The following is a 54,931-nucleotide window of genomic DNA, read 5'->3' as shown; positions in this document are numbered from 1 at the left end:
CTATCCGATGAATATCATGGCTCATCGGGCGCACCTAACCATGGATGCACGGCGGGAGGACACGCGATGATGCTCAAAGACATCCAGATTCTCGAAAATGCGGCACGTACCGCCATGGCCGGTAATGACGATCCGCTCCCCCCACCCTCCGTCCAGCGAATATTCAAGCCAATTCACCTTGGTCTGGCCACTGCTGTCCTTTTAGGTTCCGCCTATCTTCTGTTCGGCTGACCTCTTGGCCTTGTCCGTCTGCGACTTTACATGCAACCATTGCACCTGAGGTACGTTATCGGGCTGATCATCATTTAATGACACCTACGATCAACAGGAGACCGGACATGGCGAGAGAGACAACGAAGATCAACAAAGTCGAAGAAGCGATTTCGGAAACGACCACTGAGGATCTTCAGGCTCAGGTCGAACAACTCAAGGAAGATATTGCAGCTATTGCCGAAACATTGGCCAGTCTCGGTTCCCAGACGGTGCGCGACGCCCGACGCGCTGCGAAACATACCTATAGAAGCGCCTATATGCAGGGTGAAGACGTCATCGACGATCTGAAGACGAAGGCCGAAGACGTCGAAGCCCAGCTATGCGCGACCGTCCGCGAAAAACCGATCACATCGCTGGCGACAGCTCTGGGTATCGGTTATCTGCTTGCACTTCTCACCCGCCGCTGATGTGAACCATGCTGAAATCTCTTGCACCCCTGCTGACTGCGCTGGCTGGTGAGGAGTTGAAGCTCGTCACCGCACGGGCCAGACGTACAGCCATATTCGCAGCGGCGATTTCCGTTTTCGGCCTTATCGCTCTGGTCTTTCTTTGCGTCGCGGCCTTTCTTGCGCTGGCGGAGGATTATGGCGGACCTGTTGCCGCTCTCATTCTTGCCGCACTCTCTCTCATTATCGCCCTGCTCGTCCTCGCCGTTTTGAAAATTCAGGCGGCAGCCGAAGAAAAAAGGCGCAAGCAGAGGATCGAGGCGGACAAATCGGCGCTGGTGGCAACGGCAGCAATTGCAACCGTGCCATCCATTCTCAAGCGTCCGATATTGGCTGCGGCCCTGCCGCTTGCAGGGATCGTCCTCGTCAGCCTGCTTTCCGGCAAGAAAAAGCGGTAGCGAGACACGAGGAATATTTTAAAGCGGATCCGGCGATTCCGCCCCATTGCGATCCGCTTTATCGGTCAGTTCGTCACTATCGGCTGCTTCCTGCTTTTCAGCGAGCGATGCAAGCCGGACCGTTACCCGCGTGCCGGTTCCGCCATCTGCCTCGTCATAGATTGGCTTGCCGCCGAACTGCATGCATAATTGCTCCACGACCAGCATGCCAAGACCGTTCTGCTCACCCGTTTTTTCCGCCTCCGCCGCCTGCCATCCCACGCCATTGTCTTCAACAATCAGCGCTGGCACATGGCTATCTTCATCCAGCTTGAAACGAACCAGAACCCGGCCATCCTTGCGTCCGCGAAAGGCGTGCTTGATCGAATTGGTAATCAGTTCCCCGACAATAATGCCGATGGTCGTCACATCCCTTGCCTTGAGATCAAGCGGCGCAAACTCCGTCTCGAAACTGATCTTGCGATCTTCGCCGACAGCATTGCGTATATCGTCGATGACCGTCTGGAGGAATTCGTCGACGCGCGTTGATTCCATATCTTCCCCCAGCCGCAGCCGGCGATGGGCGGTGGAAACCGTCTGCACGCGATCGCGCGCGGCAGAAAGGGCCGCCCGCGCTTCTTCATTGCGGGTCTGGCGCAATTGCAGCCCGAGCAATGACGACACCGTTGCAAGCGAATTGCCGATCCGGTGATTGGAATCCTGAAGCAGGAGTTCCACGCGCTCCCGTTCTCTTTCGGCGATCCGGCGCTCCTGCTCCAGTTCAGCCGTGCGCTCCTGCACGCGGTGTTCCAGAAGTTCCTTTTCCGATAATAGCGCCGATTGCCCGTCAACCAGCGCGCGCATGTAGCGTTGAATGCGGGTGAACAGCAACAGTCCCAGCATGGCTGCGGAAGCCAGTGCCACGATGGAAGTGGCCGCCATCCAGTAGCGCATCCGGCTGATATAGGCGTTACGCTTGAAAAGCTCCTGTTCCTCGATGCTCGTGAATTGCGAAACCGTGCTGGAAAGCTGGTCGATGAGAATTTTTCCCTCATCGCCGCGCACTTTTTCAATCGCATCATCAACCCTGCCTTCTCTGGCCAGATTGATGGTCTGTTGCACATCCTCATGCTCCCGATCGACCAGCGCGCGGATTTGCTGCACGCGCGCACTCTGCAGCGCATTGCCCTGCGTCAGAGAATCGAGTTCGGAAAGCGTCTGGTCAACGGAAAGGATCGAGCGCTGGTAAAGATCGAGATAGCTGTCGTCCAGCGTTAGCAGATAGCCGCGTCGGCTCATCTCGATATTATATGCAAGCTGGGCAACCTTTTCGACCTGCTGGCGCAGATCGAAGTTTCTGGCAATATCACCCACTTGCCTGTTGACGCTCATCGAAAGAAACAGCGTCAGCACGGCTGAAAGCAAGACCAGCCCCAGCGAGACGAGGACTGCGATCGGGCGTATAGACGGCTTGAGAAGGTAGCGCGAAAAGGTTGATGGCAAGGTTCAGTCCATAATAAGCGTTATCTTACTTAAGCATAATTTATGACAACCTGTCCAAGCAATCGGCCTGTGCGCATGGAGGCATTTTTACGCAAAACTTCTCAGCGTGGCCCGCGAAGAATCTGCATCGGGTCCATAATCCGTCGCATCCCCCTGAATTTGCAATATTTCCTGAAGTCGCACCCGCGCACGGCTGACCCGGCTTTTTATCGTCCCGACAGCACATCCGCAAATTTCAGCGGCTTCCTCATAGGCAAAGCCCGAAGCGCCGATAAGAATGATGGCTTCGCGCTGGTCGTCGGGCAATTGTTCAAGTGCTGCTTTGAAATCCTGAAGGTCCAGCGCGCCATATTGCGACGGGTGCACGGCAAGCTGCTCGCTGAACACGCCATCCGTATCCTGCACCTCGCGACCGCGCTTGCGCATCTGGGTGTAGAATTCATTGCGCAGAATGGTGAACAGCCAGGCCTTCATATTGGTCCCCATCTCGAAGGACTCCTGCTTGGCCCATGCTTTCATGATCGTATCCTGCACGAGATCGTCGGCACGGTCATGCTGGCCGATCAGCGATATGGCAAAAGCGCGCAAGCTCGGCAAGGATGCCAGAAGCTCACGCTTGAACTGCGGCGTCTCCTTAACCGACGGAACGGGTTCGTTGTCCACGCACACCCTCCTGTTCAGCCTGATCGAGCTTTTCCAGAAGATCGAGAAAGCGATCCGGAATAATCTCGTCCTGTATCGAAGCATAAAGCGCCTTGAGTTTCAAACCGACTTCGCAGTTCGGACCCAATATGTCCTTCTGGACGCGCCGAGACGCCGATAATCCGGCGCTATTCGCATGAAGGTTTTTCTTTTCAGTCATTTTTGATCATTCTAGGCCCGTGCCTTGACGTGTTGTAACCCAAACCATGGCTACTAATGCGCCTGCTCTCAAAAAGTTCCAGAATTATTTCAATCCAACGGAACTTTTATACGATGCAGACGTTAACGATCCATAATGCCGCACCGTCAGGCATCTTTCGTGTGGTCGTATGACTGTTGCATGATTGATGCAAAAGATAAAGAATCGCGGCTATGAGGAGTTTCAGAGCATGACGTTATCGACGCGTATAGCGCCGCACCTTCCCTATCTGCGCCGTTTTTCCCGGGCCCTCACAGGCTCCCAGGTTTCTGGAGATGCCTATGTGGCTGCGACGCTGGAAGCCTTGATTGCCGATACGGGCATCTTCCCTGAAGCATCATCGGACCGGGTCGCCCTCTATCAGCTTTTCTGCGACCTTTACAAAACGGCTTCTATTCGTATGCCCGAAACGGCACCCGAATTCGGGTGGGAAAAACATGCCGCGCGCAATCTCTCGAATATGCCGCCGCTTTCACGCCAGGCGTTTCTGCTGGTAGCCGTCGAAGGCTTCAACGATCACGATACAGCCGAAATCCTCAAAATGAGCGAGGGCGATTTCAATCACCTGCTCTCATCCGCTTCGGCGGAGATTTCCAAACAGGTTGCAACGCGCCTCATGATTATCGAGGACGAGCCGCTGATCGCCATGGATATAGAGCAGATGGTCGAGGGGCTGGGTCACGAAGTCGTCGGCATCGCCCGCACGAAAGACGAGGCGCTGGCGCTTTACCAGCAGGAAAAGCCGCGCATGGTGCTTGCGGATATTCAACTTGCGGATGGCAGCTCTGGCATCGATGCCGTCAATGAGATTTTACAGGATGATACGATTCCCGTCATTTTCATTACGGCCTTCCCCGAGCGTCTTCTGACAGGCGAACGGCCGGAGCCGACATTCCTTGTCACCAAGCCGTTCAACCCCGATATGGTCAAGGCGCTTATCAGTCAGGCATTATTCTTTGAAGAATCGGCAAAAGTCGCCGCCTGAACAGCACCCGCTCCGCTCGACTGCCCCTGTGAGGCCAAATCCTGACAGGGGCACAGCCACAGCCAAAGCTTGCATTCGTTCAAGGGAACAAGCATTTGATTGTCCGGATTTCAAACTTGCCGATTACCGGGAACCAAAGCCTGTTATCCCGCGTTATTCCTTCCATCAATATAGAGGAGAACGGACATGCTTTATTATGCTCTCGTATTTCTTGTTGTGGCACTCGTTGCAGGCGCTCTCGGATTTGGCGGTATAGCCGGCGCATCGGCGGGTATCGCACAAATTCTATTCTTCGTATTTCTGGCGCTGCTGGTCATATCCCTCATCGCCTCGGCCATCCGAAAAGCGTGATACACCGTCCCCTCTCGGCCATGCCGCAGGGTGTTTATGCAACAATGCATGAGCCAATGCGGCATGGGACTGCATCGGGCGACAGTCGCGAGAAACGACTATTTTCCGAAGACCACGCAATGATCGTGCGGCCAGTCGGCTTAGCGCGATCATTTTCAATTGCTGCTTGCGAGCGCCTGAACATCATGAAAGCCCATATCTGCAAAATATCTGCCGAAGAGTGCCGTAAGAAGCTCATGGCGCACGATTTCCGCCATCCTTCCTGCCGCGTTCAGTCGGCATTGGGGGATTGCCCCCCATGACTGCATCGCACCCGCCCTATCGGCAAACGGATCCGGATGCCGCACGCCTGCGCGCATTGCTTGGTGCCATACGCAACAGCAATGTATGCGTTCTCTATCAGAGCCTTGATCTGCGCTATATGTGGGGTGAGAACCTGCCATCTTACTGGCAGGAGAAATGGAAGGTCGGCGGCCAGGATTGCGACTTCATCTTCTCCGCCTCCATGTCACGTCTCAACAATGCAAAGCAAGCAGCCCTTGAAAGCGGGACCGCCCAGAACGTCGAACTGGCGATCAATGATGGCGACACGCTCAGGTGGATCGAATTTCACATTGATTGCGACCGTGACGCTGACGGAAATATTCATGGTCTTGTCACCACCGCATTTGAAATCAGCGAGCTCAAGCGACGCGAACAGGTCTTGAAGACTTTGCTGCGCGAAGTCAGCCATCGCTCAAAAAATCTTCTCGCCATCGTACAGAGCATGGCCAGTCAGACGGCACGATTTACCGATTCCATCGATGATTTCCTGCTCAAATTCCGTGGGCGTATCCAGTCGCTTTCCTACTCGCAGGATCTGGTGACCGATTCAAACTGGAATGGGGCGCTGTTTCTGGATCTGTTTCACTCCCAGATCGAGAAATATATCGACATCAATGATGAGCGCCTCGTCATCTCCGGCGACAACCCCTATCTCTTTCCGGGCGCGGCCCTGCATCTCGGACTCGCGCTGCACGAACTCATCGTCAACGCCACATCGTTCGGCGGTCTGTCGATACCCTATGGCCGCGTGCTCATCACCGCCGAGATCCGGCGTGATGACGATGGCAGCGAGCAGTTTTTCTTCCGCTGGGAAGAAACCAATCCAACCATGCCTGAAGTCTACAAGCATGATCCGCGTTTCGGCAGCGCCGTCCTGCAGCGCATCGTGCCTTCGGCAGTAGGCGGCAAGGCGGAATACCGCGTCGATGAGACGGGCGCGATCTATTCGCTGACGATCCCTTCCGAACAATTCGATTCCTGAGCGGATATTTCCGGCATTCCCGAGAAGACCTCAAAAAGAGAAGTCGCCATGGCTCGACGCCATGGCGACTCTGAAGATACGAAACGCCTGCTGCATCACGGATGATCGTCAAGCGATCTTTAGACACATGAAATGCGTCTGTTCCAACTCCACATCAAACCGGTCCAATCAATCCGATTTTTCAGTTTGATATAGCGGCCGTTGCGCGGCATTCTCGTCGTCTGCTTCATACGGGGAGTCTGGAGCAGACTCTGAAGACCGCTTGCGGGGCGGGGGATGCGGTCTTCATGTCCATAAAACGCAAATCCAATGCCTTGGTTCCGTCAGGATTTGATTTTTTTGCAATAAAGTTCAAGGCGATGGTGCACGATCTCATAACCCAGCGATCGCGCGATCTCCTCCTGCAATTTTTCGATCTTGCTGGAATGAAACTCCACGACCTCACCCGAATCCATATCGATGATATGGTCGTGATGGGTGCCGGTGGCCTGCTCGAAACGCGACGGACCGCCATCGAAAGCGTGACGGTGGATGGCCCCGCGCTCTTCGAGAAGCTTCATGGTACGATAAACGGTCGATAGCGAAATGCTGCTGTCGATCTCGACCGCGCGGCGGAAAATCTCCAGCGCGTCGGGATGATCGTCAGTATCGCTCAATATGCCCAGAATGATGCGTCGGGGCCGCGTGATGCGTACGCCCGCCTGCCTCAGTTCCTGCTCATAATCGGGTTTTGGCTGCAATTGTCTCATGGTACGATTATGCACCCACCGCTCGCCAGTTGCAAATTTTTGCAACTGGAAAAGCACTGTCTCCCCAATCCTTTTTATAAAGTCCGATGAACTTTATAAGATCCCATAAACGGGCTCACATTCATCTTATTCCGGCATGCCGGCCCACTCCGGGCGATTGACGCCACACAAGATGATTGGCTGCGGGGGAAAGGATTTGAAAAGGAGCTTGAAAGAGTGAATCAGGACAGAACCACTCTTTCTGCTTTGCTCGGGTAATATTCCAACAGCTTGCGCCGCCTATGAACGCCCCTGCCCATTGCTTCATTTCAATGTGCGTGAGGGCCTGTATATACAGTATTTTCAATTTATTCTGAAAATACGGAACGTTCTCTAAGTAATTGAATATAAGGTTATGGCCAGCATACCGAAAGCAACCGCCAGCCACCATTTTTCTATATTTCTGAATGTTGCAGTTTGCCGTGTTTTGCTCATGAGTTCCTCCCTCTCATTTGCGACAATGAGATGAAATACTAACTTCTGTAAAATAGCAAGCGCAGAGATACTTGCTCAGTCGGCGGCAGGAACCGGACAGGACATATCGCCCTCAGGGCATTTCAGATAGGCATCGAGTTGTTTGCTGCGCTCTGACGTCAGTTGCGCCTGACAATTTGCAATCAGCATGGGCTGAATGCTTCCGCCACCGCTTGAGGAAGAAGAGAATGCACACTCCGCGTCCCGGAATTTCATCCAGGCGCGCTGGGCCGCAACAAGAAGCTTTTTTGTGTCCGGATCGTCCGCCAGGCGCTTTTGAATTTCCCTGTAGCTGGCGTTGAGCTTTTTATCGGCAGCTGCAAATTCTTCGTTGGCGCATTGGTTCAAGGTAACTTGGTCCTGCGCATTCTCACATGGGCTCGCCGCAAGACCCGGCGTTGCAAGAAGCACCATACTCAATCCTATAAAAGCAATTCCTCTCATGCCACCCTCCGTTCAATCAGCGATCAAGGACAGTCAAACCTACGTTGCCGCCGCAGACAAGAAGAAAGCTGCCAGGAGCGCCATTAGGAAGGCATACGGATAAGATAGCAATTCATTAAGAGGAAAGCTGAATTGGCAGGACCGTGAAAGAATCATCGCTGACCACACCAAATGTCGCAAGGGATCGCCCCATGCGAGCCACTGGCGACGTGTCAGCCCTGATGTTCATCTGGAGTAGCCAGCCGCACCGAAATTAGTCCATAAACAGTGAACGATTGGCGGCGGCGCATTGCATAATGCAGTCCTACGCCTGTTTGCCTTATCGCACCTTGATTATCTTTGATGCGATAACCCATCCGGCGACCGGCGTGATAATGGCACTGATAACCACAGCCCAAATCATAGGGTAAACCGGATTTCGGGATAATTCTGGTACTGTCAGGATTACGATGAACCCGATACCAATCAGAACGATGAACGCAATCGAACCTATTATCGATGCCAATTGAAACCGTGTGCCCATAATCCCCTTCCAGCAATCAGACGCTCACCATCGACATTTGCTCAGCCTTGTAAAAACGGCTCAAGCAAATTGCGTGTCGATGACGCTATGATTAAGTGCCCAAAAAATTAATGCATTGATTAGGGTCAATGATACCGGAGGAAATCAAGAAAGCCCATAGAGCAATGGATTATTGGTACGCCCAAGGGGAATCGAACCCCTGTTTGCGCCGTGAGAGGGCGCCGTCCTGACCGCTAGACGATGGGCGCTTGCAACATACTGGCCTGAGCCATGCCAAAAGCAGAGCGTCGATATAAGCGGCATTTGTCAAAAGCGCAATGCCGGGCGCAAATTAAATATGCAGCCTATATCGAGCGGCGGAACGTCTTATTCGACATTGCCGAGTTTGATGCGTCCGATGATGCGCGATTCCCGGTGATCATAAACGAGGATTTCCGTGCCTCCGTCCGGCAGCAATGTTTCAAGCGAAAGCTGGTCGCCCGACAGGCTTTGCGATAAAAGACGCGTGCCGGGCGCAAGTTCGATCTGCGACTCGACCAGCTTCACCGGTTCCGGCAGCGCAGGAACCGCCGCAGCCTGTCCCGGAATGTCTGAACGGGCTTCTTCGACCGCCGCTGCATCAGGCGCACGATTGATCTTGTAGACAACGGCGACAAGCACAGCCATAAGACCGATCAGCATGACGCCGATGGAGACTGCAAGCAACCGGATCATCTTGCGGCGGACCTTTTCCATCGCGGGATCGAGCGGAGCCTCCGGCACTTCATCCGGATAATAGCCCTGCTGATAGTCCTGATATGCCGAATCCTGCTGATTCTGGTATCGGGGATAATGGGGATCCTGCATCAAAAAACTCCGGTTCATGCGCCGCGTTGCGCGTGATAGCGAAGGGAAGACACGATTGAAAGAGCTAATTACCGACACCGATGCCGCAGGCAAGCGTCTGGACCAGTGGCTGGCCGCAGCATTGGGGCCGGAACTCTCGCGCAGCCGCGTTCAGTCCCTGATTGCTGAAGGTCATGTGACCCTCGATGGCGCACCGGCCCGTGAAGCCAAGCAAAAGCTGCGCGAAGGCATGAGAATTGCCGTTGTGCTGCCTGAACCTGAGCCTGCCGAGCCGCAAGGCGAGAACATACCCCTCGACATTCTTTACGAGGATGATGATCTCATCGTGATCAACAAGCCCGCAGGACTTGTGGTTCATCCCGGCAATGGAAACTGGACTGGAACGCTGGTCAATGCCCTCATACATCATTGTGGCGATAGCTTGTCGGGAATCGGCGGAATAAGGCGTCCCGGCATTGTTCATCGCCTCGACAAGGACACCAGCGGCGTTCTGGTCGTCGCCAAGAATGACCGTGCGCACCGTCACCTGAGCGAACAATTCGCCGATCATGGCCGCACCGGCAATCTGGAGCGCGCTTATCTGGCGCTTGTCTGGGGGATGACCGAACGCCCGCAGGGCACGATCGATGCCCCTCTGGGACGCTCGCATCGCGATCGCACCAAGCAGGCCGTCGTGCATGAAGAACGCGACGATGCGCGCCATGCCATTACCCATTATACGACGCTGGAGAAATTCGGACCGCGCGACGACGCCACAGCCCTCGCCTCTCTGGTCGAATGCCGCCTTGAAACAGGCCGCACCCATCAGATTCGTGTCCATATGGCCCATATCGGCCATCCGCTTGTCGGCGACATGGATTATGGCAGCGCTTACAAGACAAAGGCCAACAAGTTGCCCGCGCCGCTACAAGAGGCAGTGCGCGGATTTCATCGCCAGGCGCTGCATGCCTGGCTGTTGGCTTTTACGCATCCGGCGACGGATGAAGTCATGCGCTTTGAGGCGGCAATACCCGAAGATATGGAGCATCTGCTGGAAAATTTTCGCAACTACTCTATATAAGACTGTAAATAATAGCGGCTCCGAAACCGCATGGGATCGTCTAAATATTGCATCGGATTGATAGTCGATCCCCCGTTTTCAGCAAAATCTGCGGCTCACGCCGCGTTCACATTATAGTGACGGTTTGTTTCATGAGTTAAAGCATCGTGTTTTCGCCAAAATGATGCTTATATATGGATATTCGCGCCTGAAGTGCAGGAGGCAGTCGGCGCGACGGGTTCGCCAGATGGGAACCTGATCTTTAGAAGGAGGGTGCTTTATGGCCCAGATGAATCTCCCAAGCGTTACGACAGGTGACGGTGGACTCACACGTTATCTGGAAGAAATCCGCCGCTTTCCCATGCTTCAGCCGCAGGAAGAATATATGCTGGCGAAGCGTTATCACGAACATAGCGATCCCAAGGCCGCGCATAAGCTGGTGACGAGCCATCTTCGCCTCGTCGCAAAGATTGCCATGGGTTATCGCGGTTACGGCCTGCCGATCGGCGAGGTGATTTCCGAAGGCAATGTCGGCCTGATGCAAGCCGTCAAGCGTTTTGAGCCGGAACGCGGCTTCCGTCTTGCCACCTATGCCATGTGGTGGATCAAGGCTTCGATTCAGGAATATATCCTGCGTTCATGGAGCCTTGTGAAGATGGGTACGACCGCAAACCAAAAGCGGCTGTTCTTCAATCTGCGCAAGATGAAAAGCAAGATTCAGGCGCTGGATGACGGCGACCTCAATCCTGATCAGGTCAAGCAGATTGCGACCAAGCTTCAGGTCAGCGAGGATGAAGTCGTCTCCATGAACCGCCGCCTTTCGGGCGATGCCTCTCTCAACGCGCCCTTGCGTGCGAGTGAAGGCGAATCCGGTGAGTGGCAGGACTGGCTCGTTGACGATAGCGACAGTCAGGAACAGACGCTCATCGAGCAGGACGAGCTGGAAAACCGCCGCTCCATGCTGGAACAGGCAATGGATACGCTCAATGATCGCGAACGGCGCATTTTCCGGGCGCGGCGCCTGTCCGAAGATCCGATAACGCTGGAAGACCTTTCCGGCGAATTCGGCATCAGCCGCGAGCGTGTGCGCCAGATCGAAGTGCGGGCTTTCGAGAAGGTCCAGGCCGCCGTTCAGGCTGCGGCGCTCAAGCAGCAAAAGGCACTCACGCCTATTGAGGCTCACGCCTGATCTGCAACAATCTGCTGTTCTTAAAAAAGGCCGCTACGCGCGGCCTTTTTGTCGGATATGCGATAAAAACAAAGATTTGAAGTTGTTCCGAGGATTCTGTCTCTGTCTAAACAGGAACCGCTCTATCTATTTGTTTTCACGCATTATCCGGACGCAAAACTGTTTCACACTTTTGCTGGAAATGCTCTGGGTCGCGATCTTTCAGATTCGCTCCCTACGCTTTAAGTTGTTGTTTTAACGCATGTCCTTATCCCGAAACCGGTTCCCACTTTCGGGCGACATGCTTTAGCTTGCACCCAGAACGTCATTAAAGACTTTCTCGCCCGGAATGCCCTTTTCAAGACTGATCAAGGCGCGGCGGCCATTGCGGTAGGAAACCGGAATATCGATCCATTGCAGGCGCCGCATCAAGGAAAGATTGGTGTCCTGTGCCGTGCGCGCATCATTGAGCCAGATGATAAAGAAATTATCCGCAATCTTGGAAGGCACGGCAATAAGCGGATTGCCCGCCGCCTGTTCCGTGTCCTTGAATGTAATGCGCTGCACATTATCGATCACGCCGCCCGGAAAACCTTCCGGCACGGTAAAGACCATTTCAATCAGGTGGCTGGCGGGAATGGACTGGTCCGAATTCTTGCGAATCGTCAGTTTCAGCTCGAGCTTGCTGTCGGGCATAGTGATATTGCCGCGAATCGCAGGCTCGGTCGGTTCACCCTCATTGGGGCTTTCCTCGATCACCGACCAGACGACATTACCCCGTTCGACCGAGCCGCTTTCCGTGCCGCCGCGTTCTTCATAAAGAAGCGCCTGCTGCCCGACGGCTATCGCCTGTCCGGCTTGCGACTGGTTTTCGCTGTTTGTCTGTCCCGCGTTTGGCGTCGACGCCGTCGTCGACGTGCCCTCGCCTATTTGGGCGGCACCATCGGCCGGCCCTTCATCGACCTCGCTGCCATCCGGCATAAGACGCTGCGTCAGCTTCTGCTCCGCATCGGGTGCCTGCGGCGTTTCCTCTGTGCCCGTTGCCGGTTCCGAAGCTGGCGTTTCTGCGCCAGTCTGCGTCTCCGCACCGCTCTCAGGCGCATCGCTGCGCCCGATGCTCGACGCAAATTCCTGCAATTCATCCTTGTTGGCCCAGACGCCATAGCCGATGCCACCAAGCAGCAGGACGCCTACAAGCGCGGCGATCAGCCCCTTGTAAGAGCGTTTTTCATCCGAAACATCGGAATCGGCATATTCGGCACGGTGCGAAAACCCGTTCTCCGCCCTGCCTTCATGCTCACGTTCCACCGCCCATTCGTCATCCTGACGGGCAGAAGCCGAAGGCGTGCCGTTTTCCCGCACATCATTCTTATCCGGTGATGCGACGGGCGGCTCGGCTGCGGCTTCTTCATTCCGGCTGCGGGAATAGGACTGCGAAATATGGCTCGTCTCTTGCAGAAAATCTTCGAGCGGATCATCCACAGGCTCTTCGACCACCGGGGGCGGCGGTGCATAAGAGGCTTCGACCTCTTCAATGGCATCTTCGAGAAGTTTGCGCTGCCGCATGGCGACTGCCTGCGAGGCATTTGCCGTTACAAGCTTTTGCTCGATCGTCGCCCGCGCCTTCGCATAGACGCGCTGGCGCAGTTCAGGCGATTTATCAGCCTGCGCGTCGATCGTCTTTTTCAGAACTGCTACAAAATCTGCCATGCCGCCTTACCCAGTTTCCGCGAGTACGAGATGCAATAAATGCCTCAATAATCACAATAATCAAGGGAAAGCAAAGCCCGAGGCCATGATTAAGTGAAGCCTTTCAGACAGATCGACAAAATGAGACGGCCCCATATACGGCTGGCGGGCCTTGCCAGCCGTATATTTTAAACTGCATCAATCCTGGAACGGATCGGTTACAAGAATAGTATCGTCGCGCTCCGGACTGGTCGAAAGCATGGCCACCGGCGCACCGATCAGTTCTTCGATATGACGGACATATTTGACGGCCTGCGCCGGCAGATCGTTCCACGAACGCGCGCCTGCGGTCGTTTCAGACCAGCCGGGAAGCGTTTCATAGATCGGCTTGACGCGTGCCTGTGCGCCCATGGAAGACGGCAGATAGTCGATGCGCTTGCCGTCGAGTTCATAGGCTACGCAAATCTTGATCTCGTCCAGCCCGTCGAGAACGTCAAGCTTGGTCAGTGCAATGCCGGTAATCCCGGAGGTGCGAACGGTCTGACGCACGATCACGGCATCAAACCAGCCGCAGCGACGCTTGCGGCCCGTTACCACGCCGAACTCATGGCCCTTGGTGCCGAGGAATTCGCCGATCTCGTCATCAAGCTCGGTCGGGAACGGACCCTCGCCCACGCGGGTGGTATAGGCTTTGGTGATGCCGAGCACATAGCCGATGGCCGTCGGGCCAAGACCGGAACCCGCAGCAGCCTGACCGGCAACCGTATTCGATGAGGTGACGAACGGATAGGTGCCGTGGTCATTGTCGAGCAACGCGCCTTGCGCGCCTTCAAACAGGATACGGTCGCCCGCCTTGCGGCGTTCGTCGAGAACCCGCCAGACCTGATCGATATAGGGCAGAATCTGGTCGGCAACCGAAGTCAGCTCTTCGAGAATCGTTTCAACCGCGATTTCCTCAAGACCCATGCCGCGCCGCAGCAGATTGTGATGGGTCAGCAGGCGCTCGACTTTCGGCGCAAGAGTGTCGGGTTCCGTCAGGTCGATCACGCGAATGGCGCGGCGACCCACCTTGTCTTCGTAAGCCGGGCCGATGCCGCGCTTGGTCGTGCCGATCTTGAGACCGCTCGTGGAGCCTTCGCGCATGGCATCGAGTTCGCGATGCAGAGAGAGAATCAATGGCGCATTTTCGGCGACGCGCAGCACATCGGGCGTGATCTCGACGCCTTGTCCGCGCAGTTTCTCGATTTCCGCCACGAAATGATGCGGATCGACGACGACACCATTGCCGATCACGCTCAGCTTTCCACGCACGAGGCCGGAAGGCAGCAGCGAAAGCTTGTAGCTGACACCATCGATGACAAGCGTATGACCCGCATTATGGCCGCCCTGATAGCGCACGATCACATCCGCGCGCTCGGACAGCCAGTCCACGATCTTTCCCTTGCCTTCGTCGCCCCATTGCGACCCGACGACAACCACATTCGCCATTGAGAAAACTCCTCGGTCCGGCATTCCGCCGCTTTAACTAACCAAAGGATCGCAAGCAGCCCGTCATCAGGAAGCGGGGTGCTGATCCCTCGTCTCTATACAGATTGAATCCTGCTTGTGCGACTCTTTCATGCGCTAAACATGCAATTAACCCGAAAAATTTCATCCCGCGCGCACCATATAGAGCGCATCCTCTGAATAGGTTCTGAGCTTTTCTGCCAGTTCCGGCAGATCGCGCGCAATGAAGCCTTTTTTCTCCCAGAACCCCTGCGAGCCGTTGACGGCAACCAGCGCCATGGTGGCAAAACCGTCATGTTCGGCCTGAGCGGCGATCAGATCGATCCCGCGCGAAGCTTGCCCGCCCGAGCGCGCCTGCGGCAAAAGCGCAATGTCGTGGATATAATAGGTGCTAGCATCCTGCGGCAATGCGCCAAGAACACAATTGAGCGCTGGCACCGTATCGAGCATCCAGGGATGGCTTATTGCATAGCCGATGATTTCATCATCCTGCGCCAGAACGAAACAACCGCCCGGATAAAGCGTGAAGCGGTCCCGGAAGACCGCCTCATCCTCAAAGAAATCGGAATGAACAATATTGGCAATGATCGTTACAGGCGCGATGTCCTGCTTGCGCATATGTCGCCATTGCGGCTGTCCGGTTTCTTCTGCCATAGTGTTCAGGCTTCCTCGATATTGAACTCCAGCGGCCGTGCTGCCCGGATGGCTTCCTGCGCCGTCAGCTCATCGAGGGCCGCTTGCGGGACCTTCTCATCGACATAGAGCATGGCAATCGCATCGCCGCCCGGATGGTTACGTCCCAGAGCGAAATTGGCGATATTGATATTATGCTTGCCGCAGATGGTGCCAAGCAGGCCGATCATGCCCGGAATGTCGACATTGGTCACATAGAGCATGTTCGGGCCGACTTCTGCGTCCAGATTGATGCCCTTGATCTGGATGAAACGCGCCTTGCCGTCCGAAAAACAGGTGCCGGCAACGGCCCGCTCGCGTTTCGTCGTCTTGACCGAAAGCTTGATATAGCCGTCGAAAATGCCCGACTTGTCGCGCTTGACTTCAGAGACGATAATACCGCGCTCTTTCACCATGATCGGCGCGGAAACCATGTTCACATCGGCGACTTGTGGGCGGATAAGCCCCGCCAATGCAGCACTGACCAGCGCGCGCGTATTCATGCCAGCCGTCGAACCGTCGAACAGCACTTCCACTTCCTGAATAGGCTCGTCCGTCACCTGCCCGACAAAGGCGCCGAGCACTTCGGCAAGCTTCACGAATGGCTTGAGGCGCGGCGCTTCCTCCGCCGTGATCGAAGGCATGTTGATCGCATTGGTGACCGCGCCCTTCACCAGATAATCCGACATTTGTTCGGCCACCTGAAGCGCAACATTTTCCTGTGCTTCGGAAGTCGATGCGCCAAGATGCGGCGTGCAAACGACATTGGGCAGCGCAAAAAGCTCGTTCTCGGTTGCAGGCTCCGTTTCAAACACGTCGATACCGGCACCCGCGACATGACCCGATTTAAGCGCCTCGACCAGATCCTTTTCGACGATCAGGCCGCCACGCGCGCAATTGATGATGCGAACGCCTTTTTTGGTCCTGGCAAGAGCTTGCGCATTGATAATGCCGCGCGTCTTGTCGGTCAGCGGCGTATGCAGCGTAATGAAGTCGGCACGAGCCAGAAGCTCATCCAGTTCGACCTTCTCCACGCCCAATTCCTGCGCGCGGCCTTCCGAAAGGAAAGGATCGAAAGCGACCACATGCATTTTCAGCCCGATGGCGCGCGTCGCCACCACTGCGCCAATATTGCCGCAGCCGATAATGCCGAGCGTCTTGCCGGTGATCTCGACGCCCATGAAGCGGTTCTTTTCCCACTTGCCGTTGCGCGTGGAAATATCCGCCTCCGGAAGCTGGCGTGCAACGGCAAACATCAGCGCAATCGCGTGTTCGGCAGTGGTGATCGAATTGCCGAACGGCGTATTCATGACGATGATACCGCGGCGCGAAGCCGCCGGAATATCGACATTATCGACGCCGATACCGGCGCGGCCTACAACCTTGAGGTTCTTTGCAGCCGCAATCAGCTTTTCAGTGACTTTTGTAGCAGAGCGAATAGCCAGACCGTCATATTGGCCAATGACTTCAAGCAGCTTTTCCTTGTCCTTGCCAAGATCGGGAAGATAATCGACTTCAACGCCGCGATCCTTGAAAATCTGAACGGCGGTCGGCGACAATTTGTCGGATACGAGAACGCGAGGTGCCATAATGGCCTCCATCAAATAGATATCTCAATAAGGAGAATGCAGACCGTGATCGCCCCAACGCAATCACGGCTTCATGCATAAATGCCGGATCAGGCAGCGGCCTTGAGTGTGGCTTTCTGCGTCACAAAAGCCCAGTCGAGCCATGCGGTCAACGCTTCCAGATCGGATGCTTCAACCGTTGCCCCGGCCCAGATGCGCAGGCCCGACGGCGCGTCGCGATATGCGCCGATGTCATAGGCCACACCTTCCTTGTCGAGAACCGACACGATGCCCTTGGCGAAAGCCGCCTGCTGATCGGGAGCAAGCGCTGCCACTTCCGGATCGACGATGGTCAGGCAGACCGACGTGTTGGAACGCGTTTTCGGATCCACCGCCAGATTGGCGATCCACGGCGTCTTTTCGATAAAGGTATCGAGGACTGCAAAATTTGCATCCGCACGCGCAACCAGTGCATCAAGGCCACCCAGCGAACGGGCCCAGCTTAGTGCATCGAGATAGTCTTCGACGCAAAGCATGGACGGCGTATTGATGGTTTCACCGGTGAAAATGCCTTCTATGAGCTTGCCGCCCTTGGTCATGCGGAAGATTTTCGGCAGCGGCCAGGCGGGCTTGTAGCTTTCCAGACGCTCGACAGCACGCGGGCTGAGGATCAGGATGCCATGGGCGCCTTCGCCGCCCAGCACCTTCTGCCAGGAGAAGGTGACGACATCGAGCTTGGCGAAATCGAGCCGTTGCGCGAAAGCTGCCGAAGTGGCGTCGCAGATCGTCAGGCCCTCACGGACCGCCGGAATGAAATCGGCATTGGGAACCCGCACGCCCGATGTGGTGCCGTTCCAGGTGAAGACGACATCGCGGTCGAAATCGACTTTGGCGAAATCGACGATCTCGCCATAGGGCGCCTCGAAAGTGCGCACATCTTCAAGCTTGAGCTGCTTGACCACATCCGTGACCCAGCCTGCGCCAAAGCTTTCCCAGGCGACCATATCCACGCCGCGTTCGCCCAAAAGCGACCACAGCGCCATTTCGACAGCGCCCGTATCCGATGCCGGTACGATGCCGATGCGGTAATCAGCCGGAACGCCGAGAATTTCGCGGGTAAGGTCGATGGCTTCCTTGAGCTTGTTCTTGCCGATTTTCGCGCGATGCGAACGGCCAAGCGGTGCGTCGGCAAGCGCTTCAAGCGACCAGCCGGGACGTTTTGCACAGGGACCAGATGAAAAATTAGGGTTAGCCGGGCGAACTGCCGGCTTCGCAATCGTCGTCATGATGTTTCCTATCCTCTCAGATAGCACGCGCCTCGTTGGGGAGGCGTGGCCCGCTGATGAAAATACCGGAAACCACAATTTTAACAATAGCGCTTTTCAGGATTATTTTGCCAAAACCCGCCCGGACGAACCGGGCGGGGTAGTATCTTTATTGCGTTACAGTGCTGGTCTCGGGCTGGTCATCTTCCTTGCGGGCAAAATAGCTTGCGACAAGCGCCCCGGAAATATTGTGCCAGACGCTGAAAACAGCACTCGGCACCGCTGCCAAAGGCGAAAAATGCGCTTGAGCCAGCGCGGCGCCCAGACCGCTATTCTGCATTCCGACTTCAATGCTGATTGCCTTGCGTTTGGCAAGCGACAGCCCCGCGAAACGGGCCGCGAAATAGCCGAGCAGCAATCCGAAGCCGTTATGCAGCACGACGACCGCGAAAATCAGCAGGCCGGATTGTGCGATAGCCGCCTTGTTGACTGCGACCACGGCCGCAACGATCAACACGATACCGATGACGGATACCAGCGGCAGCATCGGCACGGCGGCTTTCACCAGCCCCGGCGCCAGCTTCTGCAATATGACACCGAGGGCCAGCGGCACCAGAATGACCTTCACAATGCTCAGGAACATGCTCATGGCATCGACCGGCAGATACTGGCTGGCAAACATCCACACCAGAAATGGCGTTACGATCGGCGCAAGCAGGGTGGTCACGCTGGTGCAGGCAACGCTGAGCGCCACATCGCCCTTGCTCAGATATGTCATGACATTGCTGGCCGTACCGCCGGGGCAGCAACCCACAAGGATCACGCCTGCCGCAACTTCCGGCGACATCGGGATGACCCGCGTGAGCAGCACCGCCAGCAGCGGCATGATGAGGAATTGCGCGAAAACGCCAATGGCGACGTCGAACGGGCGTCTGGCCACTTCGGCGAAATCCTTGGTGGAGATCGTAAGCCCCATGCCGAACATGATGATGCCGAGCAACACCACGATCCACGGCGCGAAAATACTGAACGTCGACGGCAGTACAAAGCCAAGCACGGCGAAAATGATGACCCAGACGGCAAATGTGCGTCCGACAAAATCTGAAAAAGCGGCAATTGCTTTCATTTCTTTTCCTTTCAGCCTGCGGAGGAAACCGCCTTCAAAATTCCAAGGCAGTGCAGGTCTCAGGGCGCTTCTATGCCAGTCTGAAACTTTTCAAAACATAAAAGGCATGTTTTTGCTGATAAATGTCGCAATTATAGCTCAAAATGAGCCATAAAATACAAAGAGCCGCAAAATCGGGCTGTCCGGTTTGAATTTGCAGGCAGGTTTAACGGTCGAACATATAGCGCAGGCCGATACGAATATCGTGAATACCCATGCCCTTGTCATGGCCGTCGCCCAACGCGGAATTACCTTCGAACATCTTGCCGCCATTGACATGACGATAGCGATAGCCCGCATCGAGCTTGAGATTATGCGTCAGATCGACCGATGCGCCAGCCATCAGGGCATAGGTGAAACGCCAGTTTGCAGCCCCTTCCAGCGTCCCGGCATTATGATGCAGGTCAGCCCATTTGATATGCGTGCCGCCAAGACCCGCACCGATATAGGGGGTGAAACCGGCAAAATTACCAAGATCCACATAAGCATTGGCCAGAACCGACAGCGCGGAAAGATGTCCGCTCCCCTCCATGCCGCAACCGGTATCGCCGCCGCAACTTGCTTCAAATCGGGCGCGCGTCATGTAATCGAGCGTGAAATCGGTGCGGAAATAATCCGCCACCTGATAACCGGCACCGCCGCCAATCAGGAAGGAGCCTTTCAGATCGCCATAGAACCTGTCATTGAATCCTGACGCGCCGGCCCCGCTATTATCCGTGCTGTAATCGGCTTTTTTGAACTTGCTCCACGAATAGCCAAGATCGCCGCGCAGATACCAGCCGCCAACACTCGGTGAAGCAATGACAATTTCAGGCACCGCCTCGGCAAGGTCTTCCGCCAGCCCGCCCGGCACGGCTACAAGCGGCAGAAACAACGCCGCAAGCCCGGCATAAAAAATTTTCACAAAAGCGTTCATATCTGCCTATCGAATCGTCATTCGCGCCGCAAACGCGTATTCGAGGGCAATTTACGAGTGAAAAGTTAAGTAGCGATTAACCTTGTTTCTTTACGATTCTTCCATGCATTGAAAATCTATCTCTCGGCGCAGACCGCCCCCACCTATGAAAATGGCGCGGACATGCCGCGCCATTGGTTCCGTCCCGATCAAAATCCACTCAGGCCGCCGTGTTCTCCGAAGAGATCGCGCCGACAATATCATTCACCACCTTCTCGATCAGGCTGCGGTCATCCCCTTCAGCCATGACACGAATGAGCGGTTCGGTTCCCGATGGGCGGATGACCAGACGGCCCTGCACGCCCAGACGTTCGCGCGCTTCGTCGATGGCGCTTTTCACCTGCTTGCTTTCAAGCGACCGCCCGCCCGTGGTGCGGACATTTTTGAGCAGTTGCGGCACCGGCTCGAATTTGTGGCAAAGCTCGCTCAAGGGCTTGTTTTCTTCCTGCGCGACCGCAAGAATCTGCAAGGCCGAGATCAGGCCGTCGCCGGTCGTTGCAAAATCCGACAGGACGATATGGCCCGACTGTTCCCCGCCGACATTGAAACCATGCTGGCGCATATGCTCGACGACATAGCGGTCGCCCACTTTCGTCCGGGCGAGCGTCAGATTGCGCTCATTCAGGAAACGCTCCAGTCCGAGATTGGACATGATCGTGGCGACAATGCCGCCGCCCTGAAGCCGATCCGTATTGGCCCATGATTCAGCGATCACCGCCATAAGCTGATCGCCATCGATCACCGTTCCGGTTTCATCGACCAGAAGCACGCGATCTGCATCGCCATCCAGTGCGATACCGACATCGGCGCGCACCTCATGCACCTTTTTCATCAGACCAATCGGGTGCGTGGAGCCGCAATCCTCATTGATATTGAGGCCATTTGGCTCATCATTGATGGTGATGACTTCTGCGCCCATTTCCCATAGCGCTGCGGGCGCAACCTTGTAGCCCGCGCCATTGGCGCAATCGACCACGACGCGCAGGCCTTCGAGTGAAATATTGCGCGGCAAGGTGCGCTTGGCAAATTCAATATAGCGATAAATATCGCCATCGACGCGCTTGGCCTTGCCCACATTGCCATGGCTGGCCAGATGCTGTGAAAGGTCGCTATCGATGAGGCTTTCGATCTGAAGCTCGATTTCGTCCGAAAGCTTGTAGCCGTCCGGGCCAAAAAGCTTGATGCCATTGTCATAGAAGGGATTATGCGATGCGGAAATCATAACCCCTATATCCGCGCGCAAGGAGCGGCACAGCATGGCGACGGCAGGGGTCGGAATCGGGCCAAGCAGAAAGACATCCATGCCCGCCGCAGTAAAGCCTGCCACCAGCGCGTTTTCCAGCATATAGCCCGAACGCCGCGTATCCTTGCCGATCACCACGCGGGAAGCCTGCCCATTGCCACGAAAAATATGGCCGACCGCCATGCCGACCTTCATGGCGATTTCCGGCGTCATTGGAAAACTGTTTGCCTGACCGCGAATACCGTCGGTTCCGAAATATTTCCGTGTCATAATCTTAGCCTTGCGTTGAGCCATAGGGCTATCTGCCACTTTAAAAACGAGACAGCAATAGCTGGCCGGAGTCCGATCCCGGCGGGTATTATCTGCGTTATTAGCGCATAAACCCTCTGCGTTGCAATTTCGCTTTTCCAACGACCTAAACGGATTTCGCATCTGAACGTTGCGAGCAATTCATCACAACAGGATGCGCTGAAATCCTTAACCAAGTGTTTTCAGCCTATGTGCCTGTTTTTATTTGATTATAAAGTTTCAAGGAATGAAAAAGCCGGGCGATTGCCCGGCTTTTGATGTCGGTTACAGGCGCAATTACTGGGGCTGTGGATTGGGTTCCATGCCTGGCTCACCGCCCGGTTCATCGCCTTTGCGTTTGCGCGGAGTACCCGCCTTGGGCACACCCGAACCGCGCGATGGCGTATCGCCGCCCTCGCGCGAAGGCTTGTTGCCTGCAAGCAGTTCCTTGATCTCATCGCCGCTCAGCGTTTCATATTCGAGCAGACCTTCCGCCAGCGCGATCCAGTCGTCTTTCTTGGTGGTCAGGATACGCGTCGCTTCGGCATAGGCTTCATCGATCAGGCGACGCACTTCGCCATCGATGATCTGCGCGGTTTCTTCCGAAACATTCTGCGTTCTGGCGACCGAATGGCCGAGGAAGACTTCTTCCTGATTTTCACCATAGGCCACACGACCGAGCTTGTCCGAATAACCCCATTGGGTCACCATGGCGCGTGCCAGCTTGGTTGCCTGCTGAATATCGGACGAAGCGCCGGAAGTGATGTTTTCCTTGCCGAATTTCAGTTCTTCGGCGACGCGACCGCCCATCATGATGGCGAGGCGCGAAACCATCCACGTATAGGTCGCCGAATAGCGATCGCCTTCAGGCAGCTGCATCACCATGCCCAACGCACGGCCACGCGGAATAATGGTCGCCTTGTGCACCGGATCAGCCTGCGGAACATTCAGCGCCACGATGGCATGACCTGCTTCATGATAGGCCGTATTGGCCTTTTCCTCGGGCGTCATGGCCGAACGCCGTTCGGCGCCCATCATGATCTTGTCCTTGGCGTCTTCGAATTCCTGCATGGTCACGACACGCTTGTTGCGACGAGCGGCCATGAGGGCTGCCTCATTGACGAGGTTGGCAAGATCCGCACCCGAAAAGCCCGGCGTTCCGCGCGCCACGACCTTGAGGTCGACATTGGGTGCAAGCGGCACGTTGCGCACATGCACTTTGAGAATCTGCTCGCGACCGACAATATCCGGGTTCGGCACCACCACCTGACGGTCGAAGCGGCCTGGACGCAGCAATGCCGGATCGAGAACGTCGGGGCGGTTGGTCGCAGCGATCAGGATGATCGATTCATTGGCTTCAAAACCGTCCATTTCGACGAGCAACTGGTTGAGCGTCTGCTCGCGCTCGTCATTGCCGCCGCCGAGACCCGCGCCACGATGGCGTCCGACCGCGTCGATTTCGTCGATGAAGATGATGCAGGGCGCGTTTTTCTTGGCTTGCTCGAACATATCGCGCACGCGGCTTGCGCCGACACCGACGAACATTTCCACGAAATCCGAACCGGAAATGGTGAAGAACGGAACATTGGCTTCGCCTGCGACCGAACGCGCCAGCAGCGTCTTACCGGTTCCGGGAGGGCCGACGAGCAGGACACCGCGCGGAATCTTGCCGCCAAGGCGCTGGAATTTCTGCGGATCGCGCAGGAATTCGACGATTTCCTCCAGATCCTGCTTGGCTTCCTCGACGCCCGCGACATCCTGGAAAGTCACGCGGCCATGGGCCTCCGTCAGCAGCTTGGCTTTCGATTTTCCGAACCCCATCGCGCCGCGCGAACCACCCTGCATCTGGCGCATGAAGAAAATCCATACACCCAGAATGAGGATCATCGGCAGCCATGACAGCAGAATGCCCAGCAATGAGCTCGATCCGTCGCTTTCAGGACGTGCGGTGATCGCCACATCCTTTTCCTCCAGCCGGGCGACAAGCCCGGTATCGCCCGGAGAATAGGTCTGGAAGGCGGAGCCATTATCGGCAAAGGTTCCGTTGATCCGTTCTCCCATGATCGTAACCGACTTCACGCGGCCATTGGACACGTCATCAATAAACTGGGAATAGGAGATTTCACGAGAATTCGCGCGCTGGCCAGGGCTCTGGAACAGGTTGAACAACGCGATCAGCAGAAGGGCAATGATCGCCCACAGGGCGAAGTTGCGATAGTTCGGATTCATAACGGGTCCAATCGATACCACTCTCACCCCGCGAGCGCGGGACGATATTTCGTTCTAACATAGGATCGAAGCACGGCCTTGCCAAGGCGCACAGCCCTCCTAACCAGCGATTCTTGTCAGTCTGGTTTACAAAAATTAGGACATTTACGGCCAAGGCAGCTTTCCACCGCGCCAGCCAGCCCGAAATCATAGCCCGGCAACACATGATCAAAGAGCGCGAAATGCCTTTCGACATGGATTCCTTCACAGGTTTTGGCCGGCAGATTCGGCGCAGCGAGCGCAAGCAGATGCACAATCCTGCCTTCGCGATAAAGTGCCGGAAGAACCATCAGGGCTTCGCGCTGGCCAGCATCGAAAACCAGTCCCCGGGCCTCGGTGAAATCCGCCAGTTCCTGCCTGCCGGGAGCGCCCACATCGAATGCAGGCCCGCCACGATTGGTCAGATGAAAGCGCCCGTCCCAGACAATTTCCTTGCCCCGTTCAAGGCGCATGGCTGGCAGATTACGCCTTTCACGGCGGAAGCGATGCGGCGAGCCGTTCTTACCCCGCTCGATCAATGCACCGAACACCGTCAACCGCCCGCTTTCTTCCTGCCCGCAAAGAACTCTTTCAATGCGCGAGCGCTCGGCATCTCCGGGGAGAAAGCGCCGTCCCCCGGCAAGGGAAGCAAGCAGTCCCGAGAGCAACCGGCGCGGGTTTTCCGCAAGAGCTGCATAAATATCGGCATCGAGCAAAATGGAGCCGCAGGGATCAAACGCGAGGCATCCCGGATGAGCGAGTGCTGCGACCAGAACGGCATTATCCCGCTTGCGCGCAGCCCCTGCCAGCGCGATCTGCTCCAGAATCCGAACGGCATCGGCTTCGGCAGCACTCGTCAGCCGGATGCGGGGTCTTTCATAATCTGCGTTCACATTGCTTGGATCATCGACCCAGGCCACGCCCCTGGCGATCAGATCTTTGCGCAGGCGCTGGCGCGGCACGCCAAGAAGGGGACGAATCAGCTCGACCGAATTTTCCAGCCGGGAGCGCGCGGCCATCGCCGCCAATCCCCGCGCCTCCACATGGCTGCTGCGTTCCTTGCGCATCAGGAATGTTTCGATCTGGTCATCCTGCGTATGCCCGGTCGCGATATAATCCGCCCCCGCTTCCTGCGCCGCCTGCACCAGAAGCCGATAACGTGCAGAGCGTGCGGCGGCGGCAAGGCCGCTGGCAGGCTTGGGTTCATTCCACGCAAGGATACGATGCTCGATATTATGCGCCCGGCAGAGCGCGCCGACATCTTCGGCTTCCTGCCGCGATTCTTCGCGCAACCGGTGATCGATGGTCACGGCACGCAGGCGCGGCGGATTGTCCAGCGTGGCAAGATAATCTTTCAGCAGGAACAGCAGCGCCAGCGAATCGCTGCCGCCGGAAACCGCAGCAACGATCCCCCGCGCGCGCTCAAGCTCGAAAGGCGCAAAAATATCGTTCGGGGAAAGCCCCACTGACGTCTCCGCTATCAGCACTTGATCCGGCTGCGCTCATCCGCAACACGCTTGAGAATGGCAGGTGCCGCCTCGGGGTAACGCTCAGGGATCTGCTTGAAGGTCGCGCAGGCAACGTCACGATTATCCATTCTCTCCAGCGTCAGGCCCAGCTTGAACATGTTTTCAGGCGCTCGTCTGGAATCGGGATAATCGCGCTGCGTATCGATGAAGACCGTTGCGGCTTCTGGGAAGCGGCCCTGCCCGAAAAGCGATTCTCCAAGCCAGTAGCGCGCCTCTGCCGTCGTGGGATCGGCGGGATAGCGTTTGACATGCTCGCGAAAACCGGTTTCCGCCGCCTTGTAATCGCCGGACATCAAATATTGATAAGCCGCCTGGTATAGCGAATTGGGATTATCGTCATTGGGCAGCGACGCCAATGTGTCGCTGCCTTCCGCAGACGGCCCCGCCCCCTGCCCCGAAGATTGCGGAGCGGCATCGAGTGTCTCGCCGATTACATTGCCATTGGTATCGAAGCGGATGGAACCGAGGGTTTGCGGCGGCTGGCCGCGCACGGGGGCATCCTGTGAAGCTTCCGAACCAATAGCCATGGAATCGGCGCTGCCTGCATTTTGCGCCGGGGCATGATCGCGGCCAGACGAGGCATCTTGCGATGCCTCGTTGGTTGCAGGGGAAGCCGCGCTGGCATCGGCATGTCTGCTGCTGCTGCCGGCATCCGAACGCTTGTTCTTTTCCAGCTCCTGAAAGCGGAATTCATTGTCTTCCTGCGTCTTGCGCAACTGATCCTGCAACTGCAAGATCTGGAAGTTCAATTCTTCCACCTTGCCCGAAAGCTGGCGAAGCTGTTCCTGAAGCTCACCGACGCGCGGATCACCTGCCTGCGCCAGCTGCATATTTTCGTTTCGCGTGGCGCTCGCGCGCTTGTTGCCCCAGCCTGACAACAGGCCATCGGCAAAAGCCGTCTGAACCGGCTTCGCAACCGGCCCGGCCTCGCCGACAGGTGCTGCGGCGAAAGCCGGCGCACTCGCCAAAAGCGGCAGCATGGCGAGCGCCAGTGTCACTTTCCTCATTGAATTCCTCATTCCTTTTGCCCCATTTTTCCTTCGCAATTAACAGGCCATGATGGATAGCTATCGAATACCGCACCTGAACCATCTCTGAACAGGCCAATTGCGCGGCTCTTGTGAGCTTTCAGAAAAAATCTCAAAAAGCAAACATGAAAAGCAAAGCTGTTTTCTCTATGACACAGCCGACTTCGGCCAAAATTTGTCCAAACCGCAAAACTCTGCCCCTCAAATGCAAAAAGCGGCCCTAAGGCCGCTTTTCGTAACATCGATGCATCACCGCATCTATCAGCTGCCGGCACCATTAAGAACGGTAACGGCGCGGCGATTCTGCGACCAGCAGGAATCGCTGTCGCAAACGGCGACCGGGCGTTCATTGCCATAAGAGACGGTGCGCATGCGGCTGGTCGGCACGCCGCGGGCTGCGAGGAAATCGCGCGCTGCGGCTGCACGGCGCTGACCCAGAGCGAGGTTGTACTCGCGGGTGCCGCGCTCGTCGGCATGGCCTTCAACGGTGATCGAATATTGCGGATAACGCTGCAGCCATTGCGCCTGCTTGCTCAATATCTGCTGCGCATCGGCGCGGATCAGCGACGAGTCGAGATCAAACAGGATGCGGTCGCCGACATTCACGGTGAAATCCTGCGCGGAGCCGGGCGTCGCGGCACCGGCAAGGCCAAGATCACCGGCATTGTTCGGGAGGTTCTTCTTGGACGCGCAGCCAGCAACGGCGAGCGACATGAAAATGGCAATAGCGATAGGGCTACGTGCGATCGACTGGAAACGGCGCATGGGCCGGAGCTCCTTAAGATTTGATGTTCCTGCGTAACCAACCAATAATCATATCGAGGTTAAAACAGGCTCAAGAAGTATGGTTAACGTTTTCTTGCGGCCAGATGCGTGCCGGTTTCTTTCCGGCAGCAATAGTATGCGTAGCCCTGATGGTTAAATGCGGCAGAAACACGGCCTCAAAGATACAATTGCGGCGGATATTCGAAAATAAAGGCGCGGAATGCTGTTTCCGCGCCTTCTTTATTCCCATCTGCCTGCCTGCTATTCGAGAAGCGGCGACCAGGCCGGGTCCGATGCGAAGTTCGGCGTCTGGATCTGGCGTTCGTTGCGCCCGGTCAGATCGATCGTGAAAAGCTTCGGCCCGCCAGCCCCCGCTGCCTTGCGGAAGAACATCAGCACCCGGCCATTGGGCGCCCATGTCGGGCCTTCATTGTGGAAGCCCGAAGTCAGCAGGCGTTCGCCCGAACCGTCCGTCTTCATGACGCCGATGGAGAACTGCCCCTGCGACTGCTTGGTGAAGGCGATCAGATCGCCGCGCGGCGACCATACCGGCGTATTATAGCTGCCGTCGCCAAACGAGATCCGGCGCGGGTTGGAGCCGTCCGCACCCATGACATAAAGCTGTGGCCGACCACCGCGATCCGACGAGAACACGATTTGCGAACCATCGGGCGAATAAGACGCGCTGGTATCGATGGCCTGACTGCTTGTCAGCCGTGTCGTGGTCCGGTTGCGCAGGTCCATCGTATAAATATTGGCGCTGCCGTCGTCCTGAAGCAGGCTCATGGCGACCTTCTGCCCATCCGGCGAGAAGCGCGGCGCAATCGTCATTCCGGGGAAATTGCCGACAAGCTCGCGCTGGCCCGTTTCAAGCTGAAGCAGGTAAACACGCGGCTGGCCACCCGCAAAGGACATATAGGTCACTTCCTGACGGCTCGGGGAGAAACGCGGCGTCAGCGCCATATCGCGGCCGTCCGACAGATAGCGCACATTGGCGCCGTCCTGATCCATGATGGCCAGACGCTTCACGCGCTTTTGCGCAGGGCCGGATTCATCGACGAAGACGACGCGCGTATCGAAATAGCCTTTTTCGCCGGTCAGACGTTCATAGATGGCATCGGCGATGATATGGGCGACACGCCGCCAATTGTCCGGCGTGGTAAAAAACTGCTGGCCGATCATCTGCTGGCCGCCAAACGTGTCCCACAGACGGAACTCCGCCTTGAGCCTGCCGTCGGGCTGCTGCGTGATCCGCCCCGTGACAAGCGCCTGCGCATTGATGACCTTCCAGTCCTCGAAACGCGGTGAAGCGTCGGGGTTGGAAATCTTTTCAATGAAAGCACCCTTGTCGATGGGGGCGAAAAGGCCGGAGCGTTCAAGATCGGCACCGATCACCGATGTGATGTTTGCTCCAAGCTGGTCTGCCGAAAGGAAATCGGTGATTGCGATCGGCAACGGCTCGACCACACCCTGATTGATGTTGATTTCCACCACGGCGCGCGCAGGCATGGTCGCTGCAAGGCTTGCAGCGATCAAGCAGCTTAGGGCCGAAAGAACCGTCCTGATCTTCATGTTCATAATGCCGATTTTCATCTCTTCATGGACCTCTTTGTCCTTAGCCTCATCAGGCATTCGTTGAAAATGACCAGCAAGGCTGATCAAAACATATTGCTTGGGTCGAAGTTGACGATCACTTCCGACCATGAATCATATTTGTCGCGCGGCAGATTGTAAGGCGCGCAGCGCAGCACCGCGCGCTTGGCGCTTTCCGCAGCCGCTCTCTCCACCCCGGAATCACCACCACCCGACGTCACCTGTGGCGCCCCCTGAATTTCGCCCGCTTCCGTCAGCCGCATCTTGACCGTCACGACCAGCCCCGGCGCATCCGCCACACCGGCGGGAACGTTCCAGCATTTCGAGATCGCGCCGCGCAGTGCGTCCATCTCGCTCTGGCTGAGCGTGGAGCCGCCCGTCGTCCTTCTGCCGCCGAGCGATGCCTGATCCGTAGAGCGTTTCGCACCGCCGCCCGATGCCTTCTCCCTGTTCAAAAGAGCGGCCACCTCATCGGCGATCGCATCATTCTTGGACTGACTGGTCTGTGAAGCACTTGCCGTTTTTTTCTGCTCTTCCGCAGGCTTGCGGTCCGGCGTCTTGGCGGTCTGTGCCTGCGGCGGCTTGGGCTTTGCCTGCGGCGCGGGCACATTATCGGGAAGCTTGGGCATGTCCGGCTCGGGCGCTTCGGCCTGTTTTTCAATGGCTTGCGCCACCGGATCGGGCGTTACTTCCTGTTTGGGTTCAGGCTTTGCCTGCACTTCCGTCGCTGGCACCGGTTCGGGTTTTTGCGCAGGCGCCGGGTCGGGTTCAGGTTCCGGCACTGGTTCCGGCTTTTTCACCGGCTCCGGTTGCGCCTTCGGCTCTTCCGCAGCTTCCACAGGCTTAGGCTTGTTTTCCGGGCGCGGCGGCGCTTTGGTGTCGATCTGCTGATCGCCGACATTTTCCGCATCGGCAACCGGCTCCGGCCTTGTCGTCGGCTTTGGCGCGGCCTTCTCGCTTATCGGCGCGGTCTTTTCGCCCTGCTGGATCTGCGTGATCGATTCAATCGGCACAATATCGACCGGGAACGATTCCGAATCCTGCACGTCGAACGCTTTCGGTGCAGAAAACGAGAATAGTCCCAGCGCAATGGCGACGGTATGCAACGCTACGGAAGATGTCAGGCCAGCCTTCATGATGGCGTCAGCTATCCTGCTCCTGGAGGGTCACAAGGCCGATATTCTTGAAACCGGCTGCGGAAATACGTGCCATGACCTTCATGACGGTGCCATAATCGGCGGCCTTGTCGCCGCGCACGAAAATTCGTTCTTCATAGCCGGTCTTGGCGATGGCCTGAAGCTTCGGCACCACTTCATCGACGGGAACTTCCGTTTCCTGAAGATAGACCTTGCCTTCATTATTGACCGAAATCGTGATCGGCTGCGTATCGGCATTCATGGCCTGGGCTTGCGTATCGGGCAGGTCTATCGGTACGCCGACCGTCAGAAGCGGCGCGGAAACCATGAAAATGATGAGCAGCACCAGCATCACGTCCACGAATGGCGTAACGTTGATCTCACTCATCAATGCCTTCCTGCGACCGCGTCTGCGACGTCCGCCTGACATTCCCTGATTTCCTGCCGACATGCCCATTGCAACATTCCTGAAGGCTTGAATTACGTGCTAAAAAGCGCCCGCTCAATTACGCGGCGTCAGCTTCTCATCAATTTGGCGCGACAGTATGGCAGAGAACTCGTCTGCAAAACCTTCGAGCCGCCCCGTGATCTTGCCCGCGTCGCCTGACAGCTTGTTATAGGCGATAACTGCCGGAATTGCGGCAAGAAGGCCGATCGCCGTTGCAAGCAGAGCTTCCGCGATACCCGGAGCCACCACGGCCAGATTGGTGTTCTTGGAAGCCGCAATCGCCTGAAACGCGGTCATGATGCCCACGACCGTGCCAAAAAGGCCGATAAAGGGCGCAGCCGAGCCGATTGTCGCCAGAAAGCCAAGGCGCGATTCCAGCCTGTCGCTTTCACGCGCAAGCGCCACATCCATGGCCTTGTCGATGCGCATTTGCAGCGCAATCGGCGAACGCGCGCCTTTTTCAAAAGATTTCTTCCATTCGCGCATCGCGGCCATGAAAAGCGAAGCCATGCCTGTCGTGCGCCGCTCATTCAGATTGCGGTAAAGCTCTTCCAGCGATTGCCCCGACCAGAAAATCTGCTCGAAGCGGTCCAGCGCCCGCTTCGCACGCCCATAGGCAATCGTCTTGTCCACGATGATAGCCCAGGTCCACACCGAAGCGACGAGCAGGCCGAGCATGACCAGCTTCACCACCCAGTTCGCCTGCATGAACAGGCCCCAGAGGGTAACATCGGCGGCGGGAGCCGCTAAGGCAACATTTTCCATCAATCCACCGTTCTGGAGCCTCTCCCGGACCGCCGGGCAACTCCTGCCTTCTATTTTGAATCCAAACGCCCGGCCTCTTGACCGGGCGGCTTCGCAAATCTTTTACAAAGCGCCCGAAACCGAACGCCGCGCAGCTTCAATTGAGGGATTTGCATATCCGCAGAATATGCCTCTATCCCGTGCCGTAACCGCCAATGCCGGATTTCAGATTAAATCCCCATGGCTTGTTACGGTTAATTTTGGTGAAAGGAAGGCGCTGCGCCTCTAGCCCGCCTCTCAACCGATTCCGTCAGTATGATTCATGGAATATTATGGTTAAAGATGCGTTAGCATTTGCTCAGGAAAAGCAAAATTGCCCCCGCAACATTGCGGATCGCGAAAAATCTGGAAGGATCAGGCGCTGCGGCCTTGGATGAAGGCCGCGCGCCATTCATCGGGAATACGGCGCGGATGGCCTTGCTTTGTAATCATCACCGCCTCAACCTTCGCCTCACAAAGCAAACGCTCCTGACAGCTGATCTTCTGCGCCATGATGACCCGCGCGCCGCGAATTTCATCGACCCGCGTTTCAATCAGGATCAGGTCATCCATTCTGGCTGGCGATCTGTAATCGATCTCCATGCGGCGCACGACCCAGACCATTTCCTCGCCATGCACGCCATCGGCAAGTTCTATATGGTGCACGCCCTGAAGCCGCAGAAAATCCGTGCGTCCGCGCTCGAAAAATTCAAGATAGCGGCCATGATAGACAAAGCCCGAAAAATCCGTATCGGCATAATAAATGCGCGCCAGCAGCCGGTGGCCGCCGTCCTTCAACTCGCCGGAAACAGATTCGCTTAGTGCCTGATCTTTCTTGTCAGTCATTCTTCTTCCATGAAGAGGCCGAACTGCGACTGCCGGGTGATTTCGGCAGGCGCTGCAAGCCCCATATGCTGCCATGCTATTGTGGTGAGCACGCGCCCGCGTGGCGTGCGCTGCAAAAAGCCCTGCTGGATAAGATAAGGCTCAATAATATCCTCAATCGCGTCGCGCGGTTCCGACAGCCCTGCGGCAATCGTTTCGATGCCGACAGGCCCGCCGCCGAAATTGCGCGCGATCATATCGAGATAGCGCCGGTCGAGCTGATCAAATCCGCGATGATCGACCTCCAGCCGCGACAAAGCCTCATCGGCGATCTTGCGGTCGATGACATCGGCTCCCGCGACCAGCGCAAAATCGCGCACGCGGCGCAACAGGCGTCCTGCAATACGCGGCGTCCCGCGTGAGCGGCGCGCGACTTCCAGCGCACCATCCTCCGAAATGCCCATCTGCATGATGCGCGCGCCGCGCCGCACGATATATTCGAGTTCTTCGACCGTATAGAAATTGAGCCGCACCGGAATGCCGAAACGGTCGCGCAAGGGCGTGGTCAGAAGGCCAAGCCGCGTGGTTGCGGCAACCAGCGTGAATTTGGCGAGATCGATCTTCACCGAGCGCGCCGCCGGTCCCTCGCCGATGATGAGATCGAGTTGAAAATCCTCCATCGCCGGATAGAGAATTTCCTCGACCGCCGGGCTGAGCCGATGAATCTCGTCGATGAACAGCACGTCGCGCTCTTCGAGATTGGTGAGCAGCGCCGCAAGATCCCCCGCCTTGGCGATGACGGGGCCGGAGGTGGAACGGAAATTGACGCCGAGTTCCTTGGCCATGATCTGCGCCAGCGTCGTCTTGCCAAGGCCGGGCGGGCCGACAAACAGCACATGATCAAGCGCTTCCCTACGCACCTTCGCCGCCTCGATGAAGACCTTGAGATTGGCGCGCGCCGCCGCCTGCCCGACAAAATCGTCCAGCGTTTGCGGACGCAATGTCGTGTCGGCGTCTTCTCCACGCTTGTCGGCATCTATGAGAGGATTACGGTCGCTCATGGCGTTTTCCTCGCATGGAGCTGGCTTTCAGGCAAGCGTCTCACCGCGACAATTCCTTCAATCCCAGCCGAATGAGCTTTGCCGAATCGGCCCCCTCACCCGCATCCCTCATGGCCGCTGCCACTGCATTGGCGGCCTGGTCGCGCGAATAGCCAAGATTGGCCAATGCCGAAACTGCATCCGCCACCGGCGCGGGGGCCGCACCTGCGCCAAGCTCCTGTTTAAGCCCGATCGTGCCGCTGGCCTCGCCCGCAAAGGCTGGCGCCTTGTTTTTCAACTCGGTGACAAGACGCTCCGCCACCCGCTTGCCGACGCCGGGAGCGCGCGAAAGCATGGCCATATCGCGCAATGCAATCGCATTGGCAAGTTCGGAAGGAGACAGGGTTCCAAGTACGGCAAGCGCAACCTTGGCTCCCACCCCCTGCACATTCTGCAGCAGGCGGAACCATTCGCGTTCAAGCTGGGAGGCAAAACCGTAAAGGCGGATCGCATCCTCACGCACATAGGTTTCGATGAACAGGATCGCGGCCTCGCCCACGCCGCCCAGATTGCCCAGCGTGCGCGCCGAACAAAAAGCGACATAGCCGACGCCATGTATGTCGATAATGACATGATCCTCTGCGATCTCGTCGATCACGCCCTTGAGTTTACCGATCATTTCGCCCCCTCACCCCGCCAACAAGGCCTGCATGCGCCGCGCGCTCACAATGCTCTGCCGATGATGGGCATGGCAGATGGCGATGGCCAGCGCATCGGCGGCATCGCTTGTGTCGAACGTAGCACGCGGCATCAATACCTTCACCATCATATGAATCTGCTGCTTTTCGCCATGGCCAACGCCGATCACCGCTTTCTTGACCGCATTGGGCGCATATTCGGCAACCGCAAGCCCCGCCTGCGCCGGTGCCAGCAGCGCAATGCCGCGCGCCTGCCCCAGCTTCAAGGTCGCAGTCGCATCCTTATTGACGAATGTGTGTTCGACGGCTGCCTCATGCGGCATGTGATCATGCAGCACTTGCGCAAGTCCCTCATGCAACTGGCAGAGCCGCGAGGCGAGGTCCATCCCGGCATTCGAGGTGACGGTGCCCGACGCGATGAAATGCAGCGAATTACCCAGCGATTCGACAATACCCCAGCCGGTGCGGCGCAGGCCCGGATCAATACCAATGATGCGAATCGTTTCTTTCATGAGCGAACCCTATCCCAGACGGATTCACTTGACACCAAAAAAGTGAACAAAAGAGAAACATAAGCATCGCAATCCCCAACCGTGGGGACGATATGCCTATGACGCTCCGAAGGCGGTGCGCAGCAACACGATCTGCTCGGAAACAGGATTGCCGGCGGATTGATCACGCAGCGAAACGATTTCGCCATAGACGCTGCGATCCATATGGCGCACGCGCGCCTGCAAATTGAGCGAACGCCCGATCAGTTCGATAAAGCCGGAAGGCAGCTCGTTCCATCCGGCTGCATCCACGCCCGCGGAAGGCGTATCGAGCCGGATCTTGGCCTTTTCAGCGGCGATCTGCTGCTGGCTCATTTCACCATTACGGGCTGCACGCTGCAACAGGAGCCAGGAGGCGACCTGCATGAGACGTGTGGTCAGGCGCATTGATTCGGCGGCATAGAGCGTGGCGGCGACCCGTGGGAGATTGCGCGCATTGTCGCGCCCCTCACCGTCGAGATAGCTTGCAGCCTCCTCGACCATGTCCATGCCTTCACTGTAAATCGGCTTGAAGGAGTCCGAGAACACCATATGCTCGGCGAGCCTGACCATATTGCCCGGCATTTGTCCCTGTTCGCTAATCACTGCCCTGCCACCTTGCATGACCGCTCCGCGCGGCCAATTCACTGCCCGAATCCACACGATGCGGTTCCGGAATATTCATCGAGCCTCTGTTCGACCACGCAGAGCGGCGAGACGAAATAGCCCCACGAGATGAGTCCACCACAAACTGCACCTTCATGCACGGTCGCGCAAGTTTATGTTTAACGTTCGGTTAATATTTCACGGCTGTTTAGACGTTCAGGCAAAAAAAAGAGCCGCAAGGGCGGCTCTCAGGAGTTTAACAGGGAGGCGTCAAACAGAGTGGCTAAACCACTCGGTAAGAATCCAGCCAAACTGGATGTAAACCATTTAAAGCGATTAGGATTAATAAAGGGTTAATCCGCTCACAGTTGCGGCAGCACCTGATTGGAAACCTTTGCGACCGCAGGCTTGGCGGTTGCGGCAACCGTCGCCGGTGCAGGCTTTGCGGCAGGCTTCCTGCCCCAGCCGATGCTCGGCAGCCATTCAAGATAATAGGCCAGGGCAAACTGCATCACGATACCCGTCGCCATAAGCAGCGTATCGTAAGGCAAACCGCCGGGATTGATGAGTTTCATCACCTGCGCCACCATGGCCAGCAAGGTGCCGGCAATGAAGACCGGCAGGGAATGCTTGCCCATAATGGCCAGCGGATTATGCGGCGAGGTACGCGCAATGCTGTTGAGGGTCGGCACGACAGCAATCAGATAGGCCATCGCCAGCACATGCAGCAGGCGCGGCGCAGACAGGAATGTCTTGTCGAAGCCGGTAAGAACGGCGGGCATGCCCATCGACGCATCGATCCCCCAGAGCGGAATGCGCACCCAGGCAAGCGACAGCACCAGATAGGCGACCGCGAGCGTAATCAGTGCCGGATGCGAAAACAGCTTGCCGCCACGGCGCACATGCATTGTGCCGGCAATACCGATGGCAAACAGGAACTGCCATGAGAAGGGATTGAGGAACCATACGCCCTGCGTCGGATAGTTGATCGGCGCAAAGCGATAAAGCCCCGACAGCAGCCAGATCGCGCCCGATACAGCCAGCATCAGGGACAGGTTGATACGCGCCAGCACAAGCATCAGCGGCGTCATCACAAGCACGACCGCATACATGGACAGGATGTTATTATAGCCAAGCTGATGGCCGAGTGTGACCAGCCCCAGCAGGGCCTCCGCCGGCTGCTCGACCAGCGGCCCGATATTGATCTGCGCAAGCAGCTCGCCATGTTTGAGGAAAATGGCCGCAGCCGCAAAAATGCCGATCGTGGCCAGCGTCGTCATGATATGGGCTGTGTAGAGAACACCGGCGCGCCGCCACATCTTCAACGTCAGCAGCAGACGGTTGCCCGGCGCGAATTTGCTGCCATAGGCCAGCGCCACGGCCATGCCGGAAATCAGCACGAAAGCCTCGGCCGAGTCCGAAAAGCCCAGATTCTTATGCGTGAAATGCTCGTAAATCGTTCCGGGAACGTGATTGATGAAAATGGTCAGCAAGGCCAATGCACGGAAAACATCGATGCGTGTATCCCGCCCCTGCGGTGCCATTCTTGCCATTTCAATCGTCATTTCGCCTGCCTGCTGTTCGTTTTATCCGCCGCCCTGACGGCAGCCTTCATTGTCGCCTGTATAGCTGTTAAATCAGGCTGAACGCGGTTGGTTCCGATCAACTTTCGTTCCATGCTAAAACATAATGCCAGTATCGGGCGCTCTTCCGCTCCCTGGGTGCAAAAGGACTGTTAAATGCCGGTCACTTACTTTATGCCCGAATTCCATCAATATCTTTCGCTAGGTCAGCCCCATGAACGCGTCCTCCGCCACAAATCAAATCGACCGTTGCCGTATCCTGCTGGTGGCCCCGCCGCTTGCCGATGCCGACGCGCTGGCTGCCCTTCTGACAGCGGCCCTTTCAGGGGGCGATGTCACAAGCGTGATCCTCGATTCCGGCGATCTTGATGAGGCAAGCTTTCAGGCATCCCTGCAAAAGGCCGTTCCCGTCATTCAGAAAGCAGATGCCGCCGCCATCATTCTCAACGATACGCGCATTGCAGGACGTGTCGGCGCGGATGGCGTCCACATCGAAGGCAACGCCGCCACGCTTGCGGAAATTATTGAAAAGCATACGCCTAAAATGATCGTCGGAACCGGCAATCTGCGTGATCGTCACGGCGCGTTGGAAATCGGTGAACTCCAGCCCGATTATGTTTTCTTCGGCAAGATCGGTGCCGACACCAAACCCGACGCCCATCCGCGCAATCTCGCACTGGCGCAATGGTGGTCGGAAATGATTGAAATCCCCAGCATCGCACAAGCGGGCAATTCGCTGCAAAGCGTCATCGTCGCAGCCGCTACCGGCGCAGATTTCGTGGCGCTTGGCCGTGCCGTCTTCGAAGCCGACGATCCCGCCAAGGCGGTCGCGGAAGCCAACCGGCTGCTCGATGAACACGCGCCTCGTTTTGAAAACTGAACAAACAAGGTCGTCTTGCCCTCATGAAGAGCAGATTTCTTCTTACCGCCGCCCTGATTTTCATGCCATCCCTTCCGCTCGCACTGGCTGCTGGTGAAGCGGCCGCAACGCATGAAAACGCGGATAGCAAGGGCGACAAACCGGCGGAAAAACCCGTCATGCTGCCCCAGCCCGCCACGACCGGCCCGATGCCAGCCATCGATCCCAGCCGTTTTGGCGACAAGCCTGCCGATGAGGCTTTCGGCGCCTATCAGCGCGGCCTTTATCTGACGGCCTTCAATCTGGCCATGCCGCAGGCCGAAAAGGGCGACCCGGCATCGCAGACCCTGGTTGCCGAAATATATGCGCGCGGTCTCGGCGTTCCCGCCGATCAGGAAAAAGCCGCGCAATGGTATGCAAAAGCAGCAGAGCAGGGCGTCACCGAAGCGCAGTTTCGCTACGCAGCGCTTTTGCTTCAGGGCAGATATGTCAGGAAAGATGCGGCCAAAGCCGAAGAGCTGATGAAGAAGGCCGCAGAAGGCGGCAATGCCATGGCGCAGTTCAATTACGGCCAGATTCTGCTGATGAAAAGCACTGGAAAGGAACGGCTCGATGCCGCATTCCCATGGTTTGAGAAAGCCGCCGAAGCAAAGCTGCCAGATGCGGAATACGCGCTGAGCCAGCTTTATGCCAATGGCTCCGTTAAAATTCCGCGCGATGACAAAAAAGCCCGCGAATATCTGATTGAAGCCGCGCAAAAGGGCTTTGACACGGCCCAGTACGATCTTGGGCGCTGGCTGGTCGAGGGTCGCGGCGGTGAACGCGATTATGAGCAGGGCTTTCGCTGGATGACCCTTGCAGCGCAGCGCGGCACGGTCATCGCCCAGGCATGGCTCGCCCGGCTCTATCGCGACGGTATCGGCACCGAGGGCGACACGGTCAAGGCTGCTGCATGGTATATTCTTGCCCAAAGGGCTGGCTATCGCGCGCCCGATCTGGATGACATGATGGACGGGCTTGCCGAAGAGCAGCTCAAACAGGCCCTTGAAACCACCAGTAATCTGCGCATGCGCTAGATTTGGATGGTTTTTTTATCCATAGAACGCACTCATTGCCTGCATAGGCTTGCGTAAAAGGCCGTTTTGTGGTCTTGGAAACCCAATTATCATGGTCCGAGTTAAGGTGAACGCAATCGCCATGCGCAAGCGGAGATTGCCTTTCCCTCATGATGCACCGGACCGTGAACGGTTTTACATTAATTCCCGGATCAAGCTTATGAAAATCAATGGTAACGAAATCCGTCCCGGCAATGTCATCGAGCACGATGGCAGCCTCTGGGTCGCGGTCAAGACCAATGCGGTCAAGCCCGGCAAGGGCGGCGCCTACAATCAGGTCGAACTCAAGAACCTCATCAACGGCACCAAGCTCAACGAGCGTTTCCGTGCTGCTGAAACCGTCGAGCGCGTTCGTCTGGAACAGAAGGACTTCTCGTTCCTCTACGAACAGGGCGAAGCGCTGATTTTCATGGATACCGAATCCTACGAGCAACTCGAACTCGCCAAGGATTTTGTCGGCGACCGTTCCGCCTTCCTTCAGGACGGCATGATGGTGACGGTCGAGCTTTACGAAGAAAAGCCGATCGGCATTCGCCTGCCCGATCAGGTGACGCTGGCAATCACGGAAGCCGATCCGGTCGTCAAGGGCCAGACCGCAGCTTCCTCCTACAAGCCGGCTGTTCTTGAAAACGGCATCCGCATCCTCGTCCCCCCCTTCATCGAATCGGGCGAGCGGGTGATCGTCGACACCAATGAGCTGACCTACGTCAGCCGCGCCTGATCCGGCCTCCCGCCCACTTGCGAGGCGGCATATATTTCCCTTTGCGGCGCTGCGAAATGGCGCCGCCGTCCAACGCCGTCTTGTCGGCTTTGCGACAGTTCTTTCTCAGATTGCTCAGTTTTGAAGGACGATCACAATGGCTCGTTCAGCCCTCCTCAATGTCATGGTTCAGGCCGCCATCAAGGCCGGGCGCAGCCTTGCGCGCGATTTCGGCGAGGTCCAGAATCTTCAGGTTTCTCTCAAAGGCCCCGGTGACTATGTCAGCCAGGCGGACCGCCGCGCCGAAAAAATCGTCTATACCGAACTGAGCCGCGCTCGCCCGGATTTCGGCTTCCTGATGGAAGAATCGGGCGAGGTCGAATCGAAGGACGGACAGCATCGCTGGCTGGTCGATCCTCTCGATGGCACCACCAATTTCCTGCATGGCATCCCCCTCTTCGCCGTCTCCATCGCCCTTGAGCGCCAGGGGCAGATCGTTGCAGGCGTCATCTATAATCCGGCCATGGACGAACTTTACACCGCAGAACGCGGCGGCGGCGCATTTCTCAATGATCGCCGCCTGCGTGTTGCCGCGCGCAGCAAGCTCGTTGATTCGGTGATCGGCACCGGCATTCCGCATCTGGGGCGCGGGCATCACGGCCATTATCTCGTGGAACTGCGCAATGTCATGGCTGAAACCGCCGGCATCCGGCGCATGGGTGCGGTCGCGCTCGATCTTGCCTATGTCGCAGGCGGACGCCTCGACGGCTTCTGGGAAGACGGCATGCACCCCTGGGATATGGGCGCGGGCATGCTGATGATTCGCGAGGCAGGCGGTTTTGTGTCCGACAAGAATGGCGGTCAGGACATCTTCACCACCAAAAGCATCGTTGCCGGCAATGAAGCCATTCACGGCGCGCTTCTCAAGACGCTCAAAAAGCCGATCTGAAACAAGAGCCGGGCGATAAGGCTCTCGCCCGGCCCGCACCCCGCCGCAGCGACACAGAATTTTCTTATTTGAAATGATTCCGCTTCCGGAAAGAATGCGATAGGCTCCCCCGCGACAGGTTATTCCTCTGCATATCCATGGAGCGAAACGCATGAGCGATGAAAGACTTTCAGGAGGGCATCCGAGGCGGGAACGACTGGATGGAAGCGGCCATTACGACCCCTACCGCCTGACAAGTCCGCGGATCGTCATTCTGGCCATGGTCATCTTTCTCATTATCGTGGCCTTTCTGGCTGCGGTCCTGATGCGGCAGATACACACCTTCTTCATCACCAATCCGGGCCTCAACGGGCTGATATTATGCGTTTTGCTCGCGGGCATCCTGCTCACTTTCGGGCAGGTCCTGCGGCTCATGCCGGAAATCCGCTGGGTCAACTCGTTCCGCCACGGTGATGCGGATGCGTCCTCACGCCCCCCGGTTCTGCTGGCGCCCATGCGCGCGCTTCTGGGACGGAGGCAATCCATGGCGCTGTCGCCTGCATCCATGCGATCGATCCTCGATTCCATCGCCACCCGCCTTGATGAAAGCCGTGACATCTCGCGCTATCTGATCGGCCTGCTGGTGTTTCTCGGACTGCTCGGCACTTTCTGGGGCCTGCTGGAAACAGTCGGCTCCATCGGCAGCACCATTCAATCGCTCGACGCAGGGACAGGCAACATCAGCGACGTCCTCGATTCGCTCAAAGCCGGACTGCAAGCCCCGCTTTCGGGCATGGGCACAGCATTTTCATCCTCCCTGTTCGGCCTTTCCGGCTCGCTCATTCTGGGTTTTCTCGATCTGCAATCAGGCCGCGCGCAGAACCGCTTCTATACCGAGCTTGAAAACTGGCTCTCATCGGTTACGGACCTTGGTTCGGATCTTGCTTCCGATACCGGCAGTTCGGATGACATCCGCTTCCTCGCCGACAAGTTACAAAACCTGCATGGCGCAGATGCTTCCAGCCAACGCACGACAGCCGCGCTCGCAAATCTCGCCGAAGGTATTCAGGGCCTCGTGAAAAGCATGCGCAACGAGCAGCAGATCATGCGGGACTGGGTCGAGAAGCAGGCGGAGGAACAAAGGGCAATCCGGCAAACGCTTGAGCGGCTCTCCGATGCTCTGGATGAACGCTCGCGCAACAACCCCCGCGCGGAGTAGTTGCCATGGCTCTAGCCCGTAACCGCCGCACGCAGCGCCATATCGATTACTGGCCCGGCTTTGTCGATGCGCTGACCACCCTGCTGCTTGCCGTCATGTTCCTGCTGACGGTTTTCGTACTGGCTCAATTTCTGCTCAGCCGCGATGTCGACACCAAGGACAGCGCGCTGGCGCGGCTCAACAGCCAGATACAGGAGCTGACCCAGCTTCTCTCGCTTGAGCGCGGCAACAGCCAGGATCTGCAGGACACGATCATCAATCTGCAAGCTTCGCTCTTCAGCGCTGAAAGCGAGCGCTCGCGGCTGCAATCGCTGTTGAATGAGGGCAGCGGCGCAGGTGCGGCTGCGGAAAGGCGGGCGGGCGAGCTTTCGCAAAACCTCGACGCGGAAAGACAGGTCAGCGCACAGGCGCTCTCACAGGTCGAATTGCTCAACCAGCAGATTTCCGCGTTGCGCCGCCAGATCGCGGCACTGGAGGATGCCCTCGATGCATCGGAATCGCGTGATCGCGAATCCAATGCCAAGATTGCCGATCTGGGGCGTCGGCTCAATGTGGCTCTGGCGCAGCGCGTTCAGGAACTCAACCGCTATCGTTCCGATTTCTTCGGTCGGTTGAGAGCGATCCTCTCCGACAAGGAAAACATCCGCATCGTCGGGGATAGATTCGTCTTCCAGTCGGAAGTGCTCTTCCCGACAGGCTCTTCCGAGTTAAACCCTGCGGGGCTTGAGGAAATGAAAAAACTGGCCGATGCGGTCGTCACGCTCAACCAGGAGATTCCCGAAGACATCAACTGGGTGCTGCGCGTCGACGGCCATACCGACAATGTGCCGCTTTCAGGCTCCGGGCGCTTCCGCGACAACTGGGAACTGTCTTCGGCACGCGCAACCGCCGTGGTCAAATATCTGATCGCAAACGGCGTACCAGCCAATCGCCTCGTTGCCGCGGGCTTTGGCGAGTATCAGCCCCTCGACGCATCCGATACGCCCGACGCCCGCGCCAGGAACCGCCGCATCGAACTCAAGCTGACCGAAAGATAAGCGCCGGTCCGATCCAGTCGGGTCGAAGCCTGCTCTATAAAGAATCCGTTCTGGGAGAAAAAGCCTCCGCGCCAGCTTCAAACTGGAGCTTGGCGAGGCGGGCATAGATACCGCCTTTTGCGACAAGACTCTGATGCGTGCCTTCTTCCACGATGCGACCATGATCGAGCACGAGAATGCGATCCGCTTTCAGCACGGTCGCCAGCCGGTGCGCGACCACCAGCGTCGTGCGCTCGGCCATCAGGCCGTCCAGCGCCTTCTGCACCAGCATTTCGCTTTCCGCATCAAGCGCCGAGGTCGCCTCATCGAGAAGCAGGACCGGCGCATCACGAAGGATCGCGCGGGCAATGGCGATTCGCTGGCGCTGGCCGCCTGAAAGCGTTACTCCCTGCTCGCCCACCTGTGTATCGTAGCCTTGCGCAAGCTTCACGATAAAATCATGCGCCAGCGCCGCCTTTGCGGCAGCTTCGATTTCTGCATCGCTCGCCCCCGGTTTGCCGAATGCGATATTTTCGCGGATGCTCATTGCGAAAATCGCCACCTCCTGCGGCACCATGGAGATGCGCGCGCGCACTGCACAGGGATCAGCATCCGGCAAAGCCACCCCATCCATCAGCACCCGGCCCGACTGCGGATCATAATAACGCATGACAAGCGCAATCAGCGTACTTTTGCCCGCTCCCGACGGACCAACGATGGCAAGCGTCTCTCCCGGTTTTACAACAAAGCTCACGCCGTTGAGCGAAGGGGCATCCGGCCGCGTCGGATAAGAGAAATAGACCTCGTCGAAAGTGATTTCGCCGCGCGGCGGAACCGGCAGGGCGAGCGGATGTCCGGGCGCAGAAATCCCCGGCTTTTCATCGAGAATTTCAGCAAGACGTTCCGCCGCGCCAGCAGCCTGCGCAAGCTCGGCGCCTACATCGGACAGCGCGCCGAAGGCGCCTGCGACAAAAACCGCGTAAAGCACGAACTGCCCCAGCGTACCGGTGGTGATCGCGCCGGAAAGCACGTCGCGCGAACCAAACCAGAGGACGGCGACAATACTGGCGAAAATGAGAAATATCGCAAAAGCCGTCAAAAGCGCCCGCGCCTTGATGGAAGAACGTGCCGCCTGATAGGCCTTTTCGACAGCGCTCGCGAAATGGCTCACCACCATGTTTTCATTGGTAAAGGCTTGCAGGGTGCGCATCGCGCCGATCTGCTCGCTGGCATAGGCATTGGCCTCCGCCAGCATATCCTGCGTCGTACGCGAACGGCGGCGCACCGTGCGGCCGAAAGCAATCAGCGGCGCGATGATCAGCGGTATGGCGGCAATCACCAGCGCCGACAGTTTCGGGCTCGTCACCACCATCATGATCAGCGCGCCGATACCAAGAATGATGTTGCGCAAGGCGGTCGAGGTGGTCGCCCCCACCGTGGATTTGATCTGCGTGGTGTCAACGGCAATGCGGGAGACGATCTCGCCCGATTGCGTGCGATCGAAGAACTCCGGCGACAGGCTGGTCACATGGGAGAAGACCGCATTGCGCAAATCTGCCACCACCCGTTCGCCCAGCGAAATGACGAAGAAATAGCGCATGCCGGAAGCCAGCCCCAGCAACAGCGCCAGAAACACCAGCGCACCGAAATAATGATTGATATAGCTGGCATTGGTTCCGGAAAAACCGTGATCGATCACACCGCGCATGGCCATCGGCACGGCGAGCGCGGTGACGGCGGCGAAAACGAGTGAGAACAGCGCGCCTGCGACGAGCAGTTTATAACGCGCGAGGAAGGGTATCATTCGCTTCAGCGGCTTCAGGGAGCGGCGCTTGCGATCCTGCTCTGCGACAATATCGGGATTCATGCGAATTTGATTGCCTCCGCTCGCCATTCTTGAGTTTGTGCCCTTGTTATTGGCGTGTGCCTGATGTATAGGCACGCCAACCCTTTTGGAAGCCGTTACCAGCCAGTAACGCGTCTTCATATCTGCCATAGGGCGGAAGTGCTACAGGTTCGAACATAGAAACTGCGCTTTTCGCTCCCAGATTTTCAGGATTGAGAAGATGAAAGCCAATATCCATCCCGACTACCACACCATCAAGGTCGTGATGACCGATGGCACCGAGTACTTGACCCGTTCGACCTGGGGCAAGGAAGGCGACACGATGAACCTCGACATCGATCCGACCACGCATCCGGCCTGGACCGGCGGTTCGCAGACCCTCGTCGATCGCGGCGGCCGCGTTTCGAAGTTCAAGAACCGCTTCGGCAATCTCGGCATCTGATAACAGATGCAGCAGATCAAAGACCCCGCTTCGGCGGGGTTTTTTATTGCCCATAACCATCCGATATAAAAAAACTCCCGGACAAGCCGGGAGTTTTTGTTTCAGGCCGACGCTTGAGATCAGGCGCTGAGCTTTTCCATGATTTCATCGCTGACTTCGAAATTGGTGTAGACGTTCTGCACGTCGTCATCATCCTCGAGCACGTTCAGCAGCTTGAGCACGGAGCGCGCCTTTTCCTCGTCAAGCTCGGTATTGGTCTGCGGCCTCCAGACTGTCTTGATCGATTCCGCCTCGCCAAGTGCCGCTTCAAGCGACTTGGATACCTCGCCAATATCCTCGAAGGCGCAGAAGACGACATGCTCTTCCTCGCCCGACTGCACGTCTTCCGCCCCCGCTTCAATCGCCGCTTCCATCACCTTGTCGGCATCGCCGACTTCGGCCTTGTAGATGATTTCACCGACACGATCGAACATGAAGGAAACCGAGCCGGTTTCACCGAGCGAACCGCCAGCCTTGGTGAAGGCTGCGCGCACATTGGAAGCGGTACGGTTGCGATTATCCGTCAGCGCTTCGACGATGACGGAAACGCCACCCGGGCCACGGCCCTCATAACGCACTTCATCATAGTTTTCGCCGTCATTTCCCGCAGCTTTCTTGATGGCGCGCTCGATATTGTCCTTGGGCATGGACTGCGCCTTGGCGTTCTGGATAGCCAGACGCAGGCGCGGGTTCATGGCCGGGTCAGGCAGACCCTGCTTGGCGGCAACGGTAATTTCGCGCCCCAGCTTGGAAAACATTTTCGACCGCACAGCATCCTGACGCCCTTTGCGGTGCATGATATTCTTAAACTGTGAATGGCCAGCCATTAGCACCCCTGTTCCGTTCGTTTGAAATACACGGGAGAAGCTTCACCAATTGGGGCAGGCCACGGTTCGGGCCGCCATGCTCTCCGTGCAGATGGCCGCTTTATAGGGAATTGAGCCTCATTCGTCCAGTAAAAGCATGGGCGTCCAGCAAAAGCGTGGGCATCCAGCAAAAGCATGGGCTTGCAATTTCTCTGTCGATAATAATGACGGCACTCGACCTCAGCCGGTTAAATAGATTATCTATAAAACATGAACCAGACCACAAACCAGCATGGCAGCGAGACCATTGCCGCCCGCATCAGCCGCATCCTTGCCGACCGCATCATCGCGGGCGAGATCGAGCCTGGCGCAAAGCTGCGGCAGGATCACATCGCAGCCGAGTTCGAAACCAGCCATGTCCCCGTACGCGAAGCCTTCCGCCGCTTGGAAGCGCAAGGACTTGCGGTTTCCGAACCGCGGCGCGGGGTCCGCGTCGCCTCCTTCGACATCGGCGAAATCCGCGAAGTGGCGGAAATGCGCGCCGCGCTGGAGGTGCTGGCCCTGCGCCATGCCGCAGCCCATATAACCCGCGCCACGCTGGACGCCGCAGAACAGGCGACGCTCGAAGGCGACAAGTCGCGCGATGTCAGAAGCTGGGAAGAAGCCAATCGCCGCTTTCATCGCCTGATTCTCGAACCCTGCGGCATGCCGCGCCTGCTCGCGGCCATTGATGATCTGCATGCGGCCAGCGCCCGCTTTCTCTTCGCCACCTGGCGCTCGGAATGGGAAACGCACACCGATCATGACCATCGCGCCATTCTGGATGCCCTGCGCCGCAATGACATCGATCAGGCAGCCGCTATCCTTGCTCGCCATGTGCAATGGATCGGCCATCGCCCCATCCGGACGGCATCGGGCAAGACCCGTGATTCGTTTGCAATCGTCGGCTGACTTTCATTTCCTCCCCCGGTTTCCCGCCCTTCCCGCCTCGCAAAACCCGGCATTTGCGGGCTGTAGAATTTCTTGCTTGCAAAATACGCTGCTTCTCTGGAAGTTATATAGATCGAATCGCCATTTTATCTATAATTTGAGGATCCTATGACCAGCATCACCCAGGCGCACCCGTCCTTCAGCCCGCTCAACCTCGAATCCCGTTCGCCCGCGCTTCGCCTTGCGGCGGTTGTTTTGGGCACATTGATCCTTGCGCTCACCTCGCAGGTCGAAGTTCCGATGATTCCCGTTCCCATCACGCTGCAAACCCTTATCGTGCCGCTGATCGGTGCGCTTTATGGCTGGCGGCTGGGTACGGCGACCGTTCTGGCATGGCTTGGTCAAGCCATGATCGGCCTGCCGGTGCTTGCCGGCGGCGCTGGCGGCATTCATCATTTCGCAGGCGCTACCGGCGGCTATCTGGCCGCCTTCCCGATCATCGCGGCCATGACCGGCTATCTGGCCGAGCGCGGCTGGAATGGCCAGCGCGTGAGCCTTGCCTTCGTCTCCTTCCTCGCTGCCAATCTGCTTTGCCTGACGCTTGGCGCCTTGTGGCTGTCGAGCCTGATCGGCATCGAAAAGGCTGTCGCTTTCGGCGTAACGCCGTTCCTCGTGGGCGCGCTGATCAAATCCGCCCTTGGCGCAGCCATTCTCAAGGCTGCGGCCCGCAAATAAACTCAGCCAGAAAGAAGAAAGCCGCCCTTTTGCCAAGGGCGGCTTTTTCAATTCTGTCCGGCGCAATGAAGTTATTGTTGCGTTCGCCTGCGCCGCGCCAGCATGTTGAGTGCTTCGACCAGCGCGGAAAAGCCCATCGCAGCGTAAATATATCCCTTGGGGACATGGAAGCCGAAACCGTCGGCAATCAGCGTCATGCCGATCATCAGCAGGAAGGCCAGCGCCAGCATGACGATCGTCGGATTGGCGGCGATGAAGCGCGAAAGCGGATCTGCGGCCAGCGGCATGACCGTCACGGCGGCGACCACCGCAATGACCATGATGGCGATTTCATCGGTCATGCCGACTGCGGTGATGATCGAATCAACCGAGAAGACAAGATCGAGCAGCAATATCTGGACGATCGCCGCGCCTGCGGTCAGTTGCGCGGCTTTGCTGCCGATATTCTCCTTGCCGTCATTGGGGTCGACCGTGTGGTGAATCTCCTTGGTCGCTTTCCAGACCAGGAAAAGTCCACCCGCAATCAGGATAATATCGCGCCAGGAAAACCCATGTCCGAAAGCTGAAAAGACCGGCTCTCTCAATTGCACGATAATGGAAATGGTAAACAGCAGCCCCAGACGCAGGATAAGGGCCGCGCCGATACCGATCCGGCGCGCACGCGATTGCTGCTCTGCGGGAAGCTTGTTGGTGAGGATCGATATGAAGATCAGATTGTCGATGCCAAGCACGATTTCCATCGTAACCAGCGTGATGAGCGCGGCCCAACCGGCCGGGCTTGAGAGAAAGGCCAGATGCTCGGCAAGAAACTCCATAAAAACTCCTCGGTTAACGGTCCCCTCTGGCCGCCCGATGCAGACAGAAAGCGTTATGAGGAAATAAGTCGATTGAGCGCGGCTTCAATTGCTGGATAAAAAAATTATCGCCAGAAATCGGGAATTGTTTCTTGGAGCCGCGGTCCGATGCGCAAAGGCGCAATTTTTTCGGCAAGCCCGGTCCGGTCGGAAATCTCTATGCCCACGCCGCACAGGGTCGCTTCGCCATTTGCCGCCTCAAACCGCCTTTTGGGCACCTTGGAGAGAAAACGATTGAGCGGCTCCTCCTTGTCCATGCCAAGCGAGGAATCGTAATCCCCGCACATGCCCGCATCCGACATATAGGCCGTGCCGCCATGCAGGACCTGATAATCCGCCGTCGGCACATGGGTATGCGTGCCGATGACCGCGCTGGCGCGCCCATCGACGAAATGCGCAAAACATTGCTTCTCGCTGGTCGCCTCGGCGTGGAAATCAAAGAAGACGGCATCCGCCTGCTCACCCAGCGGGCAGGCTTCGAGAATCCGTTCCGCCGCCATGAAAGGATCATCCAGATCGGGATGCATGAAAACCCGCCCCATCACATTGGAAACGAGCACGCGCGCGCCGTTGCGCGCGATATAAAGCCCCTCGCCCTTGCCTGCCGTCCCTTTGGGAAAATTGGCGGGCCGCAGGAACCGCTCTTCGCGCTTGGAAAAATCCAGCGCCTCGCGCTGGTCCCAGACATGATTGCCCGTCGTCACGACATCCGCGCCCGCGCGGATCGTGTCATGAAAGATTTCTTCGGTGATCCCGAAGCCGCCAGCGGCATTTTCGCCGTTGACGACCACGAAGTCCAGTTTCAGGTCGGAAACCAGCCCCGGAAGCTTCTGATACACCACCGAGCGCCCCGAGCGCCCCACCATATCGCCAAGAAAAAGTAATCTCATGCCGGGTCTTTATCAGTCTTGATGGAAAATGCGCAAGCCGCTCTCGGTCAGTATCCGGTGAAGAGCTATATCATGCGGCTCATTGGGCACATAGGCCACTTCCTGACAATCAAACGCCATGCCGATCAATAGCGGCTGGAGTCCTTGTGCCGAAAACCGCGCCAGCGCCCGGTCATAATGGCCCGCGCCATAGCCAAGCCTGTGGCCGCGCTCATCGAAACCGGCCAGCGGCATCAACATGATCGCCGGCTCCGCCAAAGGCGCATCCTCATCCGGCCCCATCGTGCCGAAGCCGGTGGGGACCAGATCCGCATCGGGCAAGAATTCGCGAAAGGCAATTGTTTCCCTGTCGATGACCACGGGCAGGCAAAGCCTTGCGCCCTGAGTACGCCAGTTCGATAAAAGCGGTCGCGGATCGATTTCGGAGCGGATCGGCCAATAACCGGCAACCATCGCACCGCGGGGAAGGGTAATCACCGTTTCCGCCTGCCCGGCTGCGCGCAGCGATGCCTCATAGCGATAACGTGGATCAAGCGCATCGCGGCGCGCGAGAACTTCGCGTCTGAGCGCCTGCTTGTCATCATTGCGGTTTTCCCCCGCTTGCGTCATCGCAACTCCTCCCATGCTTCATGACGTTCATAAAGCATGTCGGGAACAAGGGAAACATCCAGATGAAAGAGAGTGGCGACCACGACGACCGATGGAAGAGATTGATCCCGGGAACCTACAAAGTAGGTGGGCGCCATATGCGAAAGCCCACGGGCCTTCACAGGGACAGCTCCCTTAGAGATCAATAAGGCCCCGGGGATGCTATTACTCCTGTCGGGAAGCGCAGTACGCCAAGACCTATATAGTCCTTGTCACACCCTGGCGCCAGTGGTTTGCAATGCTTGACCGGGAAAAGTTTCGTCCGGATTCTGCGCGTCGCGTCAGGAATTGCCGGAAGCAGGCAGGATGCGGCCAGCGGCCTGTTCGATACGTGTCGCCATGTCCGAAAGCATGTCGGTCAGCAGGGCATCGTTCCTGTCGGCGCTGGCAAGGGCTTCATCGCGTGAACGCCGCAGGGTCTCCGCCTCGTTCTCCAGCCCCTTGATCCGCTGCTGCAATTCAGCAAGCTCATCGACCACCATGATGCCTGCCATGACCGTCAGGCGCAGGTCGCCGATCTCCCCGAAGGAGGTTTTGAGATGCGAGACATATTGATCGAAACGAGCGGCAAGCCCGGCAAGATGTTCTTCCTGCCCTTCGTCACAAGCCATCCGATAGGCTTTGCCGTCAATGGTAACGGTTACGGTTGCCATGGCCTCTCCTATCGATCCAGAACGGCGCGGATTGTTTCCATTGCCGTCACCAGTCGGCGCGATACTTCGCGATTTGCAGCTTCCAGCCGTTCAGCGCGTGCTTCGGACTGATCCAGTTCCTGCGCCAGCCGGCTGCGGTCCGCATTCATGCGCTGCACCTCTTCCTCGGCCTCGGCAAAATCGCCTTCCTTGTCCAGCCGCAGGTCAACCGCCTCTTCAAGCGCATTGAGTGCCTTTTCCAGCCGTTCCAGAACGTGCCTGAGGGTCGTTTCAGGTGCCATCCATATCCTTTCTATGGTTTCACAGGCTTTCAGGTCCATCGCACCGGCCCCGCACCCCCGACATCGAATCGCGTCTGCCAGACGGCTTTGTTCAAAATAGTGTAATAATCAGCTCCGTGATAAGCAACAAATGAGGGAGCCAAGTCAGGACTCATGCACTGTTATCCGCTCAAAAAGGGCTTTTCGGCGACGAAAGCCCCCCTTCCTTCTCTTTATTGCGGCATTCTCGCGGCGTTTGCTGCGCAAAACTCATCGATTTATTGACTCCTCTTGTGCAGGTGCTATGTGTCCCCATGCCTTTTTTCAAAGCATGATCACAAGGTTTGAACGCCTTGTTCAGACCCCATGTCCGAACAAGGCATCGCCGCAACCCCGTTAAACCCTCTATGGAAAGACGGCCGAGACCATGACCAATTCCGACAAACAGAACCAGATGGCCAATGCAATCCGCTTCCTCTCTATGGATGCGGTTGAAAAGGCGAATTCCGGCCATCCCGGCCTGCCGATGGGCGCAGCCGACATTGCGACCACGCTTTATACCCGCTTTCTTTCGCACGATCCGCAGAACCCGCATTGGCCCGATCGCGACCGTTTCGTGCTTTCCGCCGGTCATGGCTCGATGCTGCTTTATTCGCTTCTGTATCTTTCGGGCTACGAAGATATTTCCATCGATGAGATCAGGAACTTCCGTCAGCTTGGCGCGCGCACCGCAGGCCATCCTGAATATGGCCACGCCGCAGGCATTGAAACCACCACAGGCCCGCTTGGCCAGGGTATCGCCAATGCTGTCGGCATGGCGCTTTCGGAACGCATTCTCAATGCGCAGTTCGGCGACAGTCTCGTCGATCACTATACCTATGCACTTGTCGGCGACGGCTGCCTCATGGAAGGCATCAGCCAGGAAGCCATAGCGCTTGCCGGTCATCTCAAGCTCAACAAGCTCATCGTCTTCTGGGACGATAACAATATCTCCATCGACGGCCCCGTCACGCTTTCCGACAATACCGACCAGCCTGCCCGTTTCGCCGCCTCCGGCTGGAACACCATGGCCGTTGACGGCCACGATCAGGAAGCCATCGCAAAGGCCATCGAACTGGCCCGGGTTTCCGACCGCCCGACGCTGATCGCCTGCAAGACGACCATCGGTTTTGGCTCGCCCAACAAGGCTGGCACCAACAAGGTTCACGGCTCGCCGCTGGGCGCGGAAGAAATCGCTGCGACCCGCAAGGCGCTTGACTGGACCGCCGAACCCTTCACCGTTCCGGCGGAAATCCTCGATGCCTGGCGCGTGGCCGGTCTCAATGCCGCCAAGAAGCGCCAGGAATGGGAAAAGCGCCTTGCTGCTGCCGATTCTGAAACCCGCGCCGAATTCGAGCGCCGCATGCGCGGCGATCTGCCCATCGGTTTCGATGAGGCGATCAACGAATACAAGAAGAAGCTTTCCGCCGACAAGCCGAAGGTCGCCACCCGCAAATCCTCGGAAATGGCGCTGGAAGTCATCAATGGCGTTGTGCCGGAAACACTCGGCGGCTCTGCCGACCTGACCGGTTCCAACAACACCAAGACCAGCCAGACCAAACCCGTCACGCCGGAAAACTATGGTGGCCGTTATATCCATTACGGCATCCGCGAGCACGGCATGGCTGCTGCGATGAATGGAATCACGCTGCATGGCGGCCTGATTCCCTATTCCGGCACCTTCCTGACCTTCTCCGATTATGCCCGCCCAGCCATGCGCCTTTCCTCGCTGATGGGCATCCGTGTCGTCTATGTCATGACGCATGATTCCATCGGACTTGGCGAAGACGGCCCGACCCACCAGCCGGTGGAACATCTGGCGGCATTGCGCGCGATCCCCAACCATAATGTCTTCCGCCCGGCAGACGCCGTGGAAGCGGCCGAATGCTGGCAACTGGCGCTCAAGTCGAAGAAAACCCCCTCGACGCTGGCTCTCACGCGCCAGAACCTGCCGACCGTTCGCACCGAGCACCGTGAAGAGAACCTCTGCGCTCATGGCGCCTATGAACTCGCCGCCGCAAGCAGCGACGCCAAGGTCACGATCTTCGCATCCGGCTCGGAAGTGGAAATCGCCCTGAAAGCGCGCGATCTGCTCGAAGCCAAGGGCATTGCGACCCGCGTGGTTTCCGTCCCCTGCTTTGAGCTTTTTGAAGAGCAGAGCGACGCATACAAGCAGGCAACGCTTGGCAATGCGCCGGTCAAGATCGCCATTGAAGCGGCGATTTCACTGGGCTGGGAGCGCTTTATCGGCGAAAACGGCGTCTTTATCGGCATGAAGGGCTTTGGCGCTTCCGGAGAGATCAGCGATCTCTACAAGCATTTCGGCATCACGGCGGAACATGCCGCCGAGGCTGCGGAAAAGAAGCTCAACGCCGCCGCATGATTTTTGGAACGCCGGTGTCGCAAAACGCCGGCGTTTGTCTTTCCAGTCCGGATTACCCAACCGCACCATATGCAGAACCCCGTCGGGAGATTTAGAGAAAATGGCAGTTCGCGTCGCAATCAACGGTTTTGGCCGCATTGGCCGCAATGTTCTCCGCGCCATCGTGGAATCGGGCCGCACCGATATTCAGGTCGTTGCGATCAACGATCTCGGCCCGGTCGAAACCAATGCGCATCTTCTGCGCTATGACAGCGTCCATGGCCGTTTCCCCCATGAAGTAAAGGTCGCTGGCGACACCATCGACGTCGGCTATGGCCCGATCAAGGTCCATGCCGTCCGCAACCCGGCTGAACTGCCGTGGAAGGAAGAAGGCGTCGACATCGCTCTTGAGTGCACCGGCATCTTCACCGCCCGCGACAAGGCGGCCCTGCATCTGGAAGCAGGCGCCAAGCGCGTGCTCGTTTCGGCTCCCGGCGATGGCGCCGACCTGACCGTCGTTTACGGCGTCAATCACGACAAGCTGACCAAGGACCACATCGTCGTCTCCAACGCTTCGTGCACCACCAACTGCCTTGCCCCGGTGGCCATGATCCTCAACGAGGCTTTCGGCATCGAAAAAGGCTTCATGACGACGATCCACGCCTATACGGGCGACCAGCCGACCCTCGACACCATGCACAAGGATCTTTACCGCGCGCGTGCTGCCGCCATGTCGATGATCCCCACCTCGACGGGTGCCGCCAAGGCTGTCGGCCTCGTTCTGCCGGAACTCAAGGGCAAGCTTGACGGCACGTCGATCCGCGTTCCCACCCCGAATGTTTCGGTCATCGACTTCAAGTTCATCGCCAAAAAGAACGTGACCGTCGATGAAGTGAACGCTGCTCTCGTTGCAGCCTCCGAAGGCCCACTCAAGGGCATTCTGGCCTTCACCAAGGACCCGCTCGTCTCCATCGACCTCAACCACAATCCGGCATCGTCCACCTTCGCGCTCGACCAGACCAAGGTCATCGAGGGCAATCTGGTGCGCGTGATGTCGTGGTACGACAATGAATGGGGCTTCTCCAACCGCATGAGCGACACCGCTGTCGCCATGGGCAAGCTGATCTGATTATCAGCGCCCCTCTCCCACGAGGGGCGCTTTTCTCTTTTATGACATTTCGAGGATAGGCTGATGGGTTTTCGCACGCTGGATGATGCCGACGTCAAATCAAAACGCGTTCTGGTCCGCGTTGATCTCAACGTGCCGATGGCCGGCGGAGAAGTCACCGATCTGACCCGCATCGAACGCATCGTGCCGACCATTGAGGAACTGGCAAAAAAGGGCGCGAAGGTCATTCTCCTTGCGCATTTTGGTCGCCCCAAGGGCGTTGCATCGGATGAAAATTCGCTCAAGCAGGTCGTCAAGCCGCTCGCAAAAGTGCTCGGTCACGCGGTTCACTTCGCGGCCGACTGCATTGGCGACAAGGCCAAAGCCGCAATCGATGCGCTCAAGGATGGCGACATTCTGCTTCTCGAAAACACCCGTTTCCACAAGGGTGAGGAAAAGAACGACCCGGAATTCGTGCAGGCCCTCGCCGCCAATGGCGATCTTTACGTCAATGACGCCTTTTCCGCCGCCCATCGTGCCCATGCATCGACGGAAGGACTTGCTCATGTCCTGCCAGCCTATGCCGGTCGCGCCATGCAGGCGGAGCTTGAAGCGCTGGAAAAGGGCCTCGGCGACCCGGCTCGCCCCGTTGTTGCGATTGTCGGCGGTGCCAAGGTTTCAACCAAGCTCGACCTGCTTTCCAACCTGATCGAAAAGGTCGATGCGCTGGTTATCGGCGGCGGCATGGCCAATACATTTCTCGCAGCCCAGGGCCGCGATGTCGGCAAATCGCTTTGCGAACACGATCTCGCGCAGACCGCACGCGACATCATGGCCAAGGCGGAAAAGACGAAATGCGCCATCATCCTGCCGGTTGACGCGGTGGTGGGCTGGCA

57 protein-coding genes, 1 tRNA gene, 1 other RNA gene and 1 pseudogene (1 of these 60 running past the window's edge) are annotated in these 54,931 nt (G+C 57.4%); 21 read left to right on the top strand and 39 right to left on the bottom strand.

The genetic code is table 11. The annotated features are described in order from the left end of the window. Positions 1-66: 66 nt before the first annotated feature. From DKP76_RS19435 to DKP76_RS15560, 3 genes are all read left to right on the top strand, one after another. Positions 67-231: a hypothetical protein gene (locus DKP76_RS19435; RefSeq protein WP_199224823.1), complete on the top strand. Its 165-nt coding sequence runs from the start codon at positions 67-69 to the stop codon at positions 229-231. Positions 232-338: 107 nt separating this feature from the next. Further along, on the top strand, positions 339-680 hold the full coding sequence (locus DKP76_RS15565; RefSeq protein ID WP_109707711.1) for an ElaB/YgaM/YqjD family protein: 342 nt from the start codon (positions 339-341) through the stop codon (positions 678-680). A gap of 8 nt (positions 681-688) precedes the next feature. Next, a complete protein-coding gene (locus DKP76_RS15560; RefSeq protein ID WP_109707710.1) occupies positions 689-1,117 on the top strand; it encodes a phage holin family protein in 429 nt (142 codons plus the stop codon). Positions 1,118-1,135: 18 nt separating this feature from the next. On the opposite strand, the gene DKP76_RS15555 is transcribed toward DKP76_RS15560, so the two are convergent. The 3 genes from DKP76_RS15555 to DKP76_RS15545 all read right to left on the bottom strand — a co-directional run bounded on the left by DKP76_RS15555 (position 1,136) and on the right by DKP76_RS15545 (position 3,461). After that, a complete protein-coding gene (locus DKP76_RS15555) occupies positions 1,136-2,599 on the bottom strand; it encodes a sensor histidine kinase (protein ID WP_109707709.1) in 1,464 nt (487 codons plus the stop codon). 87 nt (positions 2,600-2,686) lie between these two features. Beyond that, positions 2,687-3,262 (bottom strand): RNA polymerase sigma factor, encoded by a 576-nt coding sequence (locus DKP76_RS15550; RefSeq protein ID WP_109707708.1) that lies wholly within the window; start codon positions 3,260-3,262, stop codon positions 2,687-2,689. Next, a complete protein-coding gene (locus DKP76_RS15545) occupies positions 3,234-3,461 on the bottom strand; it encodes a NepR family anti-sigma factor (RefSeq protein ID WP_109707707.1) in 228 nt (75 codons plus the stop codon). Before DKP76_RS15545 ends, DKP76_RS15550 begins: the two co-directional genes overlap by 29 nt. 229 nt (positions 3,462-3,690) lie before the next feature. Between DKP76_RS15545 and DKP76_RS15540 the strand changes: the two genes are divergently transcribed. From DKP76_RS15540 to DKP76_RS15530, 3 genes are all read left to right on the top strand, one after another. Beyond that, positions 3,691-4,485 carry a response regulator gene (locus DKP76_RS15540; RefSeq protein WP_109707741.1) on the top strand — a complete coding sequence of 265 codons (795 nt, stop codon included), beginning with the start codon at positions 3,691-3,693 and terminating at the stop codon, positions 4,483-4,485. Positions 4,486-4,671: 186 nt separating this feature from the next. After that, the gene (locus tag DKP76_RS15535; RefSeq protein ID WP_006473348.1) at positions 4,672-4,836 is read left to right on the top strand and encodes a DUF1328 domain-containing protein; all 165 of its coding nucleotides are present in this window, start codon (positions 4,672-4,674) and stop codon (positions 4,834-4,836) included. 298 nt (positions 4,837-5,134) lie between these two features. Continuing rightward, positions 5,135-6,142, top strand: coding sequence for a PAS domain-containing sensor histidine kinase (locus DKP76_RS15530; protein WP_109707706.1), 1,008 nt, complete (start codon positions 5,135-5,137; stop codon positions 6,140-6,142). A gap of 323 nt (positions 6,143-6,465) precedes the next feature. Here the strand turns inward: DKP76_RS15530 and DKP76_RS15525 are convergent, their stop codons facing one another. The 5 genes from DKP76_RS15525 to DKP76_RS15505 all read right to left on the bottom strand — a co-directional run bounded on the left by DKP76_RS15525 (position 6,466) and on the right by DKP76_RS15505 (position 9,217). After that, positions 6,466-6,891 carry a Fur family transcriptional regulator gene (locus DKP76_RS15525; protein WP_109707705.1) on the bottom strand — a complete coding sequence of 142 codons (426 nt, stop codon included), beginning with the start codon at positions 6,889-6,891 and terminating at the stop codon, positions 6,466-6,468. Positions 6,892-7,440: 549 nt separating this feature from the next. Then, entirely contained in the window at positions 7,441-7,848 is a 408-nt protein-coding gene (locus tag DKP76_RS15520) for a lysozyme inhibitor LprI family protein (protein ID WP_109707704.1), read from the bottom strand. A 212-nt stretch (positions 7,849-8,060) separates the two neighbouring features. After that, complete coding sequence (locus tag DKP76_RS19065) at positions 8,061-8,387, bottom strand: hypothetical protein (RefSeq protein WP_146198936.1); 327 nt, start codon at positions 8,385-8,387, stop codon at positions 8,061-8,063. A 157-nt stretch (positions 8,388-8,544) separates the two neighbouring features. Continuing rightward, positions 8,545-8,619 (bottom strand) — tRNA-Glu (locus DKP76_RS15510). 118 nt (positions 8,620-8,737) lie between these two features. Then, positions 8,738-9,217 (bottom strand): hypothetical protein, encoded by a 480-nt coding sequence (locus tag DKP76_RS15505; protein WP_109707702.1) that lies wholly within the window; start codon positions 9,215-9,217, stop codon positions 8,738-8,740. A 16-nt stretch (positions 9,218-9,233) separates the two neighbouring features. Here DKP76_RS15505 and DKP76_RS15500 point away from each other — a divergent pair, with 16 nt between their 5' ends. Together DKP76_RS15500 and rpoH are read left to right on the top strand one after the other, a co-directional pair. Then, positions 9,234-10,277, top strand: a complete 1,044-nt coding sequence (locus tag DKP76_RS15500) for an RluA family pseudouridine synthase (RefSeq protein WP_109707701.1) — start codon at positions 9,234-9,236, stop codon at positions 10,275-10,277. Positions 10,278-10,536: 259 nt separating this feature from the next. Then, entirely contained in the window at positions 10,537-11,445 is a 909-nt protein-coding gene (gene rpoH, locus DKP76_RS15495) for an RNA polymerase sigma factor RpoH (protein WP_109707700.1), read from the top strand. A gap of 285 nt (positions 11,446-11,730) precedes the next feature. Here rpoH and DKP76_RS15490 read toward each other — a convergent pair whose 3' ends face one another. From DKP76_RS15490 to tolQ, 17 genes and pseudogenes are all read right to left on the bottom strand, one after another. Then, positions 11,731-13,134, bottom strand: coding sequence for a transcriptional regulator (locus tag DKP76_RS15490; protein WP_109707699.1), 1,404 nt, complete (start codon positions 13,132-13,134; stop codon positions 11,731-11,733). A gap of 177 nt (positions 13,135-13,311) precedes the next feature. Then, positions 13,312-14,601 (bottom strand): adenylosuccinate synthase, encoded by a 1,290-nt coding sequence (locus DKP76_RS15485; RefSeq protein ID WP_109707698.1) that lies wholly within the window; start codon positions 14,599-14,601, stop codon positions 13,312-13,314. A 162-nt stretch (positions 14,602-14,763) separates the two neighbouring features. Then, complete coding sequence (locus tag DKP76_RS15480; RefSeq protein WP_109707697.1) at positions 14,764-15,273, bottom strand: GNAT family N-acetyltransferase; 510 nt, start codon at positions 15,271-15,273, stop codon at positions 14,764-14,766. A 5-nt stretch (positions 15,274-15,278) separates the two neighbouring features. Continuing rightward, positions 15,279-16,880, bottom strand: a complete 1,602-nt coding sequence (gene serA / locus DKP76_RS15475; RefSeq protein WP_109707740.1) for a phosphoglycerate dehydrogenase — start codon at positions 16,878-16,880, stop codon at positions 15,279-15,281. Positions 16,881-16,969: 89 nt separating this feature from the next. Beyond that, positions 16,970-18,145 (bottom strand): phosphoserine transaminase, encoded by a 1,176-nt coding sequence (locus tag DKP76_RS15470; protein WP_109707696.1) that lies wholly within the window; start codon positions 18,143-18,145, stop codon positions 16,970-16,972. A 148-nt stretch (positions 18,146-18,293) separates the two neighbouring features. Further along, positions 18,294-19,250 (bottom strand): bile acid:sodium symporter family protein, encoded by a 957-nt coding sequence (locus DKP76_RS15465; protein WP_109707695.1) that lies wholly within the window; start codon positions 19,248-19,250, stop codon positions 18,294-18,296. 205 nt (positions 19,251-19,455) lie between these two features. Beyond that, entirely contained in the window at positions 19,456-20,205 is a 750-nt protein-coding gene (locus DKP76_RS15460) for an outer membrane protein (protein WP_109707694.1), read from the bottom strand. A 199-nt stretch (positions 20,206-20,404) separates the two neighbouring features. After that, on the bottom strand, positions 20,405-21,757 hold the full coding sequence (gene glmM, locus DKP76_RS15455) for a phosphoglucosamine mutase (protein WP_199224822.1): 1,353 nt from the start codon (positions 21,755-21,757) through the stop codon (positions 20,405-20,407). Between the two features lie 315 nt (positions 21,758-22,072). Then, a complete protein-coding gene (gene ftsH / locus DKP76_RS15450) occupies positions 22,073-24,004 on the bottom strand; it encodes an ATP-dependent zinc metalloprotease FtsH (RefSeq protein WP_109707692.1) in 1,932 nt (643 codons plus the stop codon). A 116-nt stretch (positions 24,005-24,120) separates the two neighbouring features. Next, complete coding sequence (gene tilS, locus DKP76_RS15445) at positions 24,121-25,488, bottom strand: tRNA lysidine(34) synthetase TilS (RefSeq protein WP_109707691.1); 1,368 nt, start codon at positions 25,486-25,488, stop codon at positions 24,121-24,123. A gap of 14 nt (positions 25,489-25,502) precedes the next feature. Beyond that, a pseudogene (ybgF, locus tag DKP76_RS15440) lies at positions 25,503-26,306 on the bottom strand (tol-pal system protein YbgF); the annotation flags it as partial. A gap of 260 nt (positions 26,307-26,566) precedes the next feature. Next, a complete protein-coding gene (locus DKP76_RS19060) occupies positions 26,567-26,821 on the bottom strand; it encodes a hypothetical protein (RefSeq protein ID WP_146198935.1) in 255 nt (84 codons plus the stop codon). Between the two features lie 19 nt (positions 26,822-26,840). Further along, entirely contained in the window at positions 26,841-27,344 is a 504-nt protein-coding gene (gene pal, locus DKP76_RS15435; protein ID WP_109707689.1) for a peptidoglycan-associated lipoprotein Pal, read from the bottom strand. 261 nt (positions 27,345-27,605) lie between these two features. After that, entirely contained in the window at positions 27,606-28,937 is a 1,332-nt protein-coding gene (gene tolB / locus DKP76_RS15430) for a Tol-Pal system beta propeller repeat protein TolB (RefSeq protein ID WP_109707688.1), read from the bottom strand. A 65-nt stretch (positions 28,938-29,002) separates the two neighbouring features. Beyond that, complete coding sequence (locus tag DKP76_RS15425; protein ID WP_109707687.1) at positions 29,003-30,073, bottom strand: cell envelope integrity TolA family protein; 1,071 nt, start codon at positions 30,071-30,073, stop codon at positions 29,003-29,005. Between the two features lie 7 nt (positions 30,074-30,080). After that, positions 30,081-30,530, bottom strand: a complete 450-nt coding sequence (gene tolR, locus DKP76_RS15420) for a protein TolR (protein WP_109707686.1) — start codon at positions 30,528-30,530, stop codon at positions 30,081-30,083. Positions 30,531-30,575: 45 nt separating this feature from the next. Next, positions 30,576-31,286 carry a protein TolQ gene (tolQ, locus tag DKP76_RS15415; protein ID WP_109707685.1) on the bottom strand — a complete coding sequence of 237 codons (711 nt, stop codon included), beginning with the start codon at positions 31,284-31,286 and terminating at the stop codon, positions 30,576-30,578. Here tolQ and DKP76_RS19430 point away from each other — a divergent pair. Next, complete coding sequence (locus DKP76_RS19430; RefSeq protein ID WP_199224826.1) at positions 31,198-31,554, top strand: hypothetical protein; 357 nt, start codon at positions 31,198-31,200, stop codon at positions 31,552-31,554. The genes tolQ and DKP76_RS19430 overlap by 89 nt on opposite strands. Before the next feature lie 125 nt (positions 31,555-31,679). On the opposite strand, the gene ybgC is transcribed toward DKP76_RS19430, so the two are convergent. The 6 genes from ybgC to DKP76_RS15380 all read right to left on the bottom strand — a co-directional run bounded on the left by ybgC (position 31,680) and on the right by DKP76_RS15380 (position 36,568). Then, a complete protein-coding gene (gene ybgC / locus DKP76_RS15405) occupies positions 31,680-32,150 on the bottom strand; it encodes a tol-pal system-associated acyl-CoA thioesterase (RefSeq protein WP_109707683.1) in 471 nt (156 codons plus the stop codon). Then, positions 32,147-33,190, bottom strand: a complete 1,044-nt coding sequence (ruvB, locus tag DKP76_RS15400; RefSeq protein WP_109707682.1) for a Holliday junction branch migration DNA helicase RuvB — start codon at positions 33,188-33,190, stop codon at positions 32,147-32,149. Before ruvB ends, ybgC begins: the two co-directional genes overlap by 4 nt. Positions 33,191-33,230: 40 nt before the next feature. Beyond that, positions 33,231-33,848, bottom strand: a complete 618-nt coding sequence (gene ruvA / locus DKP76_RS15395; RefSeq protein WP_109707681.1) for a Holliday junction branch migration protein RuvA — start codon at positions 33,846-33,848, stop codon at positions 33,231-33,233. A 9-nt stretch (positions 33,849-33,857) separates the two neighbouring features. Beyond that, positions 33,858-34,379 (bottom strand): crossover junction endodeoxyribonuclease RuvC, encoded by a 522-nt coding sequence (ruvC, locus tag DKP76_RS15390; protein WP_109707680.1) that lies wholly within the window; start codon positions 34,377-34,379, stop codon positions 33,858-33,860. Between the two features lie 96 nt (positions 34,380-34,475). Beyond that, on the bottom strand, positions 34,476-34,982 hold the full coding sequence (gene rcdA, locus DKP76_RS15385) for a protease adaptor protein RcdA (protein ID WP_109707679.1): 507 nt from the start codon (positions 34,980-34,982) through the stop codon (positions 34,476-34,478). A 383-nt stretch (positions 34,983-35,365) separates the two neighbouring features. Further along, the gene (locus DKP76_RS15380; RefSeq protein ID WP_109707678.1) at positions 35,366-36,568 is read right to left on the bottom strand and encodes an OpgC family protein; all 1,203 of its coding nucleotides are present in this window, start codon (positions 36,566-36,568) and stop codon (positions 35,366-35,368) included. A 232-nt stretch (positions 36,569-36,800) separates the two neighbouring features. On the opposite strand from DKP76_RS15380, the gene DKP76_RS15375 reads away from it, so the two are divergent. From DKP76_RS15375 to DKP76_RS15350, 6 genes are all read left to right on the top strand, one after another. Continuing rightward, entirely contained in the window at positions 36,801-37,466 is a 666-nt protein-coding gene (locus tag DKP76_RS15375) for a thiamine phosphate synthase (protein WP_109707677.1), read from the top strand. A gap of 23 nt (positions 37,467-37,489) precedes the next feature. After that, complete coding sequence (locus DKP76_RS15370) at positions 37,490-38,521, top strand: tetratricopeptide repeat protein (protein ID WP_109707676.1); 1,032 nt, start codon at positions 37,490-37,492, stop codon at positions 38,519-38,521. 199 nt (positions 38,522-38,720) lie between these two features. Further along, positions 38,721-39,281, top strand: coding sequence for an elongation factor P (gene efp, locus DKP76_RS15365; RefSeq protein ID WP_109707739.1), 561 nt, complete (start codon positions 38,721-38,723; stop codon positions 39,279-39,281). A 136-nt stretch (positions 39,282-39,417) separates the two neighbouring features. After that, positions 39,418-40,209, top strand: a complete 792-nt coding sequence (locus DKP76_RS15360; protein ID WP_109707675.1) for an inositol monophosphatase family protein — start codon at positions 39,418-39,420, stop codon at positions 40,207-40,209. Positions 40,210-40,360: 151 nt separating this feature from the next. After that, positions 40,361-41,407 carry a MotA/TolQ/ExbB proton channel family protein gene (locus DKP76_RS15355; protein WP_109707674.1) on the top strand — a complete coding sequence of 349 codons (1,047 nt, stop codon included), beginning with the start codon at positions 40,361-40,363 and terminating at the stop codon, positions 41,405-41,407. A gap of 5 nt (positions 41,408-41,412) precedes the next feature. Further along, positions 41,413-42,444: a peptidoglycan -binding protein gene (locus tag DKP76_RS15350; protein ID WP_109707673.1), complete on the top strand. Its 1,032-nt coding sequence runs from the start codon at positions 41,413-41,415 to the stop codon at positions 42,442-42,444. A 34-nt stretch (positions 42,445-42,478) separates the two neighbouring features. Here the strand turns inward: DKP76_RS15350 and DKP76_RS15345 are convergent, their stop codons facing one another. Further along, positions 42,479-44,317: an ABC transporter transmembrane domain-containing protein gene (locus DKP76_RS15345; RefSeq protein ID WP_425349414.1), complete on the bottom strand. Its 1,839-nt coding sequence runs from the start codon at positions 44,315-44,317 to the stop codon at positions 42,479-42,481. A gap of 172 nt (positions 44,318-44,489) precedes the next feature. On the opposite strand from DKP76_RS15345, the gene rpmE reads away from it, so the two are divergent. Then, complete coding sequence (gene rpmE / locus DKP76_RS15340) at positions 44,490-44,711, top strand: 50S ribosomal protein L31 (protein ID WP_109707671.1); 222 nt, start codon at positions 44,490-44,492, stop codon at positions 44,709-44,711. Positions 44,712-44,830: 119 nt separating this feature from the next. Here the strand turns inward: rpmE and DKP76_RS15335 are convergent, their stop codons facing one another. After that, a complete protein-coding gene (locus DKP76_RS15335; RefSeq protein ID WP_109707670.1) occupies positions 44,831-45,577 on the bottom strand; it encodes a YebC/PmpR family DNA-binding transcriptional regulator in 747 nt (248 codons plus the stop codon). A 249-nt stretch (positions 45,578-45,826) separates the two neighbouring features. Between DKP76_RS15335 and DKP76_RS15330 the strand changes: the two genes are divergently transcribed. Together DKP76_RS15330 and DKP76_RS15325 are read left to right on the top strand one after the other, a co-directional pair. Beyond that, positions 45,827-46,507 (top strand): GntR family transcriptional regulator, encoded by a 681-nt coding sequence (locus DKP76_RS15330; RefSeq protein WP_109707669.1) that lies wholly within the window; start codon positions 45,827-45,829, stop codon positions 46,505-46,507. Positions 46,508-46,654: 147 nt separating this feature from the next. Next, the gene (locus tag DKP76_RS15325) at positions 46,655-47,221 is read left to right on the top strand and encodes a biotin transporter BioY (RefSeq protein ID WP_109707668.1); all 567 of its coding nucleotides are present in this window, start codon (positions 46,655-46,657) and stop codon (positions 47,219-47,221) included. 71 nt (positions 47,222-47,292) lie between these two features. Here DKP76_RS15325 and DKP76_RS15320 read toward each other — a convergent pair whose 3' ends face one another. The 6 genes from DKP76_RS15320 to DKP76_RS15295 form a co-directional block, all read right to left on the bottom strand. Next, positions 47,293-48,036, bottom strand: coding sequence for a TerC family protein (locus tag DKP76_RS15320; protein ID WP_109707667.1), 744 nt, complete (start codon positions 48,034-48,036; stop codon positions 47,293-47,295). Between the two features lie 104 nt (positions 48,037-48,140). Then, positions 48,141-48,965, bottom strand: coding sequence for a TIGR00282 family metallophosphoesterase (locus DKP76_RS15315; RefSeq protein WP_109707666.1), 825 nt, complete (start codon positions 48,963-48,965; stop codon positions 48,141-48,143). Positions 48,966-48,977: 12 nt separating this feature from the next. Then, positions 48,978-49,574: a 5-formyltetrahydrofolate cyclo-ligase gene (locus tag DKP76_RS15310; protein WP_109707665.1), complete on the bottom strand. Its 597-nt coding sequence runs from the start codon at positions 49,572-49,574 to the stop codon at positions 48,978-48,980. Positions 49,575-49,647: 73 nt separating this feature from the next. After that, positions 49,648-49,806, bottom strand: a non-coding RNA gene (gene ssrS, locus DKP76_RS15305) — 6S RNA. A gap of 88 nt (positions 49,807-49,894) precedes the next feature. After that, complete coding sequence (locus DKP76_RS15300) at positions 49,895-50,266, bottom strand: cell division protein ZapA (RefSeq protein WP_109707664.1); 372 nt, start codon at positions 50,264-50,266, stop codon at positions 49,895-49,897. An 8-nt stretch (positions 50,267-50,274) separates the two neighbouring features. Then, a complete protein-coding gene (locus DKP76_RS15295) occupies positions 50,275-50,547 on the bottom strand; it encodes a DUF4164 domain-containing protein (RefSeq protein ID WP_109707663.1) in 273 nt (90 codons plus the stop codon). Positions 50,548-50,953: 406 nt separating this feature from the next. Between DKP76_RS15295 and tkt the strand changes: the two genes are divergently transcribed. The 3 genes from tkt to DKP76_RS15280 form a co-directional block, all read left to right on the top strand. Next, positions 50,954-52,948 carry a transketolase gene (gene tkt / locus DKP76_RS15290; protein WP_109707662.1) on the top strand — a complete coding sequence of 665 codons (1,995 nt, stop codon included), beginning with the start codon at positions 50,954-50,956 and terminating at the stop codon, positions 52,946-52,948. A 100-nt stretch (positions 52,949-53,048) separates the two neighbouring features. After that, positions 53,049-54,056 (top strand): type I glyceraldehyde-3-phosphate dehydrogenase, encoded by a 1,008-nt coding sequence (gap, locus tag DKP76_RS15285; RefSeq protein WP_109707661.1) that lies wholly within the window; start codon positions 53,049-53,051, stop codon positions 54,054-54,056. Positions 54,057-54,119: 63 nt separating this feature from the next. After that, positions 54,120-54,931, top strand: partial view of a phosphoglycerate kinase gene (locus DKP76_RS15280; RefSeq protein WP_109707660.1) — the 5' portion only. It continues 379 nt past the right edge of the window; 812 of the gene's 1,191 nt are visible here — the first part of the coding sequence; the start codon lies at positions 54,120-54,122; its stop codon lies off the right edge, out of view.

It is taken from the genome of Falsochrobactrum shanghaiense (genome assembly GCF_003149535.1).
GTDB lineage: Bacteria > Pseudomonadota > Alphaproteobacteria > Rhizobiales > Rhizobiaceae > Brucella > Brucella shanghaiense.
Note: the sequence above shows the minus strand (reverse complement) of the source record. Positions and strands in the feature narration are given on the sequence as shown.

What these genes read in the sequence shown, in the direction of transcription:
- DKP76_RS19435 (WP_199224823.1), top strand. Translation starts at nt 67, where the DNA reads ATGATGCTCAAAGACATCCAGATTCTCGAAAATGCGGCACGTACCGCC.
- DKP76_RS15565 (WP_109707711.1), top strand. Translation starts at nt 339, where the DNA reads ATGGCGAGAGAGACAACGAAGATCAACAAAGTCGAAGAAGCGATTTCG.
- DKP76_RS15560 (WP_109707710.1), top strand. Translation starts at nt 689, where the DNA reads ATGCTGAAATCTCTTGCACCCCTGCTGACTGCGCTGGCTGGTGAGGAG.
- DKP76_RS15545 (WP_109707707.1), bottom strand. Translation starts at nt 3,461, where the DNA reads ATGACTGAAAAGAAAAACCTTCATGCGAATAGCGCCGGATTATCGGCG.
- DKP76_RS15540 (WP_109707741.1), top strand. Translation starts at nt 3,691, where the DNA reads ATGACGTTATCGACGCGTATAGCGCCGCACCTTCCCTATCTGCGCCGT.
- DKP76_RS15535 (WP_006473348.1), top strand. Translation starts at nt 4,672, where the DNA reads ATGCTTTATTATGCTCTCGTATTTCTTGTTGTGGCACTCGTTGCAGGC.
- DKP76_RS15530 (WP_109707706.1), top strand. Translation starts at nt 5,135, where the DNA reads ATGACTGCATCGCACCCGCCCTATCGGCAAACGGATCCGGATGCCGCA.
- DKP76_RS15525 (WP_109707705.1), bottom strand. Translation starts at nt 6,891, where the DNA reads ATGAGACAATTGCAGCCAAAACCCGATTATGAGCAGGAACTGAGGCAG.
- DKP76_RS15520 (WP_109707704.1), bottom strand. Translation starts at nt 7,848, where the DNA reads ATGAGAGGAATTGCTTTTATAGGATTGAGTATGGTGCTTCTTGCAACG.
- DKP76_RS15505 (WP_109707702.1), bottom strand. Translation starts at nt 9,217, where the DNA reads ATGCAGGATCCCCATTATCCCCGATACCAGAATCAGCAGGATTCGGCA.
- DKP76_RS15500 (WP_109707701.1), top strand. Translation starts at nt 9,234, where the DNA reads ATGCGCCGCGTTGCGCGTGATAGCGAAGGGAAGACACGATTGAAAGAG.
- rpoH (WP_109707700.1), top strand. Translation starts at nt 10,537, where the DNA reads ATGGCCCAGATGAATCTCCCAAGCGTTACGACAGGTGACGGTGGACTC.
- DKP76_RS15490 (WP_109707699.1), bottom strand. Translation starts at nt 13,134, where the DNA reads ATGGCAGATTTTGTAGCAGTTCTGAAAAAGACGATCGACGCGCAGGCT.
- DKP76_RS15485 (WP_109707698.1), bottom strand. Translation starts at nt 14,601, where the DNA reads ATGGCGAATGTGGTTGTCGTCGGGTCGCAATGGGGCGACGAAGGCAAG.
- DKP76_RS15480 (WP_109707697.1), bottom strand. Translation starts at nt 15,273, where the DNA reads ATGGCAGAAGAAACCGGACAGCCGCAATGGCGACATATGCGCAAGCAG.
- serA (WP_109707740.1), bottom strand. Translation starts at nt 16,880, where the DNA reads ATGGCACCTCGCGTTCTCGTATCCGACAAATTGTCGCCGACCGCCGTT.
- DKP76_RS15470 (WP_109707696.1), bottom strand. Translation starts at nt 18,145, where the DNA reads ATGACGACGATTGCGAAGCCGGCAGTTCGCCCGGCTAACCCTAATTTT.
- DKP76_RS15465 (WP_109707695.1), bottom strand. Translation starts at nt 19,250, where the DNA reads ATGAAAGCAATTGCCGCTTTTTCAGATTTTGTCGGACGCACATTTGCC.
- DKP76_RS15460 (WP_109707694.1), bottom strand. Translation starts at nt 20,205, where the DNA reads ATGAACGCTTTTGTGAAAATTTTTTATGCCGGGCTTGCGGCGTTGTTT.
- glmM (WP_199224822.1), bottom strand. Translation starts at nt 21,757, where the DNA reads ATGACACGGAAATATTTCGGAACCGACGGTATTCGCGGTCAGGCAAAC.
- ftsH (WP_109707692.1), bottom strand. Translation starts at nt 24,004, where the DNA reads ATGAATCCGAACTATCGCAACTTCGCCCTGTGGGCGATCATTGCCCTT.
- DKP76_RS19060 (WP_146198935.1), bottom strand. Translation starts at nt 26,821, where the DNA reads ATGTTACGAAAAGCGGCCTTAGGGCCGCTTTTTGCATTTGAGGGGCAG.
- pal (WP_109707689.1), bottom strand. Translation starts at nt 27,344, where the DNA reads ATGCGCCGTTTCCAGTCGATCGCACGTAGCCCTATCGCTATTGCCATT.
- tolB (WP_109707688.1), bottom strand. Translation starts at nt 28,937, where the DNA reads ATGAAAATCGGCATTATGAACATGAAGATCAGGACGGTTCTTTCGGCC.
- DKP76_RS15425 (WP_109707687.1), bottom strand. Translation starts at nt 30,073, where the DNA reads ATGAAGGCTGGCCTGACATCTTCCGTAGCGTTGCATACCGTCGCCATT.
- tolR (WP_109707686.1), bottom strand. Translation starts at nt 30,530, where the DNA reads ATGGGCATGTCGGCAGGAAATCAGGGAATGTCAGGCGGACGTCGCAGA.
- DKP76_RS19430 (WP_199224826.1), top strand. Translation starts at nt 31,198, where the DNA reads ATGACCAGCTTCACCACCCAGTTCGCCTGCATGAACAGGCCCCAGAGG.
- tolQ (WP_109707685.1), bottom strand. Translation starts at nt 31,286, where the DNA reads ATGGAAAATGTTGCCTTAGCGGCTCCCGCCGCCGATGTTACCCTCTGG.
- ybgC (WP_109707683.1), bottom strand. Translation starts at nt 32,150, where the DNA reads ATGACTGACAAGAAAGATCAGGCACTAAGCGAATCTGTTTCCGGCGAG.
- ruvB (WP_109707682.1), bottom strand. Translation starts at nt 33,190, where the DNA reads ATGAGCGACCGTAATCCTCTCATAGATGCCGACAAGCGTGGAGAAGAC.
- ruvA (WP_109707681.1), bottom strand. Translation starts at nt 33,848, where the DNA reads ATGATCGGTAAACTCAAGGGCGTGATCGACGAGATCGCAGAGGATCAT.
- ruvC (WP_109707680.1), bottom strand. Translation starts at nt 34,379, where the DNA reads ATGAAAGAAACGATTCGCATCATTGGTATTGATCCGGGCCTGCGCCGC.
- rcdA (WP_109707679.1), bottom strand. Translation starts at nt 34,982, where the DNA reads ATGCCGGGCAATATGGTCAGGCTCGCCGAGCATATGGTGTTCTCGGAC.
- DKP76_RS15380 (WP_109707678.1), bottom strand. Translation starts at nt 36,568, where the DNA reads ATGACGATTGAAATGGCAAGAATGGCACCGCAGGGGCGGGATACACGC.
- DKP76_RS15375 (WP_109707677.1), top strand. Translation starts at nt 36,801, where the DNA reads ATGAACGCGTCCTCCGCCACAAATCAAATCGACCGTTGCCGTATCCTG.
- DKP76_RS15370 (WP_109707676.1), top strand. Translation starts at nt 37,490, where the DNA reads ATGAAGAGCAGATTTCTTCTTACCGCCGCCCTGATTTTCATGCCATCC.
- efp (WP_109707739.1), top strand. Translation starts at nt 38,721, where the DNA reads ATGAAAATCAATGGTAACGAAATCCGTCCCGGCAATGTCATCGAGCAC.
- DKP76_RS15360 (WP_109707675.1), top strand. Translation starts at nt 39,418, where the DNA reads ATGGCTCGTTCAGCCCTCCTCAATGTCATGGTTCAGGCCGCCATCAAG.
- DKP76_RS15355 (WP_109707674.1), top strand. Translation starts at nt 40,361, where the DNA reads ATGAGCGATGAAAGACTTTCAGGAGGGCATCCGAGGCGGGAACGACTG.
- DKP76_RS15350 (WP_109707673.1), top strand. Translation starts at nt 41,413, where the DNA reads ATGGCTCTAGCCCGTAACCGCCGCACGCAGCGCCATATCGATTACTGG.
- DKP76_RS15345 (WP_425349414.1), bottom strand. Translation starts at nt 44,317, where the DNA reads ATGGCGAGCGGAGGCAATCAAATTCGCATGAATCCCGATATTGTCGCA.
- rpmE (WP_109707671.1), top strand. Translation starts at nt 44,490, where the DNA reads ATGAAAGCCAATATCCATCCCGACTACCACACCATCAAGGTCGTGATG.
- DKP76_RS15335 (WP_109707670.1), bottom strand. Translation starts at nt 45,577, where the DNA reads ATGGCTGGCCATTCACAGTTTAAGAATATCATGCACCGCAAAGGGCGT.
- DKP76_RS15330 (WP_109707669.1), top strand. Translation starts at nt 45,827, where the DNA reads ATGAACCAGACCACAAACCAGCATGGCAGCGAGACCATTGCCGCCCGC.
- DKP76_RS15325 (WP_109707668.1), top strand. Translation starts at nt 46,655, where the DNA reads ATGACCAGCATCACCCAGGCGCACCCGTCCTTCAGCCCGCTCAACCTC.
- DKP76_RS15320 (WP_109707667.1), bottom strand. Translation starts at nt 48,036, where the DNA reads ATGGAGTTTCTTGCCGAGCATCTGGCCTTTCTCTCAAGCCCGGCCGGT.
- DKP76_RS15315 (WP_109707666.1), bottom strand. Translation starts at nt 48,965, where the DNA reads ATGAGATTACTTTTTCTTGGCGATATGGTGGGGCGCTCGGGGCGCTCG.
- DKP76_RS15310 (WP_109707665.1), bottom strand. Translation starts at nt 49,574, where the DNA reads ATGACGCAAGCGGGGGAAAACCGCAATGATGACAAGCAGGCGCTCAGA.
- DKP76_RS15300 (WP_109707664.1), bottom strand. Translation starts at nt 50,266, where the DNA reads ATGGCAACCGTAACCGTTACCATTGACGGCAAAGCCTATCGGATGGCT.
- DKP76_RS15295 (WP_109707663.1), bottom strand. Translation starts at nt 50,547, where the DNA reads ATGGCACCTGAAACGACCCTCAGGCACGTTCTGGAACGGCTGGAAAAG.
- tkt (WP_109707662.1), top strand. Translation starts at nt 50,954, where the DNA reads ATGACCAATTCCGACAAACAGAACCAGATGGCCAATGCAATCCGCTTC.
- gap (WP_109707661.1), top strand. Translation starts at nt 53,049, where the DNA reads ATGGCAGTTCGCGTCGCAATCAACGGTTTTGGCCGCATTGGCCGCAAT.